General features: G+C 61.5%; 53 protein-coding genes and 1 pseudogene (1 of these 54 cut by a window edge). 28 read left to right on the top strand and 26 right to left on the bottom strand.

Features of this window, described 5'->3' with window-relative positions; genetic code table 11:
* From A462_RS34870 to A462_RS19375, 4 genes and pseudogenes are all read right to left on the bottom strand, one after another.
* A pseudogene (locus A462_RS34870) lies at window positions 1-86 on the bottom strand (REP-associated tyrosine transposase); the annotation flags it as partial.
* Window positions 87-195: 109 nt separating this feature from the next.
* On the bottom strand, window positions 196-729 hold the full coding sequence (locus A462_RS19385) for an REP-associated tyrosine transposase (protein WP_008434329.1): 534 nt from the start codon (window positions 727-729) through the stop codon (window positions 196-198).
* An 88-nt stretch (window positions 730-817) separates the two neighbouring features.
* Window positions 818-1018: a hypothetical protein gene (locus A462_RS19380; protein ID WP_003209176.1), complete on the bottom strand. Its 201-nt coding sequence runs from the start codon at window positions 1016-1018 to the stop codon at window positions 818-820.
* Window positions 1019-1200: 182 nt separating this feature from the next.
* Entirely contained in the window at window positions 1201-2241 is a 1041-nt protein-coding gene (locus tag A462_RS19375) for a threonine aldolase family protein (protein WP_003209178.1), read from the bottom strand.
* A 90-nt stretch (window positions 2242-2331) separates the two neighbouring features.
* On the opposite strand from A462_RS19375, the gene A462_RS19370 reads away from it, so the two are divergent.
* The 8 genes from A462_RS19370 to fdhA all read left to right on the top strand — a co-directional run bounded on the left by A462_RS19370 (window position 2332) and on the right by fdhA (window position 12326).
* Window positions 2332-3060: a TraX family protein gene (locus A462_RS19370; protein ID WP_008434331.1), complete on the top strand. Its 729-nt coding sequence runs from the start codon at window positions 2332-2334 to the stop codon at window positions 3058-3060.
* A gap of 270 nt (window positions 3061-3330) precedes the next feature.
* Window positions 3331-4584, top strand: coding sequence for a serine hydroxymethyltransferase (glyA, locus tag A462_RS19365; protein WP_008434333.1), 1254 nt, complete (start codon window positions 3331-3333; stop codon window positions 4582-4584).
* 22 nt (window positions 4585-4606) lie between these two features.
* Complete coding sequence (locus A462_RS19360) at window positions 4607-5857, top strand: sarcosine oxidase subunit beta (RefSeq protein ID WP_003209185.1); 1251 nt, start codon at window positions 4607-4609, stop codon at window positions 5855-5857.
* Window positions 5858-5872: 15 nt separating this feature from the next.
* Window positions 5873-6175, top strand: a complete 303-nt coding sequence (locus A462_RS19355; RefSeq protein WP_003209187.1) for a sarcosine oxidase subunit delta — start codon at window positions 5873-5875, stop codon at window positions 6173-6175.
* Window positions 6172-9189, top strand: coding sequence for a sarcosine oxidase subunit alpha (locus A462_RS19350; RefSeq protein ID WP_008434336.1), 3018 nt, complete (start codon window positions 6172-6174; stop codon window positions 9187-9189). Before A462_RS19355 ends, A462_RS19350 begins: the two co-directional genes overlap by 4 nt.
* A gap of 132 nt (window positions 9190-9321) precedes the next feature.
* The gene (locus A462_RS19345; protein WP_008434339.1) at window positions 9322-9954 is read left to right on the top strand and encodes a sarcosine oxidase subunit gamma; all 633 of its coding nucleotides are present in this window, start codon (window positions 9322-9324) and stop codon (window positions 9952-9954) included.
* A gap of 120 nt (window positions 9955-10074) precedes the next feature.
* Window positions 10075-10932, top strand: a complete 858-nt coding sequence (gene purU / locus A462_RS19340) for a formyltetrahydrofolate deformylase (RefSeq protein WP_003209192.1) — start codon at window positions 10075-10077, stop codon at window positions 10930-10932.
* Between the two features lie 194 nt (window positions 10933-11126).
* A complete protein-coding gene (fdhA, locus tag A462_RS19335; RefSeq protein ID WP_003209194.1) occupies window positions 11127-12326 on the top strand; it encodes a formaldehyde dehydrogenase, glutathione-independent in 1200 nt (399 codons plus the stop codon).
* Window positions 12327-12391: 65 nt separating this feature from the next.
* Here the strand turns inward: fdhA and A462_RS19330 are convergent, their stop codons facing one another.
* The 3 genes from A462_RS19330 to A462_RS19320 form a co-directional block, all read right to left on the bottom strand.
* Window positions 12392-12850 carry an anti-sigma factor domain-containing protein gene (locus A462_RS19330; protein WP_003209196.1) on the bottom strand — a complete coding sequence of 153 codons (459 nt, stop codon included), beginning with the start codon at window positions 12848-12850 and terminating at the stop codon, window positions 12392-12394.
* Between the two features lie 84 nt (window positions 12851-12934).
* Complete coding sequence (locus A462_RS19325) at window positions 12935-13612, bottom strand: anti-sigma factor (RefSeq protein WP_008434341.1); 678 nt, start codon at window positions 13610-13612, stop codon at window positions 12935-12937.
* A complete protein-coding gene (locus tag A462_RS19320; RefSeq protein WP_032899276.1) occupies window positions 13609-14244 on the bottom strand; it encodes a sigma-70 family RNA polymerase sigma factor in 636 nt (211 codons plus the stop codon). Before A462_RS19320 ends, A462_RS19325 begins: the two co-directional genes overlap by 4 nt.
* A gap of 153 nt (window positions 14245-14397) precedes the next feature.
* On the opposite strand from A462_RS19320, the gene A462_RS19315 reads away from it, so the two are divergent.
* Complete coding sequence (locus A462_RS19315; RefSeq protein WP_003209203.1) at window positions 14398-14967, top strand: DUF2780 domain-containing protein; 570 nt, start codon at window positions 14398-14400, stop codon at window positions 14965-14967.
* Here the strand turns inward: A462_RS19315 and A462_RS19310 are convergent.
* Window positions 14964-15851, bottom strand: coding sequence for an acyltransferase (locus A462_RS19310; protein ID WP_008434342.1), 888 nt, complete (start codon window positions 15849-15851; stop codon window positions 14964-14966). The two genes, A462_RS19315 and A462_RS19310, sit on opposite strands and share 4 nt — an antisense overlap.
* A 173-nt stretch (window positions 15852-16024) precedes the next feature.
* Here A462_RS19310 and rloA2 point away from each other — a divergent pair, with 173 nt between their 5' ends.
* Genes rloA2 through creD form a run of 4 tightly spaced genes read left to right on the top strand, consistent with a single transcriptional unit; the run spans window position 16025 to window position 20044 of the window.
* On the top strand, window positions 16025-16525 hold the full coding sequence (rloA2, locus tag A462_RS19305; RefSeq protein WP_003209205.1) for a retropepsin-like aspartic peptidase RloA2: 501 nt from the start codon (window positions 16025-16027) through the stop codon (window positions 16523-16525).
* A gap of 9 nt (window positions 16526-16534) precedes the next feature.
* A complete protein-coding gene (creB, locus tag A462_RS19300; protein WP_003209207.1) occupies window positions 16535-17203 on the top strand; it encodes a two-component system response regulator CreB in 669 nt (222 codons plus the stop codon).
* Window positions 17203-18642, top strand: a complete 1440-nt coding sequence (creC, locus tag A462_RS19295) for a two-component system sensor histidine kinase CreC (RefSeq protein WP_008434344.1) — start codon at window positions 17203-17205, stop codon at window positions 18640-18642. Before creB ends, creC begins: the two co-directional genes overlap by 1 nt.
* Before the next feature lie 52 nt (window positions 18643-18694).
* The gene (gene creD, locus A462_RS19290; RefSeq protein ID WP_008434346.1) at window positions 18695-20044 is read left to right on the top strand and encodes a cell envelope integrity protein CreD; all 1350 of its coding nucleotides are present in this window, start codon (window positions 18695-18697) and stop codon (window positions 20042-20044) included.
* A gap of 201 nt (window positions 20045-20245) precedes the next feature.
* Here creD and A462_RS19280 read toward each other — a convergent pair whose 3' ends face one another.
* The 8 genes from A462_RS19280 to A462_RS19250 form a co-directional block, all read right to left on the bottom strand.
* Complete coding sequence (locus A462_RS19280; protein ID WP_008434349.1) at window positions 20246-20875, bottom strand: glutathione S-transferase; 630 nt, start codon at window positions 20873-20875, stop codon at window positions 20246-20248.
* Window positions 20876-20910: 35 nt separating this feature from the next.
* Complete coding sequence (locus A462_RS34615) at window positions 20911-21087, bottom strand: hypothetical protein (RefSeq protein WP_003209216.1); 177 nt, start codon at window positions 21085-21087, stop codon at window positions 20911-20913.
* Window positions 21084-22187 carry a PepSY-associated TM helix domain-containing protein gene (locus A462_RS19275; RefSeq protein WP_003209218.1) on the bottom strand — a complete coding sequence of 368 codons (1104 nt, stop codon included), beginning with the start codon at window positions 22185-22187 and terminating at the stop codon, window positions 21084-21086. Before A462_RS19275 ends, A462_RS34615 begins: the two co-directional genes overlap by 4 nt.
* Before the next feature lie 62 nt (window positions 22188-22249).
* Window positions 22250-24679 carry a TonB-dependent siderophore receptor gene (locus A462_RS19270; protein ID WP_008434352.1) on the bottom strand — a complete coding sequence of 810 codons (2430 nt, stop codon included), beginning with the start codon at window positions 24677-24679 and terminating at the stop codon, window positions 22250-22252.
* Window positions 24680-24890: 211 nt separating this feature from the next.
* On the bottom strand, window positions 24891-25859 hold the full coding sequence (locus tag A462_RS19265) for a FecR domain-containing protein (protein WP_008434354.1): 969 nt from the start codon (window positions 25857-25859) through the stop codon (window positions 24891-24893).
* Window positions 25856-26374, bottom strand: a complete 519-nt coding sequence (locus A462_RS19260) for an RNA polymerase sigma factor (RefSeq protein ID WP_008434356.1) — start codon at window positions 26372-26374, stop codon at window positions 25856-25858. Before A462_RS19260 ends, A462_RS19265 begins: the two co-directional genes overlap by 4 nt.
* Before the next feature lie 259 nt (window positions 26375-26633).
* A complete protein-coding gene (locus A462_RS19255) occupies window positions 26634-27341 on the bottom strand; it encodes a 3'-5' exonuclease (RefSeq protein WP_008434358.1) in 708 nt (235 codons plus the stop codon).
* Complete coding sequence (locus A462_RS19250; RefSeq protein WP_003211088.1) at window positions 27338-29260, bottom strand: putative nucleotidyltransferase substrate binding domain-containing protein; 1923 nt, start codon at window positions 29258-29260, stop codon at window positions 27338-27340. Before A462_RS19250 ends, A462_RS19255 begins: the two co-directional genes overlap by 4 nt.
* A 246-nt stretch (window positions 29261-29506) precedes the next feature.
* On the opposite strand from A462_RS19250, the gene A462_RS19245 reads away from it, so the two are divergent.
* Both A462_RS19245 and A462_RS19240 read left to right on the top strand, forming a co-directional pair.
* Window positions 29507-29953, top strand: coding sequence for a response regulator (locus tag A462_RS19245; protein WP_003211086.1), 447 nt, complete (start codon window positions 29507-29509; stop codon window positions 29951-29953).
* Between the two features lie 134 nt (window positions 29954-30087).
* The gene (locus A462_RS19240) at window positions 30088-30516 is read left to right on the top strand and encodes a hypothetical protein (RefSeq protein ID WP_008434361.1); all 429 of its coding nucleotides are present in this window, start codon (window positions 30088-30090) and stop codon (window positions 30514-30516) included.
* A gap of 44 nt (window positions 30517-30560) precedes the next feature.
* Here the strand turns inward: A462_RS19240 and A462_RS19235 are convergent, their stop codons facing one another.
* Entirely contained in the window at window positions 30561-32738 is a 2178-nt protein-coding gene (locus A462_RS19235; RefSeq protein WP_008434363.1) for a malate synthase G, read from the bottom strand.
* 420 nt (window positions 32739-33158) lie between these two features.
* Here A462_RS19235 and A462_RS19230 point away from each other — a divergent pair, with 420 nt between their 5' ends.
* On the top strand, window positions 33159-33677 hold the full coding sequence (locus A462_RS19230; protein WP_003211081.1) for a glycine cleavage system protein R: 519 nt from the start codon (window positions 33159-33161) through the stop codon (window positions 33675-33677).
* 222 nt (window positions 33678-33899) lie between these two features.
* Here the strand turns inward: A462_RS19230 and rarD are convergent, their stop codons facing one another.
* The 5 genes from rarD to A462_RS19205 all read right to left on the bottom strand — a co-directional run bounded on the left by rarD (window position 33900) and on the right by A462_RS19205 (window position 39660).
* Entirely contained in the window at window positions 33900-34784 is an 885-nt protein-coding gene (rarD, locus tag A462_RS19225; protein ID WP_003211079.1) for an EamA family transporter RarD, read from the bottom strand.
* Window positions 34785-34962: 178 nt separating this feature from the next.
* The gene (locus A462_RS19220) at window positions 34963-35937 is read right to left on the bottom strand and encodes a serine/threonine protein kinase (RefSeq protein ID WP_003211077.1); all 975 of its coding nucleotides are present in this window, start codon (window positions 35935-35937) and stop codon (window positions 34963-34965) included.
* 193 nt (window positions 35938-36130) lie between these two features.
* Complete coding sequence (locus A462_RS19215; protein ID WP_008434364.1) at window positions 36131-38029, bottom strand: PhoX family protein; 1899 nt, start codon at window positions 38027-38029, stop codon at window positions 36131-36133.
* 71 nt (window positions 38030-38100) lie between these two features.
* Window positions 38101-38865 carry a TOBE domain-containing protein gene (locus A462_RS19210; protein WP_008434365.1) on the bottom strand — a complete coding sequence of 255 codons (765 nt, stop codon included), beginning with the start codon at window positions 38863-38865 and terminating at the stop codon, window positions 38101-38103.
* Window positions 38866-38922: 57 nt separating this feature from the next.
* Window positions 38923-39660 carry a ComF family protein gene (locus tag A462_RS19205; RefSeq protein ID WP_008434366.1) on the bottom strand — a complete coding sequence of 246 codons (738 nt, stop codon included), beginning with the start codon at window positions 39658-39660 and terminating at the stop codon, window positions 38923-38925.
* Between the two features lie 89 nt (window positions 39661-39749).
* Between A462_RS19205 and bioB the strand changes: the two genes are divergently transcribed.
* The 10 genes from bioB (at window position 39750) to A462_RS19155 (ending at window position 52143) form a co-directional block, all read left to right on the top strand.
* Window positions 39750-40805: a biotin synthase BioB gene (bioB, locus tag A462_RS19200; RefSeq protein WP_003211072.1), complete on the top strand. Its 1056-nt coding sequence runs from the start codon at window positions 39750-39752 to the stop codon at window positions 40803-40805.
* A gap of 153 nt (window positions 40806-40958) precedes the next feature.
* Window positions 40959-42137 carry an 8-amino-7-oxononanoate synthase gene (gene bioF / locus A462_RS19195; RefSeq protein ID WP_008434368.1) on the top strand — a complete coding sequence of 393 codons (1179 nt, stop codon included), beginning with the start codon at window positions 40959-40961 and terminating at the stop codon, window positions 42135-42137.
* Complete coding sequence (locus A462_RS19190; RefSeq protein WP_008434370.1) at window positions 42130-42861, top strand: alpha/beta fold hydrolase; 732 nt, start codon at window positions 42130-42132, stop codon at window positions 42859-42861. The genes bioF and A462_RS19190 overlap by 8 nt, the downstream gene beginning before the upstream one ends.
* A complete protein-coding gene (gene bioC / locus A462_RS19185) occupies window positions 42854-43663 on the top strand; it encodes a malonyl-ACP O-methyltransferase BioC (protein ID WP_008434372.1) in 810 nt (269 codons plus the stop codon). The genes A462_RS19190 and bioC overlap by 8 nt, the downstream gene beginning before the upstream one ends.
* Window positions 43660-44340: a dethiobiotin synthase gene (bioD, locus tag A462_RS19180; protein ID WP_008434374.1), complete on the top strand. Its 681-nt coding sequence runs from the start codon at window positions 43660-43662 to the stop codon at window positions 44338-44340. Before bioC ends, bioD begins: the two co-directional genes overlap by 4 nt.
* A gap of 107 nt (window positions 44341-44447) precedes the next feature.
* Complete coding sequence (locus A462_RS19175) at window positions 44448-44729, top strand: hypothetical protein (RefSeq protein WP_008434375.1); 282 nt, start codon at window positions 44448-44450, stop codon at window positions 44727-44729.
* A gap of 338 nt (window positions 44730-45067) precedes the next feature.
* Window positions 45068-46873, top strand: a complete 1806-nt coding sequence (locus A462_RS19170; RefSeq protein WP_008434376.1) for a phenylacyl-CoA dehydrogenase — start codon at window positions 45068-45070, stop codon at window positions 46871-46873.
* Window positions 46874-47077: 204 nt separating this feature from the next.
* Window positions 47078-48367 carry a GGDEF domain-containing protein gene (locus A462_RS19165; protein ID WP_023659318.1) on the top strand — a complete coding sequence of 430 codons (1290 nt, stop codon included), beginning with the start codon at window positions 47078-47080 and terminating at the stop codon, window positions 48365-48367.
* Window positions 48368-48457: 90 nt separating this feature from the next.
* Window positions 48458-50242, top strand: coding sequence for an acyl-CoA dehydrogenase C-terminal domain-containing protein (locus tag A462_RS19160; protein WP_008434377.1), 1785 nt, complete (start codon window positions 48458-48460; stop codon window positions 50240-50242).
* Between the two features lie 122 nt (window positions 50243-50364).
* Entirely contained in the window at window positions 50365-52143 is a 1779-nt protein-coding gene (locus A462_RS19155) for an acyl-CoA dehydrogenase C-terminal domain-containing protein (protein ID WP_008434378.1), read from the top strand.
* Between the two features lie 226 nt (window positions 52144-52369).
* On the opposite strand, the gene A462_RS19150 is transcribed toward A462_RS19155, so the two are convergent.
* Entirely contained in the window at window positions 52370-53260 is an 891-nt protein-coding gene (locus A462_RS19150; protein ID WP_003211052.1) for a LysR family transcriptional regulator, read from the bottom strand.
* Between the two features lie 209 nt (window positions 53261-53469).
* On the opposite strand from A462_RS19150, the gene A462_RS19145 reads away from it, so the two are divergent.
* Window positions 53470-54750 carry an aspartate aminotransferase family protein gene (locus A462_RS19145; protein ID WP_008434379.1) on the top strand — a complete coding sequence of 427 codons (1281 nt, stop codon included), beginning with the start codon at window positions 53470-53472 and terminating at the stop codon, window positions 54748-54750.
* Between the two features lie 186 nt (window positions 54751-54936).
* Window positions 54937-55095, top strand: coding sequence for a YqaE/Pmp3 family membrane protein (locus tag A462_RS33325; RefSeq protein ID WP_003211049.1), 159 nt, complete (start codon window positions 54937-54939; stop codon window positions 55093-55095).
* A 6-nt stretch (window positions 55096-55101) separates the two neighbouring features.
* Here A462_RS33325 and pqqE read toward each other — a convergent pair whose 3' ends face one another.
* The 3 genes in view from pqqE to pqqC are tightly spaced (each overlapping or abutting the next) and all read right to left on the bottom strand, a layout consistent with a single transcriptional unit that may run on beyond the window.
* Window positions 55102-56241 (bottom strand): pyrroloquinoline quinone biosynthesis protein PqqE, encoded by a 1140-nt coding sequence (pqqE, locus tag A462_RS19135; RefSeq protein WP_008434380.1) that lies wholly within the window; start codon window positions 56239-56241, stop codon window positions 55102-55104.
* Window positions 56234-56509, bottom strand: coding sequence for a pyrroloquinoline quinone biosynthesis peptide chaperone PqqD (pqqD, locus tag A462_RS19130; RefSeq protein WP_003211043.1), 276 nt, complete (start codon window positions 56507-56509; stop codon window positions 56234-56236). Before pqqD ends, pqqE begins: the two co-directional genes overlap by 8 nt.
* Window positions 56506-56797, bottom strand: partial view of a pyrroloquinoline-quinone synthase PqqC gene (gene pqqC, locus A462_RS19125; protein WP_003211042.1) — the end only. 461 nt of this gene lie beyond the right edge of the window; 292 of the gene's 753 nt are visible here — the last part of the coding sequence; its start codon lies beyond the right edge, outside the window; the stop codon is at window positions 56506-56508. The genes pqqD and pqqC overlap by 4 nt, the downstream gene beginning before the upstream one ends.

Below are 56797 nucleotides of genomic sequence, written 5' to 3' on the forward strand. Positions count from 1 at the left end.
TCAATCAGGCCATCCTGTCCTGCATAGTTGCGGGCGCTGGAATACCGCCAGTGCTCGGCCAAGTCCACACAACCCCGCTTCACAGGAATCGATCGTTCCCACGCTCCGCGTGGGAATGCCTCCTTGGACGCTCTGCGTCCCGCTGTGTGACGCGGAGCGTCACGGGCTGCATTCCCACGCAGAGCGTGGGAACGATCAGGCCCAGCGCTGAATTTCAATCAGGCCATCCTGTCCTGCATAGTTGCGGGCGCTGGAATACCGCCAGTGCTCGGCCAAGTCCACATAACCACGCTTCACAGGGTTGTGGTGAATGTAATCAAGCTTTTGGCGCATCACCGCTTCGCTGTACACCAACTCGGCGTGTGACCCCTCTTGCCATAGCTGATAAATCCGGTCCGTTTTATGCGCCCGTTTGCTGAAACGCAAACGCTGCAACACTCGCTCCGCTCCTCGTTTCTGCAGGTCGTCAATGATGGTTCGAGCGGTGAAGGATTTGAACTGGCTGACACATTTACCCAGGTCAGGTGCTTGAGCGACGAAGTGCAGATGGTTTTCGAGAACGACGTAGCCGTAGAGATTGAAATGTTCGTGGGTTTGTTGATATCGCCAGCAACTCAATAGGTGGCCGACAAGGTAGTCGCGGGTAAATAGCGGTGTCCATTCCATGACAGTGCATGTCAGGAAGTGTGGTTTTTCAGGTTCGGTAATGGTGTAGCGGCTTCTGCCCATCAATTCGTCCTTGAACCGTGGTGTGGCCTGGACGCGGAGCGTCCGGGGAGGCGTTCCCACGCAGAGCGTGGGAACGATCAGTTAGAGGTTATTGGGCATAGATATGCACGACGAAGTGCTGGCCGGATGCTGTCAGTTCATAGACCTTGTCAGTGATCCGCAATGTCCTCGTCGGTTCGCTGATGGTGTCACCGATTTTCGCGGATTTTCTGAATTCGTCCCAGTCGATGACCGTAGTGCTGATAGTGCCTTCGCCTAGCAAGTTGTTTCCGTAGCGTTGCGCTTCCATGGTATTGCCCTCTGCTGGATTTCCGTTTCCGGCCGATTATTCGGCTGGCGGTTAGTCCCGAAAGGCGGCCTTTTCCTTCCGGGTTCCAAGAGGCTAGTCAATGAAAACGAAGTTGGTTGCTGTCAGAAATATCAAAAAACAGTCTCGGCCTTTCGCCATTATCTGAGGGGCTGATGCCTACTTCAGGCGCTCATCACTTCCCGAATATCGGCGGCTAATTCTCTTACGCGCTCTTCCTCGGTATCCCACGCGCACATGAACCGCGCGCCGCCTTTACCGATGAAGGTGTAGAAGCGCCAGCCCTTGGCCGTCAGCGCGGCAATTGCCGGTTCCGACAGTTGCAGGAATACGCCGTTGGCCTGGACCGGGAACATCAACTCCACCCCCGGAATATCCGCCACCAGGTTGCTGAGCAATTGTGCACAGTGGTTGGCGTGGCGGGCGTGTTTGAGCCAGGCGTCGTTTTCCAGCAGGCCCACCCACGGGGCGGAGAGGAAGCGCATCTTTGAGGCAAGCTGCCCGGCTTGTTTGCAGCGGTAGTCGAAGTCTTCGGCCAGCTTGTGGTTGAAGAACAGGATCGCTTCACCCACGGCCATGCCGTTCTTGGTGCCACCAAAGCACAGCACGTCGACCCCGGCTTTCCAAGTCAGGTCGGCCGGCGAGCAGCCGAGGAATGCGCAGGCGTTGGAGAAGCGTGCGCCGTCCATGTGCAGGTTCAACCCCAGTTCCTTGCAGGTGACGCTGATGGCGCGGATTTCTTCCGGGGTGTAGACGCTGCCGACTTCGGTGGCCTGGGTCAGGGTCACGACGCGGGGTTTCGGGTAGTGAATGTCCTGGCGCTTGAGGGCGATCTCGCGGATCGACTCCGGGGTCAGCTTGCCGTTTTCGGTGCGGGCGGTGAGCAGCTTGGAGCCGTTGGAGAAAAACTCCGGCGCGCCGCATTCGTCGGTTTCGACGTGGGCGGTTTCCGAGCAGATCACGCTATGGTAGCTCTGGCACAAGGAGGACAGCGCCAGGGAGTTGGCTGCGGTACCGTTGAAGGCGAAGAACACTTCGCAGTCGGTTTCGAACAGTCTGCGGAAACCGTCGGCGGCGCGGTGGGTCCATTCATCATCGCCATAGGCGCGTTGATGGCCCTGGTTGGCGAGTTCCATGGCGGCCCAGGCTTCCGGGCAGATGCCGGAATAGTTGTCGCTGGCGAATTGTTGGCTCTTGTCGGTCATGGCCCAGTCCTGTGGTCGATGTTGGTGCGCACTTTACCCAAGATTGTCGGGCGGGCGCACGCACTGTTAATGCAAAGTCATTGGGGAATTATGCACGGTTCTGAAAGCGTTCCTGTAAGCCGCGTCCGCGATGGCGCCCTGGACCTGCTCAAGTGGCTGGCGCTGCTGAGTATGGTGCTGGACCACCTGCGGTATGTCGGTTTGAGCCTGGACGGGCTGTATGTGCCGGGGCGCCTGGCGTTCCCGTGGTTTTGCCTGGCGATCGCGGCGAATTTGCATCGGGTCAAGGACGCGCCGGTGACGGGGCAGTGGCGCTATCTGGGCTGGTTGCTGCTGTTCAGTGTGATCAGTGAGGTGCCGTACCGGATGTTCATCGACGACGCCGACACGCTGAACGTACTGCCGACCCTGGCGCTGGGTTTGCTGGTTGCCCGGGGATGGCAGCAGAAGACGGTTATTGATCGAGGATTGGCGTTGATCGCGCTGGTTTTGGCGGGGTTTTTCTCGGCGCAGCTGATGTTCGGTTTCTTTGGCGTACTGCTGCCGCTGGCGATGTTGCTGGTGTTTCGCCGGCCATGGTATTTCAGCGTGTTGCCGGGTGTGGTGTGCCTGGCTGCCAACCAATGGCAGGTCCTGCTCGACAGCGGTACGCTGGTGGCGATGCTGGGATTGGCGACATGCCTGATTGCGCCGCTGGCCGGATTGGTCTTGTTGCGACATGCCGGGCAGGTATCGCCACCGGCCATGCGGCGCTGGGCATATGCGCTTTATCCGGCGCATTTCCTGCTGCTGCTACTCATTCGAAAGATCATCGCCTAACCCTTGTGGGAGCTGGCTTGCCTGCGATGCAGACGCCTCGGTGTACCCGTTGCACCGAGGGGATGCTATCGCAGGCAAGCCAGCTCCCACACAAGCCCGCTCCCACATTTGTTCTGTGTTGCTCCGGCCATGTCGTAAACGCACCTTTGCGTGGCGTCCATAGGCATTTGACCTCTCTGCGCCAGCCCTACCATCGCATCAAAGGGCCCCTCCGTCGTGCGGCGGCCCCAACAATACGATTGGCGCACCGCCGCCGCTGGGAGAGACGCGATGTTCAGCAAGCAAGACCAGATCCAGGGTTATGACGATGCACTGCTGGCGGCCATGAATGCCGAGGAGCAGCGCCAGGAAGATCATATCGAGCTGATCGCGTCAGAGAACTACACCAGCAAGCGTGTCATGGAAGCCCAGGGCAGCGGCCTCACCAACAAGTACGCCGAAGGTTACCCGGGCAAGCGTTACTACGGCGGCTGCGAGCACGTGGACAAGGTCGAAGTGCTCGCCATCGAGCGTGCCAAGCAGCTGTTCGGTGCCGATTACGCCAACGTGCAGCCGCACTCCGGTTCGTCCGCCAACAGTGCGGTGTACCTGGCGCTGTTGAACGCCGGCGACACCATCCTCGGCATGAGCCTGGCCCACGGCGGCCACCTGACCCACGGCGCCAAAGTGTCGTCCTCGGGCAAGCTGTACAACGCGGTGCAATACGGCATCGACACCAACACCGGGTTGATCGACTACGACGAGGTCGAGCGCCTGGCCGTGGAGCACAAGCCGAAGATGATCGTGGCGGGTTTTTCCGCCTACTCCAAGACCCTGGATTTCCCGCGCTTTCGCCAGATCGCCGACAAGGTCGGTGCGCTGCTGTTCGTCGACATGGCCCACGTCGCCGGCCTGGTGGCCGCCGGTCTGTACCCGAACCCGCTGCCCTACGCCGATGTGGTCACCACCACCACCCACAAGACCCTGCGCGGTCCACGTGGCGGGTTGATCCTGGCCAAGTCCAACGAAGAAATTGAAAAGAAACTCAACTCTGCGGTATTCCCGGGCGCCCAGGGCGGCCCGCTGATGCACGTGATCGCCGGCAAGGCGGTGTGCTTCAAGGAAGCCCAGGAACCAGGTTTCAAGGCCTATCAACAGCAAGTGATCGACAACGCCCAGGCCATGGCCGGCGTGTTTATCAAACGCGGCTACGATGTAGTGTCCGGCGGCACCGATAACCACCTGTTCCTGGTCAGCCTGATCCGTCAGGGCCTCACCGGCAAAGACGCGGACGCCGCCCTCGGTCGCGCTCACATCACCGTCAACAAGAACGCCGTGCCCAACGACCCGCAGTCGCCCTTCGTGACCTCGGGCCTGCGTATCGGCACGCCGGCGGTGACCACACGCGGCTTCAAAGTGACCCAATGCCTGGAGTTGGCCGGCTGGATCTGCGACATCCTCGACAACCTCGGCGACGCCGATGTGGAGGCCAACGTCGCCAAGCATGTGGCCGCCCTGTGCGCTGATTTCCCGGTTTATCGCTGAGCGCGGTTTTGGAGTAATGACTATGCAACGCTACTCGGGCTTCGGCCTCTTCAAGCACTCACTCAGCCACCACGAAAACTGGCAGAAGATGTGGCGCACGCCCACCCCGAAAAAGGTCTACGACGTGGTCATCGTCGGCGGCGGCGGGCATGGTCTGGCGACGGCTTACTACCTGGCCAAGGAGCACGGCATCACCAACGTGGCGGTGGTCGAGAAAGGCTGGCTGGGCGGCGGTAACACCGCGCGCAACACCACCATCGTGCGGTCCAACTACCTGTGGGACGAGTCGGCGCACCTGTACGAACACGCGATGAAACTCTGGGAAGGTTTGTCCCAGGATTTGAACTACAACGTGATGTTCTCCCAGCGTGGCGTCTACAACCTGTGCCACACCCTGCAGGATATCCGTGACTCCGAGCGTCGCGTCAGCGCCAACCGCCTAAACGGTGTGGACGGCGAACTGCTCAACGCCAAACAAGTGGCCGATGAGATTCCGTACCTCGACTGCTCCAAGAACACTCGCTACCCGGTAATGGGCGCCACCGTGCAACGGCGCGGCGGCGTGGCCCGTCACGATGCCGTGGCCTGGGGCTTTGCCCGCGCCGCTGACGCACTGGGCGTGGACCTGATCCAGCAGACCGAAGTCATCGGTTTCCGCAAGGAAAACGGTGTGTGCATCGGCGTGGAAACCAACAAAGGCTTCATCGGCGCCAAGCGCGTCGGCGTGGTGACGGCGGGTAACTCCGGCCACATGGCTTCGCTCGCGGGCTTCCGCCTGCCGATCGAATCCCACCCGCTGCAAGCACTGGTGTCGGAGCCGATCAAACCGATTATCGACAGCGTGATCATGTCCAACGCCGTGCACGGTTACATCAGCCAGTCCGACAAGGGCGACCTGGTGATCGGCGCCGGTATCGACGGCTACAACGGCTATGGCCAGCGCGGCTCGTACCCGGTGATCGAGCACACCATCCAGGCCATCGTCGAGATGTTCCCGGTGCTGTCCCGCGTGCGCATGAACCGCCAGTGGGGCGGCATCGTCGACACCACGCCGGATGCCTGCCCGATCATCTCCAAGACCCCGGTCCCGAACATGTTCTTCAACTGCGGTTGGGGCACCGGTGGTTTTAAAGCGACTCCAGGCTCAGGCAACGTATTTGCCGCCAGCCTGGCCAAGGGTGAAATGCACCCATTGGCAGCTCCATTCTCCATCGACCGTTTCCACAACGGCGCGCTGATCGACGAACACGGCGCTGCGGCCGTCGCCCACTAACAGGAGAAATTCCCTATGTTGCATATCTTCTGTCCTCACTGTGGCGAACTGCGCTCCGAAGAGGAATTCCACGCCTCCGGCCAAGCGCACATCCCGCGCCCACTGGACCCGAACACCTGCACCGACGAGGAGTGGGGCGACTACATGTTCTTCCGCGACAACCCGCGCGGCCTGCACCACGAACTGTGGATTCACGCTGCCGGTTGCCGCCAGTATTTCAACGCGACCCGCGACACCGTGACCTACGAAATTCTTGAAACCTACAAGATAGGCACCAAGCCGCAATTCACCGCCAAGGCTTCTGGAGAGAAGGTATGAGCCAGATCAATCGCCTGTCCAACGGTGGCCGGATCGACCGCAACAAAGCCCTGAGCTTCACCTTCAACGGCCAGAGCTACAAAGGCTTTGAAGGCGACACATTGGCCGCTGCGCTGCTGGCCAACGGCGTCGACATCATCGGTCGCAGCTTCAAGTATTCCCGCCCGCGCGGCATCTTCGCCGCCGGTGCCGAAGAGCCGAACGCGGTGCTGCAGATCGGCGCCACCGAAGCCACGCAAATCCCCAACGTGCGCGCCACGCAACAGGCGCTGTACCAGGGTTTGGTCGCCACCAGCACCAACGGCTGGCCGAGCGTGAACAACGACATGATGGGCATTCTCGGCAAGGTCGGCGGCAAGCTGATGCCGCCGGGTTTCTACTACAAAACCTTCATGTACCCGCAATCGTTCTGGATGACTTACGAGAAGTACATCCGTAAGGCAGCCGGTCTTGGCCGCTCGCCGACCGAGAACGATCCGGACACCTACGACTACATGAACCGTCATTGCGACGTGCTGATTGTGGGCGCCGGTCCTGCCGGCCTGGCGGCTGCGTTGGCGGCTGCCCGCAGTGGCGCCCGGGTGATCATCGCGGACGAACAGGAAGAGTTCGGCGGCTCCTTGCTGGACTCCCGCGAAAGCCTCGATGGCAAGCCGGCGGCCGAATGGGTTGCCAGTGTTATTGCTGAACTGAAATCCCTGCCGGACGTGGTGCTGCTGCCTCGCGCCACCGTCAACGGTTACCACGACCATAACTTCCTGACCATTCACGAGCGCCTCACCGACCACCTCGGTGACCGTGCGCCGATCGGCCAGGTGCGTCAGCGCATTCACCGGGTTCGCGCCAAGCGTGTGGTGCTGGCGACCGGCGCGTGTGAACGTCCGCTGGTGTACGGCAACAACGACGTACCGGGCAACATGCTGGCGGGTGCGGTCTCCACTTACGTACGTCGCTACGGCGTGGCACCGGGCAAGAAGCTGGTGCTGTCCACCAACAACGATCACGCCTACCGCGTGGCGCTGGACTGGTTCGACGCCGGCCTCAGCGTTGTCGCCGTAGCCGATGCCCGCCACAATCCACGGGGCGCGCTGGTTGAAGAGGCGCGTGCCAAAGGCATTCGCATCCTCACCGGCAGCGCCGTGATCGAGGCCCGTGGCAGCAAGCACGTCACTGGCGCCCGTGTTGCGGCCATCGATGTCAAAGCTCATAAAGTCACCAGCCCCGGCGAGTGGCTGGAGTGCGACCTGGTCGCCAGCTCCGGCGGCTACAGCCCGGTGGTCCACCTGGCCTCGCACCTGGGCGGCAAGCCGACCTGGCGTGAAGACATCCTCGGTTTTGTACCGGGCGAAGCACCGCAGAAACGCGTGTGCGTCGGTGGCATCAATGGCGTCTACGGCCTCGGCGATTCCCTGGCCGACGGTTTTGAAGGTGGCGTGCGCGCTGCCAGCGAAGCCGGGTTTGCGCCGGTGGAAGGTACGCTGCCCAAAGCCTTGAGCCGTCTGGAAGAACCGACCCTGGCGCTGTTCCAGGTACCTCACGAGAAAGCTACCGCACGGGCGCCGAAGCAATTTGTCGACCTGCAGAACGACGTCACCGCAGCCGCCATCGAACTCGCCACCCGCGAGGGTTTCGAGTCGGTGGAGCACGTCAAGCGCTACACCGCACTGGGCTTCGGCACTGACCAGGGCAAGCTCGGCAACGTCAACGGCCTGGCCATCGCGGCCCGTTCGCTTAATGTGACCATCCCGCAGATGGGCACTACCATGTTCCGTCCCAACTACACGCCGGTGACCTTCGGCGCGGTAGCAGGCCGGCACTGTGGGCACATCTTCGAGCCGGTGCGCTACACCGCGCTGCAAGCCTGGCACGTGAAAAACGGCGCCGAGTTTGAGGACGTCGGCCAGTGGAAACGCCCATGGTATTTCCCGCGCAACGGTGAAGACCTGCACGCCGCAGTGAAGCGCGAATGCCTGGCCGTGCGTGACAGCGTCGGCCTGCTGGACGCGTCCACCCTCGGCAAGATCGACATCCAGGGCCCGGATGCCCGCGAGTTCCTCAACCGCATCTACAGCAACGCCTGGACCAAGCTCGACGTGGGCAAGGCCCGCTACGGCCTGATGTGCAAGGAAGACGGCATGGTCTTCGACGACGGCGTGACTGCCTGCCTCGCCGACAACCACTTCCTGATGACCACCACCACCGGCGGCGCAGCACGCGTACTCCAGTGGCTGGAAATCTACCAGCAGACCGAATGGCCGGACCTCAAGGTGTACTTCACCTCGGTCACCGACCATTGGGCAACCATGACTTTGTCCGGCCCCAACAGCCGCAAGCTGCTGAGCGAAGTCACCGACATCGACCTGGACAACGACGGCTTCCCGTTCATGACCTGGAAAGAAGGCCTGGTAGGCGGCGTGCCGGCACGGGTGTTCCGGATTTCGTTTACCGGTGAGTTGTCGTACGAAGTCAACGTGCAGGCCGACTACGCCATGGGCGTGCTCGAGAAAATCGTCGAGGCCGGCAAGCAGTACAACCTGACGCCTTATGGCACCGAAACCATGCACGTGCTGCGGGCCGAGAAGGGTTTCATCATCGTTGGCCAGGATACCGACGGCTCGATGACCCCGGACGACCTGAACATGGGCTGGTGTGTAGGCCGCACCAAACCGTTCTCGTGGCTCGGCTGGCGCGGGATGAATCGCGAGGATTGCGTGCGTGAAGACCGCAAGCAGCTTGTCGGACTCAAGCCGATCGACCCGAACGTGTGGCTGCCGGAAGGCGCGCAGTTGGTGTTCGACGCCAAGCAGACGATCCCGATGAAGATGGTCGGCCACGTCACCTCCAGTTATGCCCATAACTCCCTCGGTTATTCGTTTGCCATGGGCGTGGTGAAGGGCGGCTTGAAGCGCATCGGCGAGCGGGTGTTTGCACCGCTGGCGGATGGCAGCGTGATCGAGGCGGAGATTGTTTCTTCGGTGTTCTTTGATCCTAAAGGCGACCGCCAGAACATCTGACACCTGATCGTTCCCACGCTCCGCGTGGGAATGCATCCCGGGGCGCTCTGCGCCCAAAGAGCGGACGCAGAGCGTCCATGGCGGCATTCCCACGCAGAGCGTGGGAACGATCAAATTCAACACAGGTGCTTTATGACAGCAGCCAATGTTTACCAACAACGCCCCACCTCCGGAGCCAAGGCCGAGTCGTCGCTGCACCATGCCGACCTCGCCAGCCTGGTAGGCAAGGGCCGCAAGAACGCCGGCGTGACCGTGCGTGAAAAGAAACTGCTGGGCCACCTGACCATTCGTGGCGATGGCCATGACGCAGCCTTCGCCGCCGGTGTGCACAAAGCCTTGGGTATCGAATTGCCCGGTGCCCTGCAAGTCATCGTCAAGGGCGAGACCAGCCTGCAATGGCTCGGTCCGGATGAGTGGTTGCTGGTAGTGCCAGGCGGTGAGGAATTCGCCGCCGAGCAAAGTTTGCGTGAGGCGCTGGGTGATTTGCATATCCAGGTCGTCAACGTCAGCGGCGGCCAGCAGATTCTCGAACTCAGCGGCCCGAACGTGCGCGATGTGCTGATGAAATCCACCAGCTACGACGTGCACCCCAACAGCTTCCCGGTGGGCAAGGCGGTGGGCACGGTGTTCGCCAAGTCGCAATTGGTGATTCGCCATACTGCTGAAGACACCTGGGAGCTGGTGATTCGTCGCAGCTTCTCGGATTACTGGTGGCTGTGGTTGCAGGATGCGGCGGCTGAGTATGGTTTAAGCGTCCAGGCCTGATCGTTCCCACGCTCCGCGTGGGAATGCATCCCGGGACGCTCCGCGTCCCAAGAGCGGACGCAGAGCGTCCATTGCGGCGTTCCCACGCAGAGCGTGGGAACGATCAAGGAGTCACGAATAATGAGCCGCGTACCCGATACATGGATTTTGACCGCCGACTGCCCCAGCGTGCTCGGCACGGTGGACGCGGTCACTCGCTACCTGTTCGAGCAGGGCTGCTACGTCACTGAGCACCACTCCTTCGATGACCGGCTCTCGGGCCGGTTCTTCATCCGCGTGGAGTTCCGCCAGCCCGATGGTTTCGACGAACAAGCCTTCCGCGATGGCCTGGCCACCCGTGGCGAAGCCTTCGGCATGATCTTCGAACTGACCGCGCCGAACTACCGGCCGAAAGTGGTGATCATGGTTTCCAAGGCCGATCACTGCCTCAACGATTTGCTCTACCGCCAGCGCATCGGCCAACTGTCGATGGACGTGGTCGCCGTGGTCTCCAACCACCCCGACCTCAAGCCCCTGGCCGACTGGCACCAGATTCCCTATTACCACTTTCCCCTGGACCCCAACGACAAGCCGTCGCAAGAGCGCCAGGTGTGGCAGGTGATCGAAGAGTCCGGCGCCGAGCTGGTGATCCTTGCGCGCTACATGCAAGTGCTGTCGCCGGAGCTGTGCCGCAAGCTCGACGGTAAAGCCATCAACATCCACCACTCCCTGCTGCCCGGTTTCAAGGGCGCCAAGCCGTATCACCAGGCTTACAACAAGGGGGTGAAACTGGTGGGCGCCACTGCGCATTACATCAATAACGATTTGGACGAAGGCCCGATCATCGCCCAGGGCGTGGAGGTGGTGGACCACAGTCACTATCCGGAAGATTTGATTGCCAAGGGACGGGATATCGAAGGCCTGACCCTGGCCCGGGCCGTGGGGTATCACATTGAGCGGCGGGTGTTCTTGAACGCCAATCGGACAGTGGTGCTCTGATGGACGCCTTCGCGAGCAAGCCCGCTCCCACATTCGACCGCATTTCAAAGGTAGGACTCGGTCAACTGTGGGAGCGGGCTTGCTCGCGAAGAGGCCCTTACTAACAACGCAAAAACAGCATCTGTACCCGAGCACTTAAACGCGCTGCCTGCCTGGGCAACGCGGTTCCATAAAAACAACAGCGAGGTGAAAGCATGTCTGGTAATCGTGGTGTCGTGTATCTCGGCAACGGCAAGGTCGAAGTACAGAAAATCGACTATCCCAAAATGCAGGACCCCCGTGGCAGGAAGATTGAGCACGGCGTCATCCTGCGCGTGGTCTCCACCAACATCTGCGGCTCCGACCAACACATGGTGCGCGGCCGCACCACTGCCCAGACCGGCCTGGTCCTGGGCCACGAAATCACCGGCGAGGTGATCGAGAAGGGCAGCGACGTCGAGAACCTGAAGATCGGCGACCTGGTGTCGGTGCCGTTCAACGTCGCATGCGGCCGGTGCCGTTCCTGCAAGGAGCAACACACCGGCGTGTGCCTGACCGTCAACCCGGCCCGTGCCGGTGGCGCCTACGGCTATGTCGACATGGGCGACTGGACTGGCGGCCAGGCCGAATACGTGCTGGTGCCTTACGCCGACTTCAACCTGTTGAAACTGCCGGACCGCGACAAGGCCATGGAGAAGATCCGCGACCTGACTTGCCTCTCCGACATCCTGCCCACCGGCTACCACGGCGCAGTCACTGCGGGCGTTGGCCCGGGCAGCACGGTCTACATCGCCGGTGCCGGTCCGGTAGGCCTGGCGGCTGCCGCTTCCGCTCGCCTGCTGGGCGCTGCGGTGGTGATCATCGGTGACGTCAACCCGATCCGCCTGGCCCACGCCAAGGCCCAGGGTTTTGAAATTGCCGACCTGTCGAAAGACACCCCGCTGCACGAACAGATCGCTGCGTTGCTGGGCGAGCCGGAAGTGGATTGCGCCGTCGATGCCGTGGGTTTCGAAGCGCGTGGCCATGGTCATGAAGGGGCCAAGGCAGAGGCTCCGGCCACCGTGCTCAACTCGTTGATGGGCGTGGTGCGGGTGGCTGGCAAAATCGGTATTCCGGGCCTGTACGTCACCGAAGACCCGGGTGCCGTGGATGCCGCTGCAAAAATGGGCAGCCTGAGCATTCGTTTCGGCCTGGGCTGGGCCAAGTCCCACAGCTTCCACACCGGGCAAACCCCAGTGATGAAGTACAACCGCCAGTTGATGCAGGCGATCATGTGGGACCGTATCAACATTGCCGACATCGTCGGTGTGGAAGTCATCAGCCTGGATGACGCGCCACGCGGGTACGGCGAGTTCGATGCGGGCGTGCCGAAGAAGTTTGTGATTGATCCGCACAAGTTGTTCAGCGCGGCTTAAATCGCGGGCAAATAAAAAGGCGACCTCAGGGTCGCCTTTTTTGCATCTGCGGTTGGGTGGGAGAATCAGCGAATCGCCAAAGCCCCCTGATACACCGTTGGCCCCGTCGGCTGCTTGCTCACCGAGCCGCCCTTGGTTTCCGAACTGACCATCAGTGTCACCGGTTTACTGATTGACTCCTGCTGGCGAGGGTTGATGCCGATAATGCCTTTGCCGTCTTCCGGCAGCAGGCCCAGCGACACTGGCGTGCCGTCAGCCGGGACGGCCCACAGTTCCAGGCTTTGATCCGGAGCCGGTGCGGTGGCGGCAATCGGCTGCACTTCGAGGTAATCCTTGTGGGCCACGATTTGCGTGGCCGGTTGCTGGGTGGTGTTCACCAGCAATGCGGCAGCCTTGACGCTGTCCTGGGTGTAGAGGGCGCCGCCGACGCCTGCCACTATCACCAAACAGGCGCCGACGAACAGGCGTGGGCGGTTCCAGAATGAAGGCTTGTGCTCAATCACTTGGGGGTTGATCGCAGTCATTAGGCTCTTCCTGACATGTTTTGTAGTCTTTCATGGACCCAGTTAACGGCGATCGGTTCCTCATCCGTCGTATTGAGCCTCGGATCAGAGTGATGCCAATTGGCCCTGATACAGCACCGGCCCGGTGGGTTGTCCGGTCGGCGAGCCCCCCTGAGGCTCAAGGCTCACTGCCAGGGTCAGCGGCGCCGTCAGCAGCGCCTGGTGTTCTTTGCTCAACTGGATTCGGCCGTTACCCGACACCGGCAACAACCCCAGGGAGATGGGTTTGCCGCCTGCCGGGATTGCCCACAGTTCCAACGCGCGGGCCGGCTCCACGGCCGCCAGGGTCAGCGGTTCCACTTGCAGATGATCCGCATAGGCCTGGATCTTCAGCGCGGGCTGTTGATTGGCCGCCACCAGCGTGGCGTTGTACTCCACCCCAAGGTCGCGCTGGTACAACACGCCCACCAACACCGCGATCACCACCCCGCACGCCGCTACCAGCAAGCGCAGGTTCATCCAGAACGGTTTCTTCGCCGGCATATGCAGCACTTGCGGCTCAATGCGCGCCTTGATCCCTTCCCATACGTGGTCCGGCACCGGCCGTTCAGGCAGCGGCCCGGTGAGGCTGGCGAGGGCATCCTGCCAGTGCCCGAGTTCGACGCGCAGCGCCGCGTCATCCCGCAGCAGCGCTTCAAAGCGCCGGCGGGCGGTGGCAGGCATCAGCCCGATGGCGTAGTCAGCTGCCAGGGCGCGGCGCAGGGCGGTGGTCTGGTAGTTCATGATTCAAGGCACCTGCGCAAGCGCTCCATGCCGCGGCGAATCCAGGATTTGACCGAGCCCAGCGGCGCGGCCAGATGTTCGGCCAATTCCGAGCACGACAAGCCCTGGAAGTAAGCCACGGTGATCGATTGACGCTGCATGCCTTCGAGGCTGTCGAGGCAGCGGTTCAGGGCGAGGGCTTCACGCTCGCTGTCGAGCTGTTCATGGGCGCTGGGGCTTTCGTCGGCCGTGGCGTCCTCCTGGCCTTCGTTCAAGGGTTGTTCGCGGTGTTTGCGCAACTGGTCGATCGCCAGGTTGCGGGTGATATTGACCATCCAGGTCATGGGCGCCGACAGATGGGCCTCATAGCGTGAGGCGTTGTACCAGATGCGCACGAAGCTTTCCTGCAACACCTCCTCGGCCAGATCCTTGCGACCCATGAAACGCAAGGCAACACCATGCAAACGCGGGGAAACGCTGCGATAGAGCGTTTCGAACGCCTGGCGATTACCCAGTGAACACTGGGCCAGCAATTGCCGTAGCTGATCTGCATCGTGGGTCGAAATAGGGCTTCTCCAGGCGCTTGCAACAGAGCGATGGGACGGCGCACGGTAAAGAGGGCAGGCTGAGGTTAGTCCAGCTTGGGCATTCATTCCATCTACCTCCGTGCGGCTCGTGGTGGATATACGCAGCGCAAGGCGCATCGGATGCAGTGGTTTTCTGAACTAATCTGCAGGGAGGGAACAATCCTTCGGCGTACCCAGTCAAACTCCTGCTTTTTGCGCTTACTTTCAGAGGTTGTCTTGATGAAGATTTCACGCGGTTTTGCCCTGTCCTGCCTGTTGACCGTGGCGGCCAGCCCGGTATTTGCGGCAGGTTTCAGCCTCGGCGACGTGGCCAATGCCGTGTCCGGTGCACAAGGTGGCGACAAGGCAGCAGCGGCTGCACCCACTTCACAGACCGCTGGTCTGCTGCAGGCACTGACCTCGCAATTGAACGTGACCCCGGAGCAGGCCGTCGGCGGTACCGGCGCAATGCTGGGCCTGGCCAAGAATAAATTGGGCGGCGGTGATTACTCGCAACTGACCAAAAGCGTACCGGGCCTGGACAAGCTCTCCGGCAGCAACTCCCTGGGCAGCCTCGGCGCCCTGAGCGGCATGCTCGGCCAGAGCGGCGGCAGCAAGACCTCGGGCCTGGACGGCGTGTTGGGTAACGTGAAGAACACCAACGACCTGAACACCGCGTTCAGCGCGCTGGGCATGGACAGTGGGATGGTGGGCCAGTTTGCGCCGGTTATCCTGAAATACCTGGGCGGCCAGGGCGCCAGCGAATCGGTGCTGGGCAAACTGGCTTCGGCCTGGGGCACTGGCGGCTAAGGCCGCTCCGCGCGCAGTTGGGCGATGCGCGCATCCTTCTCCATCCAGAGCTGGTTGACCCAGTTCTGGACGGTCTGGCGAAACGCCGGATCGTTCTCGTAATCCCCCTGCCACAACGCCGGATCCAGCTCTCGGGTACGGATATCCACGATCACCTTCGGCACCGCACCACTGATCAAGTCCCAGAAGCCCGGAATGTTTTCCTGTGGATAAACCACGGTGACGTCGAGCACCGCATCCAGCTGTTCACCCAACGCGGCGAGCACGAACGCCACGCCACCCGCCTTGGGTTTGAGCAGACGTTCGAAGGGTGAAGCCTGCTGTTTGCGCTTGGCCGGGGTGAACCGCGTGCCTTCCAGGTAGTTCACCACGGTGACCGGCTGGCGCTTGAACAACTCGCAGGCCTCTTTGGTGATCTTCAGGTCCTGGCCTGCCAGTTCAGGGTGCTTGGCCAGGAACGCCTTGCTGTAGCGCTTCATGAACGGGTAATCCAGCGCCCACCAGGCCAGGCCCAGGAAGGGTACCCAGATCAGTTCCTTTTTCAGGAAGAACTTGAAGAACGGCGTGCGCCGGTTGAGGGCCTGGATCAGTGCGGGGATGTCGACCCAGGATTGATGGTTGCTGATCACCAGGTAAGAAGTGTCACCCCGCAGGTCGCCGCCGCCGCGAATGTCCCATTGGGTGGGGATGCACAGGGCGAAGGTCAGCTTGTCGATCTCGGCCCAGGTTTCGGCGATCCACATGACGGCCCAGGAGGCATAGTCACGAAAGCGACCGGGGGCCACCAGCTTGAGCAGGGCAAACACCATCAGCGGCCCGAACAGCACCAGGGTGTTGAGCAACAGCAGCAATGTGACGAAACAGCCGGTGAGCAGGCGGCGCATAAGTAACTCTTGGAATCATTTTTGGCCCGCCATGATAAGCAGCTTGGGCCTGGAGACCAAATCGCAAATAAGCTTACGAATGTTTCACAGCGGGCTGGGTATGCTCTGTGATCTAACTAAGCAGCGAATTTGCAGTCTAGAATTGGCCCACTTATTTCAAGGAAACCTCCTACGTGAAATCCATCCTTGCCCTGCTAACGCTGGTGGCCTTGCCTGTCATGGCCGCCGAGCCGACCCTTTACGGTCGCTACGAATACATCCAACTGCCGGAAATCGGTGAGACCTTCAAGGCCAAGATGGACACCGGCGCGCTGACCGCCTCGCTGTCGGCCCGGGACATCGAGACCTTCACCCGTGATGGCGATGACTGGGTACGCTTCCGCCTCGGCGGCAAGGACGCCACCAACAAGGTGTACGAGCACAAGGTGTCGCGCATCAGCAAAATCAAGAGCCGCGCCGACGAAGATGACGACAAGGACGAAGCCACCGTGGCCAAGCGCCCGGTGATCGACCTGGAAATGTGCCTGGGCAACGTCAAGCGCACCGTCGAGGTCAACCTCACCGACCGCAGCAGCTTCAACTACCCGCTGCTGATCGGCGCCAAGGCCCTGCGTGAATTCGGCGCTGCGGTAAACCCGGCCCGCCGTTACACTGCGGACAAACCGGACTGCTGACGGAACACCATGGCGCATATCCTGATTGTCGAAGACGAAGCGGCTATCGCCGACACGCTGATTTTCGCCCTGCAAGGCGAGGGCTTCACCACCACCTGGTTGAGCCTCGGCCAGGCGGCGCTGGCCCATCAGCGGCAAACCCCGGCGGACCTGGTCATCCTCGACATCGGCCTGCCGGACATCACCGGCTTCGAAACCTGCAAGCAACTGCGGCGTTTCAGCGAAGTACCGGTGATGTTCCTCAGCGCCCGGGACGGTGAGATCGACCGCGTGGTGGGTCTTGAGATCGGCGCTGACGACTATGTAGTCAAGCCGTTCAGCCCCCGGGAAGTGGCAGCGCGGGTACGGGCCATTCTCAAGCGCGTGGGCCCCGGTGCTGCTCCGGCGGTGTTCCAGGTGGACCTGGAGCGCATGCAGATCAGTTATCGCGGCCAGCCCCTGAGCCTCACTCGCCATGAATTCCGTCTGCTGCACAGCCTTTTGGAGCAACCCGAGCGCGTGTTCAGCCGCGAGCAACTGCTGGATGCGGTGGGCGTGGCGGCGGACGCAGGCTACGAGCGCAATATCGACAGCCACATCAAAAGCGTGCGCAGCAAATTGCGCGCGGTGGCGCCCGAGGCGGAGCCCATCCAGACCCATCGCGGCCTTGGCTACAGCTACAGCCCGGGCAACAGCTGATGCGCCTGGGGATTCGGTTCTTCCTGGTGTACGCATTGTTTATCGGCCTGACAGGCTACTTCGTACTCAGCACCGTGATGAAGGAAATCCGCCCCGGCGTGCGCCAGTCCACCGAGGAAACCCTGGTGGACACCGCCAACCTGCTGGCGGAAATCCTGCGCGACGATGTAAAGAACGGCACCCTCGGCCAGAGCCACTGGCCCGAACTGCTCAAGGCCTACGGTGAGCGTCAGCCCGGCGCGAATATCTGGGGCCTGCCGAAAAACCAGGTCAACCACCGCATCTACGTCACCGACGCCAAGGGCATTGTGCTGCTGGACTCCAGCGGCGAGGCCGTAGGTGAGGATTACTCGAAGTGGAATGACGTGTACCTGACCCTGCGCGGCGAATACGGTGCGCGCTCGACCCGCAGCGAACTGGACGACCCTGCCTCTTCGGTGATGCACGTCGGCGCGCCGATCCGCGATAGCGGGCAGATCATCGGCGTGGTTACTGTGGCCAAGCCCAACAGTTCACTGCAACCCTATGTGGACCGCACCGAAGACCGGCTGCTGTGGTACGGCGCCGGGCTGGTCGCCCTGGGCTTGCTGTTTGGTGCGCTGTTGTCGTGGTGGTTGAGTGTCGCACTGCGCCGGCTGACGGCGTATGCCCAGGCGGTGAGTGAAGGCCGGCGTGCCGAGTTGCCGCACTATCGCGGCGGTGAACTGGAGCAGTTGTCCACCGCCGTGGAACACATGCGCACCCAGCTGGAAGGCAAGGCGTACGTCGAACGTTATGTGCACACCCTGACCCACGAATTGAAAAGCCCGCTGGCGGCGATTCGTGGTGCGGCGGAGCTGTTGCAGGGCGACATGTCCCGTGACCAGCAGCAGCGTTTCGTGAGCAATATCGACAGTGAAAGTGCGCGCTTGCAGCAGTTGATCGAACGCCTGCTGAACCTGGCGCAGGTGGAGCAGCGCCAGGGCCTTGAGGACCAGGCCAGCCTGTCGTTGGCGGCGCTGGTGGACGAAGTGCTCAGGGCTCAATGTGCGCGCATTGAAGGCGCCGGGTTGCAGGTCGAGCAGGCGATTGACGCGGATCTGCAGGTGTACGGCGAGCCGTTCCTGCTGCGCCAGGCACTGGGTAACCTGCTGGAAAACGCACTGGATTTCACACCGCCCGGTGGCACATTGCGGTTCAGCGCCAAGGCCTTGGATGACGGGATCGAATTCACCCTGTTCAACCAGGCCGAAGCCATTCCCGAGTACGCGTTGCCGCGCCTGAGCGAGCGCTTCTATTCCCTGCCGCGCCCGGCCAGCGGGCGCAAGAGCACCGGCCTTGGGCTCAATTTTGTCGAAGAGGTGATGAAGCTGCACGGCGGCTCATTGCAGATCGGCAACGTGCCCGGCGGCGTGCAGGTAAAACTGCATCTCCACACAGTCTCCACATTCCCTTCATAAATCCCCCTTAAGCGCCCGCCAGACTCTCCCCCATCAAAACAGGGAGAGCTTCATGAACCGCAATCTGCTTTTCAAATTGGGCGCCATCGCGCTGCTGATCGTGCTGTTGTTGATTCCGTTGCTGATGATCCACGGGGTGATTACCGACCGTCAGCAACTGCGCGACGACGTCTTGCAGGATATCGCCCGCAGTTCCAGCTACAGCCAGCGCCTCAATGGCCCGGTGCTGGTGGTGCCTTATCGCAAGACCGTCCGGGAGTGGAAGCTCAATGAAAAGCTCAACGAACGCTACGAAGAAACCCGCGAGGTGCGTGGTCATCTGTATTTCCTGCCGGAGCAATTTGCCCTCGACGGGCAGGTGCAAACCGAAGTGCGCGCCCGGGGCATCTACCAGGCGCGGTTGTTCCACGCCGACAGCCGTATCAGTGGGCGGTTTGTGTTGCCGGAGCAGTGGGGCATCACGGAAAACTTTGCCGATTACCGCTTTGAGCCGGCGTATCTGGCAGTGGGTATCAGCGACATTCGCGGCATCGAAAATGCGTTGAAGCTGGAGCTGGGCAGCCAGCAACTGGCGTTTTCCCCGGGCACTCAAGTGGCTTGGCTGGGGGAGGGTGTGCACGTGATGCTGCCCGAGCAGGACAGCCACAATCCGTCACCTTTTGACTTCGCCTTTGACCTGCGCCTGCAAGGCACCGAGCAGTTGCAAGTGGTGCCGGTGGGCAAGACCAGCCAGGTCAAGCTCGCGTCCAACTGGCCGCACCCCAGCTTTATCGGCAACTTCCTGCCGACCCAGCGCGAGGTCACCGCCCAAGGCTTCAGCGCCAATTGGCAGACCACATTCTTCTCCACCAACCTGGAAGAAGCACTGCGCGGTTGCCTGGCCGAGCGCGGCTGTGACGACTTCAACAGCCGCAGCTTCGGCGTGAGCTTTATCGACCCGGTGGACCAGTACCTCAAGAGCGATCGGGCGATCAAATATGCGCTGCTGTTCATTGCCCTGACGTTTGCCGGTTTCTTCCTGTTCGAGGTGCTCAAGAGCCTGGCGGTGCACCCGATCCAGTACGCGCTGGTGGGGGTTGCCCTGGCGTTTTTCTACCTGCTGCTGTTGTCGTTGTCCGAGCACATCGGGTTTGGCCCGGCTTACCTGATATCGGCGGCGGCCTGTGTGTTGCTGATCGGGTTTTACGTCTGCCATGTGCTGCGCAGTGTCGCCCATGGCCTGGGGTTTTCAGCAGGGTTGGCGGCGTTGTATGGCTTGCTGTACGGGTTGCTGAGTGCCGAGGATTACGCGTTGTTGATGGGCTCGTTGCTGCTGTTCGGGTTGCTGGGCACGGTGATGGTGCTGACCCGCAAGCTGGATTGGTATGGGGTGGGCAAACGCAAGGAGGTGGGTGATGAGTAGGTCGTTGGGGTTGCGGGAAGATCAGCAAGAGGGCGCGCAGTTAGTGGTGAGGATTAACGCGCTATTCCCTGTGGCCCGGGAGCTTTTTGTGGCGAGGGAGCTTGCTCCCGCTGGAGTGCGAAGCGCTCCCAGGATTTTTGGGGCCGCTGCGCAGCCCAGCGGGAGCAAGCTCCCTCACCACAAAAGAACCCTTGCAGCAGGTTAGGCCGGTGGCTGGGTCTGGAGCATCGACGGCCGCTGACTCACCTCGGCATACCACGCCGCCAGCTTCGGATGGCTCGACCGCCACTGCATGTCCGGGTGGCGGAAGTCCAGATAAGCCAGTGCACACGCCACGCTGATCGCGGCCACGTCAAACGGCCCGGCCAGTTCGGCGATGGCGTCCTGTTCGAGCATGTCGAGGGCGCGGCGGATCTTGTCGCGCTGGCCTTCCAGCCACAGGTCCCAATGTTTTTCCTCGGGGCGCATGGCGGTTTCATAACGCACCAGTACGGCGGCATCCATGATGCCGTCGGCGGTCGAGGCCAGGGTCAGGCGCCGCCAGCGGGCCGGGCCGTTACGGGGGATCAGTGGAGTCCCGGTGTGTTGGTAGTCGAGGTAATCGAGGATCACCCGGCTGTCGTGCAGCGCATTGCCGTCGGCCAGGCGCAGGGCGGGGATCTTGCCCAGCGCGTTGTCCTGGATCACGTCGGCGTCAGGCTTGACAGGCGTCGGCACGCAGGCGTGCAAGGTCACGCGGTCCAGTTGACCGGTCTCGTGCAACAACACCCGTACTTTGCGCACAAACGGCGAGGCAGGGTTGTGGAACAACGTCATGCTGGGGGTGGACATGGGCATTCCTCGGAAAAGGGCAGCGCTAATCTATCTCAACGCTTGAGCAACGCCCAGCTACCTATGGCGGCCGGAATGCCCAGCCCCACCCAGCTCAGCGAATCCCACAAGCCGTCCCCCAGCAATGCCGCAAACAATCCGGCAGCACTCAACAACCCGATGGCCAGCGGAATGCCGAATACCTTCCAGAAACTCGATTGCCTCGGCTTCATGACTTGGCCGCCTTGCGCCGCACCAGCCACAGGTACACGCCACTGCCCAGGACGATGATGGTCAGCACATCCAGCACCGCCCATAGGATCTTCATCGGCATGCCGCCGTAGTCACCAAAGTGCAGCGGCTGGGACATGCCCATGGCGTCCATGTACCACGGCCGTTCGGCGATGGCGGTGACGTGCAGGTTGCTGGCGTCGATCAATACCGGCGTCAGCAGGTGTGAAGTCAGGTGGGTGCTGCCTTTCATGAACACCGCGTAGTGATGCTCGCTGGAGAAACGCGTGCCGGGGAACGCGATAAAGTCCGGCTCCATCCCGGGCGCGGCCTTGGCGGCAATCGTCAGCAGGTCGGTGGCGGGGGCGCGCAGGGTCAGCGGCGGGGCGTTTTTGTAAGGCTCGATCATTGCGCTGAGGCTGTCGGTGCGCCACGCGGCGATGATCAGGTCGGCGCAGGCGCTGATCACGCCGGTCACGCCCACTACCAGCGCCCAGGTCAGGGTGACCACGCCGATCAGGTTGTGCAGGTCGAGCCAGCGCAGGCGCGTGGATTTGTCCTGGCGCACGGTGGCGAATTTCAGCCGGCGCATGAACGGCAGGTACAACACCGTGCCGGAGATGATCGCCAGCACAAACAGAATGCCCATGAACGCCAGCAGCAACTTGCCCGGCAGCCCGGCGAACATATCGACGTGCAGGCGCAGCAGGAACATCGTCAGCCCGCCGTTGGCCGAAGGCGTTTCCACGGCCTCGCCGGTGCGGGCGTCGAGCATGAAGGTGTGGGAGGAATTGGGTTCGGTGCCGGCGGTGGCGGCCATGATCGCGATCACGCCGTTCTTGTCGTCTTCGTCCCAGGCCAGGTATTGCATGGCTTCGCCGGGGCGATGGGCCTGGGCTTTGGCAACAAGCTGTTCGAGGTTCAGCTGTGGGGTATCGGCGGGCATCTGTGCCAGCTCGGGTTCGTTGCCCAGCAGGTGGTCGATCTCGTGGTGGAAGATCAACGGCAGGCCGGTGAGGGCGAGCAGCAGCAGGAATACGGTGCAGACGAGGCTGGTCCAGGTGTGGATGAAGGACCAGCGGCGGATGGTTTTGCTTTTCATTTTCTAGCCTTCAGACACACCGAAGCCGCCCACGGGGGCGGCCCGGTTGTTAACTCAGCCGATTACCACTGGTAGGTGGCACTGGCGACGACGCTGCGCTGGTCGCCGTAGTAGCAGTAGGAAGCATCGCAGGTGGAAATGTAGTCCTTGTCGAACAGGTTGGTGGCATTCAGTTTCACCGAAGCCCCCTTGAGGCTATTGTCCAGGCGGCCGAGGTCGTAATGCACGGAGGCATCGAACACGGTGTAGGCATTGGCCTTGCCCAGCCAGGTGTTGCCCTGGTCGCCATAGGTATTGCCGGTGTAGCGGGCACCCGCGCCAATGCCGAAACCGTCGAGCACACCGGCGTGCCAGGTGTAGTCGGTCCACAGTGAGGCTTGCTGGTTTGGCATCAGTTGCAGGCGGTTGCCTTTGTATTGGCCTTTTTGCACTTCGGATTTGGCCAGGGTGTATGCCGCGATGACCTTAAGGTTCTCGGTCACGTCAGAGACGGCTTCCAATTCCAGGCCCTTGACCTTCACTTCGCCGGTCTGGTCGGTGATCGACTGGCCACCGGCACCGAAGCTGGTAACCAGCACGTTCTTTTGGGTCAGGTCATAGACCGCAGCGCTCAGCAGGGTATTTGAGCCGGGTGGCTGGTACTTGACCCCCAATTCCCATTGCTTGCCTTCGGTGGGTTTGTACGACTCGGTTGGCGAGACGCTGGCGTTACTCGCTGGCTGGAACGATTCGGCGTAGGAGAGGTACGGAACGAAGCCCGAATCGAACACATAGCTCAGCGCGGCGTTGCCACTGAAGTTCTTGCTGCGGTCGGTATTGGTTGCATCGTTTTTGTTGAAGTAGGTGGTGCCTTGGTGCACCCAGTCTTCACGCCCGCCGAGGGTCAGGCGCCACTGGTCCAGGGCCATCTGGTCCTGGGCGTAAAGGCCAGTCTGGATGGTTTTCTGGTTGTAGTCGTAATAAGCGGTGGAGCGCGCCGGACGCACCACCGGCTTGGTGTTGACGGGGTTGTAGAGGTTGACTGTGCCGCCGTCACCGAAGATCGACAGGTACGAGGTGTCGGTGCGCTGGTGATCCAGGCCGAGCAACAGCGTGTGGGTGATATCACCGGTGGCGAAGTCAGCCTGGAAATTGTTGTCGACGGCGAACTGGCCGATGTTTTCGTCCACGTTGGTCGACGAGCGGCTGGTATTGCCCTCGGCATCAATGGTCGAGTAACCGTAGGAACCCACGGTCAGCTGCTGGAAAGCCAGCTCCGACTTGGTGTAACGCAGGTTCTGCTTGAACTGCCAGGTATCGTTGAAGCGATGCTCGAAGGCGTAGCCCAGCGCGTAGTAGGTGCGGTCGTAGTACTCGTAGTCCGGGTCGCCGAGGTTCTTGTGATGAGAGATGTCCCCCAGCGGCGATTTGATCTTGGTGCCGACAATGGGCAGGAACTGACTGGTAGCACCGGTATCGTCGCGGGTGAACTGCGACAGGAACGTCAGCTTGGTGTCGGTATCAATATTCCAGGTCAGGCTGGGGGCGATGTTGTAGCGCTTGTTGTCGATGTGATCGACCTGGGTGCCGGCGTCGCGCACCACACCGCTGAGGCCGTAGAGAAACTGGCCTTCATCATCGATCTTGCCGGTGCTGGCGAAGTTGATCTGGCGGTAGTTGTCGCTGCCGTACTGCACCTGGATGGCATTGCTCGATTCAGCGCTGGGGCGGCGGCTGACCATATCCAGCAGGCCACCCGGTGGCGTCTGGCCGTAGACCGACGAGGCCGGCCCACGCAGCAGCGCAAGGCGGTCGAGGTTCCAGGTTTCGGCTTTCGGGTTGGCATACACGCCGCGTGGCAGCGGCAATCCGTCGAGGAACTGGGTGGGTTCGAAGCCGCGTACACGCATCCAGTCGTAGCGGGTGTCACTGCCGTAGCTGGCGGACACGATACCGGGCATGTATTTGACGGCGTCATCCAGGTTCTGGACGTTGCGGTCCTGCATTTGCTGGCGAGTGGCGACGGAGATCGAACGCGGGGCTTCGACCAGTGCGGTATCGGTCTTGGTGCCGGCAGCGGTGCGGGTCGCCAGGTAACCATCAACCGGCCCCCATGCGCTTTCCGCGTCGGCCTGGCCGGTAATGCTGGTCTCCGGCAATGCCACGACCCCATCCGGGATCGCTACCAGGCTGAACGTGCCTGCACTGCTTTGCTCCAGTTGCAGCCCGGTCCCGCGCAACGCTTCACGCAATGCGCCTTGTGCATCGAATTGCCCTTTTACCGGCGCGGAAGTCTTGCCCGCTGCCAACCCCGGGTTCAGCGTCAGCGCCAAACCGGCCTGGCTGGCGATCTGGTTCAGGGTGGTGGCCAGCGACGCTGCCGGCAGATTGTAGGCGCGCACACTGGACGCTTGTTCGGCGGCGAGCAACTGGGTGCTGGCCAGCGGGGCGCTGAGGGCAATGGCCACGGCCAACAGGCTGGGGCGCAACAAGGTGTCTAGCGTGCGGGACATAGGGTGGCTCCTGAATGGAAATATTTCTCAATTGCCTATGTGCCGAGCGAGATGCAAAAAGTGATAGGGCTCGATGAAAATAATTTCGATTAGTGGGTGAGTGCTGTTTTTGAGGGCCTCATCGCAGGCAAGTCAGCTCCCACAGGGGAACGCATTCCACCTGTGGGAGCTGGCTTGCCTGCGATGACAATGGCCTATGCACCACAGGAGCCTACGGCTTGGGCGCCACCGTCACCCACCACGGCGTGTGTTGTTGAATCTGCACCGGCAAGGTCGGCAGCAGCGCGTTCAGTGCCAGGTTGGTGTCGTGCAACGGAAAGCTGCCGGTAATCCGCAGGTCGGCCACCTGTTTATCCACACCCAGGTAACCGGTGCGGTAGCGGCTCAGTTCGGCAACCACATCGCCGAGCCGCGCGTTGTCCACCACCAGCATGCCGCGCGTCCAGGCGTCGGTGCCGGGGCTGACGGCAAGCATCGGGCCGAGGCTGTCGCGGCGCATCAGCACTTGCTGGCCTTCCTTGAAGATCTGCTCTTGATGCAGCGCTTCAGGCTGTGCGCCGACGGCAGACTGCAACACGCTGAGGCGGGTGCCATCTTCCTCGCGCTTGACGATAAACCGTGTGCCCAGGGCGCGCAGGCTGCCTTCGCGGGTTTCGACAAAAAACGGGCGGGCGTCGCTGTGGCCGGTTTCGACAAGGATCTCGCCTTCCTGCAATACGATCAGCCGACGTTTCTCGTCAAAGCGCACGTCAATGGCGCTGTGGGTGTTGAGGTTGATCACGGTGCCATCCGCCAGCTTCAGGGTGCGCTGTTCACCGGTGGCGGTGCGCTGGTCTGCCAGCCAATAGTTGAGCGGCACGTAGCGCTGGCCGACGAACAATGCCAGGCCGCACACCAGCACCACACTGGCCAGGCCGCTGCCGAGCTTGCGCACGCGGCGGCGAATGCCTTCGCGCGACTGCAGCAATGCCGCACGGGCCGGGCCCGAGGCCACACTGAAACGCTGATCGAGCATGCCCAACTGGCGCCAGGCGCGGGCGTGTTCTTCGTTGCTGGCCAGCCATTTGGCGAATTCTTCCTGCTCCACGGCGCTGCCGTCGCCCGAACCGAGGGACAGTTGCCAGGCAATGGCCGCGTCGAGCACCCGCGCCGACACCGGCTTGGAACTGACCGGGCTCACAGCGGCTCGCCATACAGGGCGATGTAGCACTGGCGGATACCCTGGGCCAGGTATTGCCGCACCCGCGGCACGGAAACCCCCAGGCGCTGGGCGATTTCGGCGTGGCCCATGCCGTCGAGGCGGTTATAGAGGAAGGCCGCGCGGGCCTTGCTCGAGAGTTTGCCCAGCAGGCGGTCGATGGCCTTGAGGTCCTCGAGGATCAGTTGCTGTTCTTCCGGGGACGGGTGCTCGCTTTCCGGGATCAGCATCAGTTCGCTGAGGTAAGCCTGTTCCAGCGCGGCGCGGCGGAAATAATCGAACAGCAGGCCCTTGGCGATGGCCACCAGGAACGCCCGCGGCTCGCGGGGTTCACGCAGTTCTTCACGGCCCAGCAGGCGCATGAAGGTGTCCTGGCTGAGGTCTTCGGCGCGGCTGGGGCAGGCCACGTTGCGTCGCAGCCACGCCAACAGCCAGCGGCGATGGTCGCGGTACAACGCGCCAACAAGCTCACTGTGGGGACTTTGGATTGACGACAAGGCGACACCGATCGGAAAGTTTAAACTAACGAGAATTATTCGCGATTGTGGCAGAGGTGTAAGGCGGGTGCAATTGGCGTTGGTCGGGCGGCGGCGTAATGATATCTATCATGATGATGCCGCTTACTGTGGCGAGGGAGCTTGCTCCCGCTCGGCTGCGCAGCAGTCGTAATCCTGGCAGTGCATTTATTCAGTTGGAAATGGGTTGGCTGATTTGGGGGCGCTTCGCACCCCAGCGGGAGCAGCTCCCTCGCCACCATTAGAATGAGGGGGCTTGCTTGCGGCGTTTCCATTGGCCCAGGCGCTGTTGTAACGCGTGCGGGCTGTCGATCTGCTGCTGCCGTGCGCGGCTGAACAAAATCAGCATCAGTTCCGCCGTTGCCAGCGCATCCGCACTGGCATGGTGACGCTCGCCCACTTGCAGCTTGAAATGCGTGATCCAGTCATCCAGCCCGGCTTCGCGGATGTTGGCGTCGGGGCACAGCAGCGGGGCGATGTCGGCCACGTCCAGGAACGGGTGGTTCAAGCGATAGCCCAGGCTGTCCTTGAGTGCCCGGCACAGCATGTGTTGATCGAAGGGCGCATGAAACGCCAGCAGCGGGCTGTCGCCGACAAACTCCATGAAGTCCATCAGCGCTTCTGCCGGGTCACTGCCCGCTGCAATGGCGCTGGGCCCCAGGCCATGGATCAGCACGCTGGGGCTGAGCTTGGTCTCGGCCCGGTGCAGGGTGCGCTCGAATAATTGCGAGAAGTCCACTGCGCCGTCCTCGATCACCACGGCGCCAATCGAAAGCACCTGGTCACGATTGAGGTTCAGGCCGCTGGTTTCCAGGTCCACCACCACCCAGCGCTGGGCCCGCAGCGATCCGTCCCCCAGCTCCCCAGGTGTGGGCAATTGCTCGACGCGCCGTTGTTGCGCCGCATCCAGGCCAGGTTTGGGTTTGCGCAACCAGCCAAACCAGCTCACAGCTGATACCGCAACGTCAGGCTGCCTTGCAGGCGTTGGGCCTGGCGCAGGGATTCGCGCAGGATGCGCCGGTCGAGGTGGTTGAGGCTGTCGGGATCGACGCGGTTGGAGTAGGGCAGGTTCTCGCGGGTTTGCAGTTGGTGTTGTTGCATGCGGGTTTGCTGGATGAAGTGATAGGCCTCTTCATAGGCGGCGCCATCAAGGCGTTCGATGACTTCCCTGGCCACCAGTTGGCGCAAGCGCTCCAGGGTGTTGATGGCGCTGATGCCGTTGGCCAATGCCAGCAGCCGGGCACCGTCGACAAATGGCGTGAGGCCTTGCACCTTGAGGTCGAGGGTTGCCTTGTCGGCGCCTTTGCGCGTCAACACAAAATCCCGGAAGCGCCCTACCGGCGGGCGCTGGCGCAACGCGTTCTCGGCCAGCATGCGCTGGAACAAACGGTTGTCTGCCACCTGGTCGAGAATGCCCTGGCGCAATTGCTCGCACCCTTGCTCATCGCCCCACACCACCCGCAAATCAAAATAGATGCTCGAACCCAGCAGATTCTCCGGCGTCGCCTCACGAATAAACCCGGCAAAGCGCCGCGCCCATTCCGCCCGGGACAGGCACAGCTCCGGGTTACCGGCCATGATATTGCCCTTGCACAGGCTGAAGCCGCACAGCGCCAGGCTCTGGTTGATCTGTTGTGCCAGCGGCAGCAGGCGCCCGCGAATCTCGGCGGCTTCGGCGGCGTCCCGGGCTTCGAACAGGATGCCGTTGTCCTGGTCGGTATACAGCGTCTGCTCGCGGCGGCCCTCGCTGCCGAAACACAGCCAGCTGAATGGCACGCCCGGGTCGCCCTTGTCGGCCAGGGTCAACTCGATGACACGGCACACCGTGTGATCGTTGAGCAAGGTGATGATGTGGGTGATCTGCGTAGACGACGCGCCGTGGGCGAGCATGCGCTCCACCAACTGGCCGATTTCGCCGCGAATCGCCACCAGGTTTTCGACCCTGGGCGCATTGCGGATGGTGCGCGCCAGGTGCACCAGGTCAACCCGCTGCAGGGAAAACAGGTCACGCTCGGACACCACGCCACACAGGCGCTGATCCTTGACCAGGCACACGTGGGCGATATGCCGCTCGGTCATCGCAATCGCCGCGTCGAAGGCGCTGTGGTCCGGCGTGAGGAAAAACGGCGCCTGGGTCATATGGCGCTCGATGCCCTGGTTGAAATCACTGGTGCCGTCGGCCACCACCTGGCGCAGGTCCCGCAGGGTGAAAATCCCCAGGGGCGCCTTGTGTTCATCGACGATCACAATGCTGCCCACTTGCTGCTCGTGCATTTGCGTGACCGCTTCACGCAGCGGCGTCAGCGGGCTGCAGGTGACCGGGTGACGCATGGCCAATTCGCCCAGGCGGGTGTTCAGCGAATATTGGGTGCCGAGGGTTTCCACGGCCTTTTGCTGGACTTGCTGGTTGACCTGGTCCAGCAAGCTGCTCACGCCGCGCAAGGCAAAGTCGCGAAACGCGCTGGAAAGGGCGAACAGCTTGATAAAGGCCGGCTTGTTCAGTTGCAGGCAGAAGGTGTCTTCGGCGGCTTTGTGCTCGGTACGGGTGGCCCGCTCCCCCAACAGCGCCGCCAGCGGAAAACATTCACCGGTGGTGATTTCAAAGGTGGTTTCTGTCGAGTCCGGCCGCTCGCCGACTACGCGCCCCTGCTTGACGATATAGAAGTGTTCCACCGGCCCGCCCGAGGGCTTGAGGATGCTCTCGCCGGGGCCGTAGAAGCGCAATTGACACTGCTCTACCAGAAATCCCAGGTGGGCGTTTTCCATTTGGTTGAACGGCGGGAAACGTTGCAGGAATTGCAGGGTGCCGTGGATGTTCTGCAACACAGCGGTTTTCCCCGCTTGTGTGAAAGCATCAGCTTTACTCATACCTATGACCGCAGTTTTTTTGTCGTTATCGTGCCCCATGGTCGACTCCTGCGCTGCGGGTGCCCATTGGACGTAAGTCTAGGTAGCGATTCGCCCTCACTTACTAGGGAAAAACCTTACATGAATATCGTCCAAACCCCGTAGAACGCCCACTAGGCAAACTTTCCGACGAAGTGCACATTGTTCGCCCTTCCGGCGATGTCTGACTTCTGTGCTGGGAGATTGAATAGAACTGCCGAGAAACGTATGTCCGACCACGATATTTTGAGTGATGCCGAGCGCGAGGCCCTGAGTGCTGTTATGCAGGAGCCGGATTTGCCGCCACAACGGGTTTTGATCGTGGATGACGACAAGGACGCGCGCGAACTGTTGGCAGAAATTCTTGGCCTGGACGGCATTCGTTGCATGACCGCCGACAGCGGCGAGGCTGCATGGGACTTGTTGAGTTCCAGCAGCTCCATCGGCTTGCTGATCACCGACCTGCGCATGACGCCGAGCAACGGGCTGCAATTGATTCGCCAGGTGCGCGAATCCACCCGGGCGGCGCTGCCGATCATCATCATGTCGGGTGACGCCGAAGCGCCGGATGTGATTGATGCGATGCACTTGAGCGTGGTGGACTTTTTGCTCAAGCCGATTGATAGCGTGAAGCTGGCGAAGATGGTGAAGCGGGAGTTGGGGATGGCGTCCTAGACGGTGCCATTGGTCTGATTTCGCGAAGAACTGTCAATTCTGACAGTAGGAATAGCTTGAGAGCGTCTGTTTACTGGTTTGGGGTGTGCTGATCGTCGATTAGCGCCTCACAAAGCCATGAACAGGAGTTCGCTATGAGCACCAAACTTTTTCGAGTTGAAGATAAGGCCTTGCAGGACGCAAGGGTGAGGGCACAATCCGGGGATGCTTTTGTTCTTGTGCTTGCTCCCGGCAAGTTTCGGTTTTTCAGCACCAAGGAAGTCCTCGGGTTCCTGTCATGGACAGCGGTGCTTGGGGCAGGTCAAGAGCGTATTGACCTGGATTATGGGCACGATGTGCCGAACGGCCTTCATGAATTCGAGGCAAGGGGCAGGCGCGTGACTTACCGTGCGCCAGACGGTAAGGATTATTTCGGACCCACTGAAGGGAAGATCTTTCTTGAAGTTGAACGCTCCCCGACCGGTACCGCTTTCACGCACAAGGGTAACTTTTTGAATGTGCGGTTCGAGTCGGATGGTAATACCGTCGTTCTCAATGGCGGTTATAAACTCAGTTCTTCTTAAACCGCTGCAAAAAAGCCCTGATCTCTCGACCAGGGCTTTTTTATTTACAGGCCGTTTTTAGCCTTGAACTCCCGACGCCGACGGTGCAACACCGGCTCGGTATAGCCGTTCGGCTGCTTCGTCCCCTCAATCACCAACTCCACCGCTGCCTGGAACGCGATGTTGCTGTCGAAATCCGGAGCCAGCGGACGGTACAGCGCATCCCCGGCGTTCTGACGGTCCACCACCGGCGCCATGCGCTTGAGGCTTTCCATCACCAGGGCTTCATTGACGATGCCGTGGCGCAACCAGTTGGCAATGTGCTGGCTGGAGATACGCAGGGTGGCGCGGTCTTCCATCAGGCCGACGTCGTTGATGTCCGGGACTTTCGAGCAACCCACGCCCTGGTCGATCCAGCGCACCACGTAACCGAGGATGCCCTGGGCGTTGTTGTCCAGCTCGTTGCGGATTTCTTCCTCGGACCAATCGGTATTCTGGGCCAGGGGAATGGTCAGGATATCGTCTACCGAAGCACGTTCGCGCTTGGCCAGTTCGGCCTGGCGGGCGAACACGTCAACCTTGTGGTAGTGCAGCGCATGCAGCGCAGCCGCCGTCGGCGAAGGAACCCACGCCGTGTTGGCGCCGGCCAGCGGGTGAGCAATCTTCTGCTCCAGCATGGCGGCCATCAGGTCGGGCATCGCCCACATGCCTTTACCAATTTGTGCGCGGCCTTGCAGGCCGGTGCTCAAGCCGATGTCCACGTTCCAGTTTTCGTAGGCGCCGATCCACTTCTCGGCCTTCATGGCGGCCTTGCGCACCATCGCGCCGGCTTCCATGGAGGTGTGGATCTCGTCGCCGGTACGGTCGAGGAAGCCGGTGTTGATAAACACCACACGCTCGCTGGCCGCCTTGATGCAGGCCTTGAGGTTGACCGTGGTACGACGCTCCTCGTCCATGATCCCGACTTTGAGCGTATTGCGCGGCAGCTTCAGCACGTCTTCGATGCGACCAAACAGCTCGTTGGTGAACGCGGCTTCTTCCGGGCCATGCATTTTCGGTTTAACGATGTACACCGAACCGGTGCGGCTGTTCTTGCGGCTGGTGTTGCCGTTAAGGCTGTGGATCGCCGACAGGCTGGTGAGCAGGCCATCGAGAATGCCTTCCGGCACTTCGTTGCCATCCTTGTCGAGGATCGCGTCGATGGTCATCAAGTGGCCAACGTTACGCACGAACAGCAGCGAACGACCGTGCAGGGTCACTTCCTTGCCGTCGGCACCGGTGTAGACGCGGTCGGCGTTCATGGTGCGGGTAAAGGTCTTGCCACCCTTGGCGACTTCTTCCGACAGGTCGCCCTTCATCAGGCCGAGCCAGTTGCGGTAGATCACCACCTTGTCATCGGCATCGACGGCGGCGACGGAGTCTTCGCAGTCCATGATGGTGGTCAGGGCGGCTTCCATCAGCACGTCTTTCACGCCGGCGGCGTCGGTCTGGCCGACCGGGGTGCTGGCGTCGACCTGGATTTCGAAGTGCAGGCCGTTGTGCTTCAGCAGGATGGCAGTCGGCTTGGCTGCGTCGCCCTGGTAGCCGATCAACTGGGCATCGCTGCGCAGGCCGCTGTTGCTGCCGCCCTTGAGGCTGACCACGAGCTTGCCGTCGACGATCTTGTAGCCAGTGGAGTCCACGTGGCTGCCGGCAGCCAGTGGTGCGGCTTCGTCGAGGAAGGCGCGGGCGAAGGCGATGACCTTGTCGCCACGCACCTTGTTGTAGCCTTTGCCTTTCTCGGCGCCGTCGGCTTCGCTGATGGCATCGGTGCCATAGAGCGCGTCATACAGCGAACCCCAGCGCGCATTCGAGGCGTTGAGGGCGAAACGGGCGTTCATCACCGGCACTACCAGCTGCGGGCCGGCCATGTGGGCAATTTCTTCATCGACGTTTTGGGTCGAGGCCTGGAAATCCGCGGCTTCTGGCAGCAGGTATCCGATATCTTGAAGGAAGGCTTTGTAGGCCACGGCGTCGTGTGCCTGGCCGGCGTGTGCCTGGTGCCAGGTGTCGATCCGCACTTGAAAATCGTCGCGTTTGGCGAGTAGGGCTTTGTTCTTCGGCGCCAGGTCGTGGATGACCTTGTCGGCACCGGCCCAGAACTGGTCGGCGGTAATGCCGGTACCAGGAATGGCTTCGTTGTTCACGAAGTCGAACAGGACTTTGGCGACCTGCAGGCCACCGACTTGAACGTGTTCAGTCATTGCTTGCCTCACTCTGCGGAGCTTATGCGCTTTTCAGCTTTTCAATTTACCAATGAAGCCTCTGGCCATGTAAACCGTGAACACGCTGCACCAGTACATGCCGTAGAAGGCGGCTGGGCGGGCTGCGTCGCGGTGCGTGGTTGCCTTGGCAGACATCGACCTAACGTTATGTAGTGCGCGATTGGGCATACTACATGATGAGTTGCGGTTGTGAAAATTAGACTAAATACGTCGTTTAGCGACCCACTTTGGTCGTACGGTCACAGTGGGGTACGGGATGTTCTCAAAAAACTATTGGATTGTTCCATATAAATATAAAAATGGTACACGATTTGTTTTCGTGGCTACCTGAGTCCACCTTGGTAGGTACGAGGGGAACGCCTGGTTCCTACCTGATTTTCATAAGAAGAGGACGACACCATGGACCATCTCGTACTGACTGTCATCGCCCCGGACAAACCCGGTGTGGTCGAACGCATCGCCCAATGCATCGCCGCCCATGGCGGCAACTGGCTGGAAAGCCGCATGGCGCACATGGCCGGGCAGTTTGCCGGGATTTTGCGGGTGAGCGTGCCGGCGGAAAATCGGCTGGACTTGATTGGCGCGCTGGAAGACTTGTCCACCCACGGCATTCGCGTGCTGCTGGGCGAAAGCAGTTCGCTCGCCCCCAGCGAGTCGCAACCCATCGCGATGGAACTGGTCGGTAACGACCGGCCGGGGATTGTTCGCGACATCACCGCGCTGCTCAGCAAGCAGGGTGTCAACCTGGAGCGCTTGATCACCGACGTGCGCCCGGCGCCCATGAGCAGCGACCTGCTGTTCCACGCCGAAGCCTTGCTGGCGGTGCCGTTGACGCTGCCGCTGGAAACCTTGCAGGCGGCGCTGGAAACCCTGGCCGACGACTTGATGGTGGAACTGGAACTACGCAGCGAGGAATAGTTGCCCACAAGGTTATGCATGGAAATCTTGCATGGGCCTGTGGATAACCTGTAGAGACCCGCGTCCGGCCCAGGCGGGCCGTGGCTCTTCGCCGGCTGGCTAAAAAACGAACAGTTTCAAGGGCTTGTGCACAAACGCCGGGGACCAGGCTGTGGATAACCTTGGGGTGAATGCCTGCAAGCCACACCGGCCGTGGCTTGCAGAGGTTTGTACGTTATTTGATCAGTTTTTCCGCACAGTCATCCAGGCGTCGATGCTGTAAACCACCAGGCCGGCCCAGATAAAGCAGAAGGCGATCAGCGTGGCGGGTGCCAGGTGTTCGTTGAATAACAGCACGGCTTCCAGCAGCACCAGGGTGGGCGCCACGTATTGCAGGAAGCCCAGGGCGGTGTAGGGCAAATGCCGTGCGGCGGCGTTGAAACACACCAGCGGGATCAGCGTCACCGGACCTGCGGCCACCAGCCACCACGCTTCGGAGGTGCTCCAGAATTCCATCTGTGCGCTGTGGGCCGAGGGGTTGAACAGCAACCATGCGATGGCAATCGGCACCAGCATCCAGGTTTCCACCACCAGCCCGGGCAATGCCTTGACCGGCGCCTGCTTGCGGATCAACCCGTAGAAACCAAAGGTCGCCGCCAGGACCAGGGATACCCACGGCAGGCTGCCGACTTGCCATACCTGTTGCGCCACACCTACCGCTGCCAGGCCCACGGCCACCCATTGCAGGCGGCGCAGGCGCTCGCCGAGGATCACCATGCCCAGCAGCACGTTCACCAGCGGGTTGATGTAGTAACCCAGGCTGGCCTCCAGCATGCGGCCACTGTTCACCGACCACACATAGGTCAGCCAGTTGGCCGCGATCAAGGTGCCGCTCAGGGCCAGGATCGCCAGGCGCCTGGGGTTGTCCCGCAGTTCTCGGAGCCAGCCCGGGTGTTTCCAGACTATCAGCAGCAGACTGCCGAACAGCGCCGACCACAGCACGCGGTTGACGATGATTTCTGCGGCGGGAACGCTGGCGATGGCCTTGAAGTAGATCGGGAACAGGCCCCAGATGACGTAGGCGCTCAGGCCCAATATGTACCCGCGACGGGGGTTGGCGGCTTGCATGCAGAATCCTTGCTTAGGCAGCTAACAAAGCCGCGATTGTAAGGATATTTGTCAGTCAGTGGGATGTGCTTTTCTGTAGGCGCTGGCTTGCCGGCGATGGCTTCACCTCGGTTCCACTGATACACCGAGGCGCTTGCATCGCCGGCAAGCCAGCTACTACAGGGGATTGTGGTGTGCGTTAGAACAGTTTCAAGGGTTCTTCATTGAGCGCCGACAACTGCTCGCGCAACGCCAGCACCTGGTCGCCCCAGTAACGTTCGCTGCCAAACCAGGGAAAGCTGTGGGGGAACGCCGGGTCGTCCCAGCGCCGTGCAAGCCAGGCGCTGTAGTGCATCAGGCGCAGGGCACGCAGGGGTTCGATCAGGGCCAGTTCGCGCGGGTCGAAGTCGTGGAATTCCTGGTAGCCGTCCATCAATTCCGACAGTTGCCCCAGGCATTCCTGACGATCACCGGCGAGCATCATCCACAGGTCCTGAACGGCGGGGCCCATGCGGCAGTCGTCGAGGTCGACGATATGGAACATCTCGTCGCGGCACATCATGTTGCCGGGGTGGCAATCGCCGTGCATGCGGATGTTCTTGTGGGGCGTGGCCTTGTAGACCTCCTCCACACGCTTGAGCAGGTCGCGGGCCACGGACTCGTAGGCTGGCAGCAGGCTGCGAGGGATGAAATTGCCCTCCAGCAGGGTGTTCAGGGAGTCGTGACCGAAATTCTTCACGCCCAGGGCTTCGCGGTGTTCGAAGGGGCGGGTGGAACCGACCGCATGCAGGCGGCCGAGCAATTGGCCGAGGCGATACAACTGGTCGAGGTTGCCCGGCTCCGGTGCGCGTCCGCCACGGCGCGGGAACAGGGTGAAGCGAAAACCCGCGTGCTCGAACAGGCTTTCACCGTTGTGAATCATCGGCGCCACCACCGGCACTTCGCACTCGGCCAGTTCGAAGGTGAAGCTGTGTTCTTCGAGGATCGCTTCGTTGGTCCAGCGTTGCGGCCGATAGAACTTGGCGATCAAGGGCTCGGAGTCTTCGATGCCGACCTGGTAGACACGGTTTTCGTAGCTGTTGAGCGCGAGGATGCGGGCGTCGCTGAGGAAACCGATGCTTTCGACTGCGTCGAGCACCAGGTCAGGGGTCAGTGTTTCAAACGGGTGTGCCATGCGAACTCCTGCGCGCAGCAGGGCGCCGCGTCCGGCCGGGTATGGTAACGCACCCAGGGGTGGATAGGTGGTGACTGTTCTGACGCCTTCGCGAGCAAGTCGAATCGTCGCACCGCCGCTCCCACATTAAACCGAGTCCTGGCTTTGGAATGCGGTCAAATGTGGGAGCGGGCTTGCTCGCGAAGAGGCCTTATCAGGCGCCGACGATCCCGCCATCATCCCGACGAATCGCCATCACCGAGGACCGTGGCTTGCCATTTGGCAGATGCTCCGGCCAGGTCGACCCACCGGTTTCCCCCGGATGCTGAATCCCCACAAACAGGGTTTTCTGGTCCGGCGAGAAGCTGATCCCGGTCACTTCACAGGCCACGGGCCCTACCATGAACCGGCGAATTTCACCGGTCGACGGGTCGGCACACAGCATCTGGTTGTTACCCATCCCGGCAAAGTCGCCACCGTTGCTGTAGTCGCCATCGGTCAGGATCCACAACCGCCCGGCCTTGTCGAAGCCCAGGCCGTCCGGGCTGTTGAACATGTTCTGCGGGTTGATGTTGGACGAGCCGCCTTTTGGCGTGCCGGCATGCACGGTCGGGTTGCCGGCCACCACGAACAAATCCCAGCTGAAGTCCGGCGCGCCATGGTCGTTGGCGTTGGCCTTCCAGCGCAGGATCTGCCCGTAGACGTTTTTCTCCCGCGGGTTCGGGCCACCCACCGGCTGGCCGTCTTCGCCGCGCTTGGCGTTGTTGGTCAGGGTGCAATACACCTGGCCGTCGGTGGGGCTGACCACGATCCATTCCGGGCGGTCCATGCGGGTGGCTTTCACCACGCTGGCGGCCAGGCGCGCGTGGATCAGCACTTCGGCCTGGCTGGCAAAACCGCTGTTGGCGTCGATGCCGTTCTTACCGTAGGTCAGCTCGACCCATTGGCCCTGGCCCTTGGGATGGTCGGCATTGCCGTCGCCCGCGTCGAAAATCGCCACATACAAGGTGCCGTGGTCCAGCAGGTCCTTGTTGGCCTTGGGATTCTTGTGATTGATCTTGTCGCGGCTGATGAACTTGTAGATGAACTCGCCGCGCTCGTCGTCGCCCATGTACACCACGGCGCGGCCGTCGCGGGTTTCCGCCAGCGCAGCATTTTCATGCTTGAAGCGGCCGAGGGCGGTGCGCTTGACCGGTGTGGATTGCGGGTCGAACGGGTCGATTTCCACCACCCAGCCATGGCGGTTGAGTTCGTTGGGATTCTTGGCCATGTCGAAGCGCGGGTCGTGGGGGTGCCAGTTGATGTCTTTGCTGGCGGCGACCACGCCATAGCGTTTCTGCCCGGCGTCGAAGGTCTGTTGCGGGTTGCTGCTGCCGAAGCAGTCGGTAAAGTTCTCTTCGCAGGTGAGATACGTGCCCCACGGGGTCTTGCCGTTGGCGCAGTTCTGGAAGGTGCCGAGGACTTTTTTGCCGGTTTTGTCGGCGCTGGTTTTCAGCCAGGCATGGCCCGCCGCAGGGCCGCCGAAGCGGATTGGCGAGTTGCCGTGGATGCGCCGGTTGTAGCGCGAGTCCTGGACGAACTGCCAGGTGTCGCCTTTGCGCCGTACTTCGATCACCGACACGCCTTCGCTGGCCAACGCCTTGCGCACGTCTTCGGCCGACTGCGGCGCGCCGCCGTGGGCGTAGAGGTAGCGGTAGTTGGTGTATTCGTTGTTGATCGCCATCAGCGCGCGGTTGTCGTCACCGGGGAAGGCGAACAGGCTCATGCCGTCGTTGTTGTCGCCGAACTGCTGTTCCTGGGCCTTGGCGGTGCCGTTGCCGCTGGGGTCGAAGGCCGGCGCGTTCTTGTGCAGCGGCTGGCCCCAGCTGATCAGTACCGAAGCGCTGTAGCCGGGCGGCAGGGTGATGGTGTCGCTGGTGGCCGAGGCGATGCTGGCGAACCCCAGCAACGGGCTGTTCGACGCGGCGTTGACCGCCAGGGCACTGCGGGTCAGCAGGTTGCCGCCGAGGAACATCGCGGCACCGCACAGGGCGCCGGCGCCGATAAAACGCCGGCGGGTGAGGCCGACCATCTGTTCCAGGTCGGTGGCTTGGTTTTCTTCTAATAGGCTCATTTCAGGCTCCCTGCGGGTTTTTGCAGCCACCTTAGGGAGCAGTCGTGACGAAATTGTTGCAGTTTGAAGCGCTACACCGGAGTGCCCAGCAGGACGTTGCTGGGGGAGAACTGCACCTTCACTTGCAGGCCTTCGGCGGCATGGATCTGCGCAAGCGCGTCGGGCCGGGCCAGGGCGCAGAGAACCTGGCCGTTGGGCAAGGTGATCCGCACCTCGCTGGGGCCGTCTTCGGCATCGAGAATGGCCTCGATTTTTCCTTCCAGGCAATTGTGTCCAGGTGTTGCTGCCTGCGTGACGGCCAGTACTTCAAGCCAGCCGGCCTTGATCAGGGCGACGACTTCGGTGCCGATCTCCAGCTCCAGGCGCAAGGTACTGTCGTGGGTGATCTGCGCATCCAGGCGCAGCCCAGCGGCCAGCTCCAGGCGAATCAGGTCATTGCGGCCGTGGCTGTCGATGGCGATCACCCGGCCGTGCAACTGGTTACGTGCGCTGGTGCGCAGCATCAGGCGGCCCAGCAGGTTGAAGTCGCTGGCGTCTTCGGCGCAATCCAGCACCTGGGCTTGCAACACCTGCAGGCGTTGGTAAAGGCGTAATACCCGCTCACCCTCGGCCGTCAACCTGGCGCCGCCACCGCCCTTGCCGCCAACGCTGCGTTCCACCAGCGGCTTTTGCGCCAGGTTGTTCAGTTCGTCGATGGCGTCCCAGGCCGCCTTGTAGCTCAGCCCCGCACTCTTTGCGGCGCGGGTGATGGAGCCTTGTTCGGCAATATGTTGCAGCAGTGCAATGCGCTGCGGGCGACGGACGATGTGTTGGCTCAAGAGGGTTGGCAGGGACATGGTTACACGCTTCGATGGAATGGGCTGACGTTGCGGGCAGGACGCCCGCGAGTCAAGTCATGTGCCGGGCTTGGGCGTACGCGCCAGGCAATACACATCCACCTGTCGGGCGCCGGCATCCATCAACAGGCGGGCGAGACTGCTGGCGGTGGCGCCGGTGGTCAGTACGTCGTCGATCAGCGCCAAGTGCCGGCCTTTGACTTGCGCGCCGTCGGCCAGGGCGAAGGCCTGGTGCAGGTTGCGCTTGCGGGTCCTGGCGTCCAGGTCTTGCTGCGCCACGGTTTCACGCGGCCGTGACAGCAGGTGCTCATCCCAGGGAATGTTCAAGTCCTCACTCAGCCAGCGGGCGAGCATCGCCGCCTGGTTGAAGCCCCGTTCCCGCAGGCGTTTGCGGGCCAAGGGCACGGGCAGCAGGCAGTCGGGGCGAGCCAGCGCGGCATCTTCATAGCGGTGTTGCAGGAATTGTCCCAACAGGTGCGCAAGCAGATGCCCCAGCGGCCAGCGGGCCTGATGCTTGAAACGGCTGATCAGGCTGTCGATGGGGAAGCTGTAGGTCCACGGCGCGACGACCTGCTTGAACGCCTGAGGTTGCTTCAAGCACTGGCCGCACACCAGGCCCGTCGCCGGCAACGGCAGTGCGCACACCTCGCAATGTTCCATCAGCCAGGGCAGCTCGGTTTCGCAGGCGCTGCAGACAGGATCGGCCGTTCCGCTGCTTTCATCGCAGATTAAACAGGTTTGGTTGCTTTTTAACCAGATGTAAACCTCGTGTTTGTTCTCAAGTTGACAGTGCATGAATCTTCCTTAAATATGCCGAGCATCCGTGTCGTACCTGTGGGTATTACTCCCACAGGGCTTGCCAAAGCATAATCAAGGAATCGCCCATGAGCGCCAGCATCACTGCCAACCTGCGTCACGATTGGTCTTTAGCCGAAGTCAAAGCGCTGTTCGTGCAGCCCTTCAACGACCTGTTGTTCCAGGCGCAGACCGTGCACCGCGCGCATTTCGACGCTAACCGCGTCCAGGTTTCCACGCTGCTGTCGATCAAGACCGGCGCCTGCCCGGAAGATTGCAAATATTGTCCGCAGTCGGGCCACTACAACACCGGCCTGGAAAAAGAGAAGCTGATGGAAGTGCAGAAGGTCCTCGAAGAGGCCGCTCGCGCTAAGGCCATCGGTTCGACCCGTTTCTGCATGGGCGCCGCCTGGAAGCATCCGTCAGCCAAAGACATGCCCTACGTGCTGGAGATGGTCAAAGGCGTGAAGGCCATGGGCCTGGAAACCTGCATGACCCTCGGCCGTCTCGATCAGGACCAGACCGAAGCCCTGGCCCAGGCCGGCCTCGATTACTACAACCACAACCTCGACACGTCGCCGGAGTTCTACGGTTCGATCATCACCACCCGCACCTACGGTGAGCGCTTGCAAACCCTGGCGTACGTGCGTGATTCGGGGATGAAGATCTGCTCCGGCGGCATCCTCGGCATGGGCGAGTCCCTGGACGACCGCGCCAACCTGCTGATCCAGTTGGCCAACCTGCCGGAGCATCCGGAATCGGTGCCGATCAACATGCTGGTGAAAGTTGCCGGCACGCCGCTGGAAAACGCCGACGACATCGACCCGTTCGACTTCATCCGCATGCTGGCGGTGGCGCGCATCCTGATGCCGCAGTCCCATGTGCGGCTGTCGGCCGGGCGTGAGGCGATGAACGAGCAGATGCAGGCCCTGGCATTCTTTGCTGGCGCCAACTCGATTTTCTACGGCGACAAGCTGCTGACCACTGCCAACCCGCAGGCGGACAAGGACATGCAACTGTTCTCGCGCCTGGGCATCTTGCCGGAAGCTCGTGAAGAGCACGCCGATGAAGTGCACCAGGCGGCGATCGAGCAGGCGCTGGTGGAGCAGAAGAGCAGCGAGCAGTTCTATAACGCGGCTGTTTGATAAGTCCATTTTGGAATGCCATCCAAATGTGGGAGCGGGCTTGCTCGCGAAGGCGGTGTGTCAGCCAATACATAAGCTGACTGATCCACTGCTTTCGCGAGCAAGCCCGCTCCCACATTTTTGACTGCGTTCAACCTGATCTACCGAGGTCTCATGTCTTTCGATCTCGCCGCGCGTCTTGCGGCTCGTCGTGCCGAACACCTGTATCGCCAACGTCCACTGCTGCAGAGCCCGCAAGGCCCTGACGTGGTGGTCGACGGCCAGCCGTTGCTGGCGTTCTGCAACAACGATTACCTGGGCCTGGCCAATCACCCGCAAGTGATTGAAGCCTGGCGCGCGGGCGCGGCTCGCTGGGGCGTGGGTGGCGGCGCTTCGCATCTGGTGATCGGCCACAGCACGCCGCACCATGAACTGGAAGAGGCCCTGGCCGACCTCACTGGTCGCCCGCGGGCGCTGCTGTTCACCACCGGTTACATGGCTAACCTTGGCGCCGTCACCGCGCTGGTGGGGCAGGGCGATACGGTGCTGGAAGACCGCCTTAACCACGCCTCGTTGCTGGATGCTGGTTTGCTCTCGGGTGCGCGCTTCAATCGTTACCTGCACAACGATGCTGAAAGCCTGGCCAAGCGCCTGGAGAAAGCCACCGGCAATACGCTGGTGGTGACCGACGGCGTGTTCAGCATGGACGGTGACCTGGCGGATCTGCCCTCACTGGCCCGTGAAACCCGGGCCAAGGGCGCATGGTTGATGGTGGATGACGCCCATGGCTTCGGGCCTTTGGGCGCCAACGGTGGCGGGATCGTCGAGCATTTTGGCTTGAGCCAGGAAGATGTGCCGGTGCTGGTCGGCACTCTGGGCAAGGCCTTCGGTACCGCCGGCGCCTTTGTGGCGGGCAGCGAAGAGCTGATCGAAAGCCTGATCCAGTTCGCCCGCCCGTATATCTACACCACCAGCCAACCGCCGGCATTGGCCTGCGCCACGCTGAAAAGCCTGGAACTGCTGCGCACCGAGCATTGGCGGCGGGAGCATCTCAATGGGCTGATCCGCCAGTTCCGTCAGGGCGCCGAGCAGATTGGCCTGGAACTGATGGACAGTTTCACGCCGATCCAGCCGATCATGATTGGCGACAGTGCCCGCGCCGTGCGTTTGTCGCAGATGCTGCGCGAGCGCGGGCTGATGGTCACCGCGATCCGCCCACCGACCGTGCCCGCCGGCAGTGCCCGTCTGCGGGTGACTCTCACGGCGGCCCACAGTGAAGCCCAGGTGCAGCTATTGTTAAGCGCATTGGAAGAGTGTTTCCGCTTGTTAGGCCAGGAGCCCGACCATGCGTGATCGACTGATATTGCTGCCTGGCTGGGGCCTCGGCGTTTCGCCGCTGGAACCGCTGGCGGCGGCGTTGCAGGGGCTGGATGAACACTTGCAGGTGCAGATCGAACCGTTGCCGGACGTGGAGTCGGACGACCTTCAAGAGTGGCTCGATGAGCTGGATTCGACCTTGCCCCAAGACGTCTGGCTGGGTGGTTGGTCCCTCGGCGGCATGCTTGCTGCCGAGTTGGCCGCGCGGCGCGGTGATCATTGTTGCGGTTTGCTCACCTTTGCCAGCAACGCAAGCTTCGTGGCCTGGCCCCGCTGGGACCATGGCATGCACGAACAGGATTTTATTGCGTTTCTTAACGGTTGCCGCCTTGATCCGGTTGCGACGTTAAAACGCTTCAGTCTGCTTTGCGCCCGGGGCTCCAGCGATCCCCGATCACTTGCTCGGCTATTGCTGGCGGGTGCCCCTAAAACCTCCGCGCAGACCTTGCTCAGTGGTCTGGAGCTGTTGGGCCGATTGGACACCCGCCAGGCGTTGGTCGACTTTCAAGGGCCGCAGTTGCATCTGTTTGCCGGGCTGGACGGGCTGGTTCCGGCTGAAGTGGCCGGTGAGTTGTTCGCCTTGTTGCCTGACGTTGAAATCGGCCTGATTGAACAGGCCGGTCACGCTTTTCTACTGGAGGACCCCCACGGTGTGGCGGGGGCCATCCAGGCTTTTTTGCATGAGTGCGGTGATGACTGATTTGTCCCATGTGTTGCCCGGCGGCTTGCCAGACAAGCGCCAGGTAGCGGCCTCCTTTTCCCGCGCAGCCGCCAGTTACGACAGCGTTGCCGAGTTGCAGCGTGCGGTGGGCAGCGAGCTGCTGCGGCGTTTGCCCGAAGGTCTTTCTCCACAACGCTGGCTGGACCTGGGCAGTGGCACGGGCTATTTCAGTCGTGTGCTGGGCCAGTCATTTGCGGGTAGCCAGGGTTTGGCCCTGGATATCGCCGAGGGCATGCTCAAACACGCCCGGCCGCTGGGCGGTGCACAACATTTCATCGCTGGCGATGCCGAGCGCTTGCCCTTGCAGGACGCCAGTTGCGGGCTGATCTACTCCAGTTTGGCAGTGCAGTGGTGTTCGGATTTTGCCGCAGTGCTCAGCGAAGCGCGGCGCGTATTGCAGCCCGGTGGCGTGCTGGCGTTTGCCAGCCTCTGCGTGGGTACGCTGGATGAGTTGCGCGAAAGCTGGCGCGCAGCGGATGGCATGGTTCATGTGAACCGCTTCCGGCCGTTCAGTGCTTATGAGCAACTGTGCGCAGCCAGTGGTTTGCGGGTGCGCGGCCTGGAGCAGTGTCCCCACGTGTTGCATTACCCCGACGTGCGCAGCCTGACCCACGAACTGAAAGCGTTGGGTGCGCACAATCTGAACCCGGGGCGCCCAGGAGGGTTGACGGGCCGGGCGCGGATTGTTGCACTGGTGCAAGCCTACGAGCAGTTCCGCCAGGCCCAGGGCCTGCCGGCAACTTATCAAGTGGTGTACGCCGTCCTGGAGAAACCTCTATGAATGCCGCTTACTTCATCACGGGGACCGACACCGACGTCGGCAAGACCACCGTCGCTGCCGGCCTGCTGCATGCCGCGCGGCAAGCCGGCAAAAGTACGGCGGCGGGCAAGCCGGTAGCCTCTGGGTGCCAGCTGACGCCCAAGGGCCTGCGCAATTCGGACGCCCTGGCGTTGCTGGCCGAGTGTTCGTTGCCGTTGAGTTATGCCGAGGTCAACCCGGTGGCCTTCGAGCCGGCCATCGCGCCGCATCTGGCGGCCCGTGAAGCCGGCGTGGCGCTGACGGTGCAGTCGTTGTTGAAACCCATGCAGCACGTTCTCGCCAAGCAGGCGGACTTCACCTTGATCGAAGGTGCGGGCGGCTGGCGTGTGCCATTGGCGGACCAGGACAATTTGTCGGACCTGGCCCAGGCGCTGAAGCTGCCCGTGATCCTGGTGGTGGGTGTACGGCTGGGGTGTATCAGCCACGCGTTGTTGACCGCAGAAGCCATCGCCCGGGACGGGTTGCCGCTGGCGGGCTGGGTGGCCAATATCATCGACCCCAAGACCTCTCGTCTGGAAGAAAACCTCGCGACCCTGGCTGAACGACTCCCCGCGCCATGCCTGGGAAGGGTGCCCAAGCTCAAGCATCCCAGCGCCGAAGCGGTCGCCGCGTACTTGCAACTGGACCTGCTTGACTAGTTTTGCCTATCGCGAAGGCATTATGCCATTAGTGTTTTTGACGGGCGTTTTGCCGGTAGGTCTGCTTCAATAACAGTTCACGATTCTCTTATAGGCAGGTTCACGCCATGGAAATCTCTGGTAGCAGTGCGTTTTACTCGGGACTGAGCGCGATTCAGACCGGGCAGAACCGTGTCGACCAGGCCGCCGGCAAGATTGCCAGCGCCGCCACTTCCCAGCCTTCGGACGCGCAAAATGATCGTTTGCGTTCGGTAGACGCCAATCAGGCCAGCAACTCGGCGAGCAACATGGTCGAGATGGCCCAAGGCAAGTTCCAGGTTGAACTGGGCGCCAAAGTCGCCAAGGCTTCCGACGAAATGCTCGGCACGTTGATCGATACTTACGCATAACCCCCCCTCTTATCGTGCGAGCTGGCTTCTCTGTGGGAGCTGGCTTGCCTGCGATAGCGTCACCTCGATCCTCCTGATACACCGCGGCGCCCGCATCGCAGGCAAGCCAGCTCTCACACTGATCTTCACCGCTCAATAATCTTTTTCCCCCTGAATCGTCATGCGGCATTTCGCTGCAGGCCTTGCCGTGCCTGACGTTGACCTGCGTCATGACAAACGGCGTTTGCGCGACGCTTGACAAGGATTGGTCGTAAACGTATGTTTCAAACAACTGTTTGACCGCCACAACACATCCATGCGGTTGTTCATCCCAGATACATCAGCAGAGGTTTATCGCTATGCCTGACTACAAGGCCCCCTTGCGTGATATTCGCTTCGTTCGTGACGAACTGCTTGGCTATGAAGCGCACTATCAGAGCCTGCCGGCTTGCCAGGACGCTACCCCGGACATGGTTGACGCCATTCTCGAAGAAGGCGCCAAGTTCTGTGAGCAGGTACTGGCACCGCTGAACCGCGTGGGTGATATCGAAGGTTGCACCTGGAGCGAGTCAGGCGTTAAGACCCCTACCGGTTTCAAAGAAGCCTACAAACAGTTCGTTGAAGGCGGCTGGCCAAGCCTGGCCCACGACGTGGCGCACGGTGGCCAGGGCCTGCCGGAATCCCTGGGCCTGGCGGTCAGCGAAATGGTCGGCGAAGCCAACTGGTCGTGGGGCATGTACCCGGGCCTGTCCCATGGCGCGATGAACACCATTTCCGAGCACGGCACCCCCGAGCAGCAAGAGGCTTACCTGACCAAACTGGTGTCGGGCGAGTGGACCGGCACCATGTGCCTGACCGAACCGCACTGCGGCACCGACCTGGGCATGCTGCGCACCAAGGCCGAGCCTCAGGCTGATGGTTCCTACAAGGTTTCCGGTACCAAGATCTTCATCTCGGCCGGCGAACACGACATGGCCGACAACATCGTCCACATCGTGCTGGCTCGCCTGCCGGACGCACCGGCTGGCACCAAAGGCATTTCGCTGTTCATCGTTCCCAAGTTCGTACCGAACGCCGACGGTTCGATTGGCGAACGCAACGCGGTGTCCTGTGGTTCCCTGGAACACAAGATGGGTATCCACGGCAACGCCACCTGCGTGATGAACTTCGACGCGGCCACCGGTTTCCTGATCGGCCCGGCGAACAAAGGCCTGAACTGCATGTTCACCTTTATGAACACCGCTCGCCTGGGCACCGCGCTGCAAGGCCTGTCCCACGCTGAAATCGGCTTCCAGGGCGGCCTCAAATACGCTCGCGACCGCCTGCAAATGCGCTCCCTGACTGGCCCGAAAGCGCCAGATAAGGCAGCCGACCCGATCATCGTGCACCCTGACGTGCGCCGCATGCTGCTGACCATGAAAGCCTTCGCCGAAGGCAACCGCGCGATGGTGTACTTCACCGCCAAGCAGGTTGACGTGGTCAAGTACGGCACTGACGACGAAGCCAAGAAACAGGCTGACGCACTGCTGGCCTTCATGACCCCGATCGCCAAGGCGTTCATGACCGAAGTCGGTTTTGAAGCCGCCAACCACGGCGTGCAAATCTACGGCGGCCACGGCTTCATCGCCGAGTGGGGCATGGAGCAGAACGTTCGCGACAGCCGCATTTCGATGCTGTACGAAGGCACCACCGGCATTCAGGCCCTCGACCTGCTGGGCCGTAAAGTGCTGATGACCCAGGGCGAAGCGCTGAAGGGCTTCACCAAGATCGTCCACAAGTTCTGCCAGGCCAACGAAGGCAACGAAGCCGTACAGGAATTCGTTGCACCGCTGGCGGCACTGAACAAAGAGTGGGGCGAGTTGACCATGAAGGTCGGCATGGCAGCCATGAAGGACCGTGAAGAAGTCGGCGCCGCTTCGGTGGATTACCTGATGTACTCCGGCTACGCCTGCCTGGCCTACTTCTGGGCCGACATGGCCCGCCTGGCCGCCGAGAAACTGGCTGCCGGCACCACCGAAGAAGGTTTCTACACCGCCAAGCTGCAGACTGCGCGCTTCTACTTCCAGCGCATCCTGCCGCGTACCCGCACCCACGTTGCAACCATGTTGTCGGGCGCCAACAACCTGATGGACATGAAAGAAGAGAACTTCGACCTGGGCTACTAAGCCTCGGCCAGTTCGCTTCAAAAGCCGCCGCTCCTTCGGGAGCGGCGGTTTTTTTTGCGCGATAAAAAACCACAGTACCGCACTCAGGGATTGCTCCGAGCGGCCGTTACAGTGATGGCAATGTGATACGCATCACATTGAATGTGCTTAACTGTGATCAGTGAAGGCACTATGCCATCTTTTTTGTGGGTCGGAGCTTTACCCTTGTCGCGCGCGTCTGCTGTACGTTTCAGTCATTTTTTACCTTCACTGCTTTTACTGCTGGCGGGGCTCTCGGCTGCGTATGTGAAGGATCTCAATGTGTTCTTCACTTCACTGTTCAATGTGCTGCCGACCCTCGTGCTGCTGCTGGGCGGTTCGTACTGCGCGGTCTACCGGCGCCAACGAGAGCTGTTCCTGATGATCACGGTGTACGTGGTCTATTTCCTGCTGGATACCCAGACCGATTACTACCGCGATAACGGTCGCGTGCGGGACGACGCGGCCGTGGTCTTCCATCTGTGTTGCCTGTTGTTACCGTTGCTGTTCGGCATCTACGCCGTCTGGCAAGAAAAAACCCACCTGTTTCGCGACTTCGTCGCACGCTGCGCGGTGCTGTTTGCGGTAGGCAGCGTGGCGCTTGCCCTTGAACAAAGTTTCCCCCATGCCTTGTTAAGCTGGTTGGCCGAAATTCGCTGGCCCGCCTTGCATGGACGCTGGATGAGCCTGATCCAGCTGTCGTACCCGATGTTCCTGATTGGTTTTGTGACCCTGGCCGCGCAGTACTGGTATCAACCAAGACCGCTGCACGCCGCGCAGCTGGTAGGGTTGCTGGGGTTGTTCTGGATGTTGCCGCAGACGTTCATCCTGCCGTTCACCCTGAACATCATGTGCAGCCAGGTGATGCTGATGATCGCTGCCGGGGTGGCCCACGAGGCTTATCAAATGGCCTTCCGTGACGAGCTGACCGGGTTGCCGGGCCGCCGCGCGCTCAATGAGCGCATGCAGCGCCTGGGGCGCAATTATGTGCTGGCCATGGGCGACGTCGATCACTTCAAGCGTTTCAACGATACCCATGGCCACGACGTGGGCGACCAGGTACTGCGCCTGGTGGCCAGCAAGTTGTCCAAGGTCAACGGCGGCGGCCGGGCCTACCGCTATGGCGGTGAGGAATTTGCCGTGGTATTCGCCGGCAAGACCCTGGATGAATGCCTGCCGCACCTGGAAGAGATCCGCGAAATCATCGCCAACTACGACATCAAACTGCGTAACCCGGACCGTCCCCACGACGACCAGCAGGGGCGCCAGCGTCGTGTGGGCAATGGCGCTTCCAGCGTGTCGGTGACCGTCAGCATCGGTGTGGCCGAACGCCAGGCCGAGCAGCGCAGCCCTGAAGAAGTGCTCAAATCCGCCGACCAGGCGCTGTACAACGCCAAGGGTGCGGGGCGTAACTGCGTGGTCGCTGCGGGGCAGACCCGCCGCGGCGCGGTCCGCATGGACAGCGCTGCCGGTTGAGTGATGGTGGTGTATTCAGCGGCCCTACAGTGATTGTCCGGTGGGCCGTGGGGCAGTAGGTTGAAGGCATCTGCTGCCGGAGACATTGCCATGCCTGACTATAAAGCTCCCCTGCGCGACATGCGCTTTCTGATCGATCACGTCTTTGACTTCCACGGCCACTACGCCGCGCTGGGTGCAAGCGATGCCAGCCCGGACATGGTCGGCGCGATCCTCGAGGAAGGTGCGAAGTTCTGCGAAAACGTCCTGGCGCCGTTGAACCGCTCCGGCGATGAAGAAGGCTGCCATTTCGACAACGGTGTGGTGACCACGCCCAAGGGCTTCAAGGAAGCCTTCGCGCAGTACGTGGAAGGCGGCTGGCACGGTTTGGCGGCTGACCCGGCCTACGGCGGGCAGGGCTTGCCAATGTCCCTGGGCCTGGTGCTCGCGGAGATGATCTCCTCCAGCAATACGTCCTGGGGCATGTACCCTGGCCTGACCCACGGTGCGATGTCGGCGATCCGTGCCCACGGCACTGAAGAGCAGAAAAACACCTACCTGAGCAAACTCACCGCGGGCCAGTGGACCGGCACCATGTGCCTGACTGAAGCCCATTGCGGCACCGACCTTGGCCTGATCAAGACCCGCGCCGTACCGCAGGCCGACGGCAGTTATGCAGTCACCGGCAGCAAGATTTTCATCTCGGCCGGCGAGCATGACATGAGTGACAACATCATCCACCTGGTGCTGGCCAAGCTGCCGGATGCGCCGGCCGGCACCAAGGGAATCTCGCTGTTTATCGTGCCCAAGTTCCATGCCGACTCGGGCGAGCGCAACACGATGAGTTGCGGCTCCATCGAGCACAAGATGGGCATCAAGGCGTCGGCCACCTGTGTGCTGAACTTCGATGGCGCCCGGGGTTTCCTGATCGGTGAGGCGAACAAGGGCCTCAACTGCATGTTCACCATGATGAACCATGCGCGCCTGGGCACCGGCATGCAGGGCCTTTGCCTGGGGGAAGCGAGCTTCCAGGGTGCGATCAAGTACGCCAACGACCGCTTGCAGATGCGCTCGCTGACCGGCGCCAAGGCACCCGAAAAAGCCGCTGATCCGATCATCGTCCACCCGGATGTGCGGCGCATATTGCTGACCATGAAAGCCTTCAATGAAGGCAACCGCGCATTGACCTACTTCTCGGCACAGTTGCTCGATACCGCACACCTGAGTGGCGACGAGGGGCAACGCCAGGAAGCCGAAGACCTGTTGGCCTTCCTTACGCCGATCTGCAAGGCGTTCATGACCGAAACCGGGCTGGAGGTGACCAACCACGGCATGCAGGTGTTCGGTGGCCATGGCTTCATTCGTGAATGGGGCATGGAGCAACTGGTTCGCGATTGCCGGATTGCGCCGATCTATGAAGGGACCAACGGCATCCAGGCCCTGGATTTGCTCGGGCGCAAGGTGCTCGGCAGCCAAGGCAAGCTGCTGCGCGGCTTTACCAAAATCGTCCACAAGTTTTGCGCGGCCAACGCCGAACATCCGCAACTCAAGGCCCATGTGGCTCAGCTCAACCAGTTGAATCAGCAGTGGGGTGAGCTGACGGTCAAGGTAGGCATGGCAGCCATGAAAAACCCGGATGAAGTCGGCGCTGCAGCCCTGGATTACCTGATGTACAGCGGCTACATCATCCTTGCCTACTTGTGGCTGCGCATGGCGCTGGTGGCACAAGAGCAGTTGGACAGCGGTAGCGGTGATGCCGATTACGCCCGAGGCAAGCTGGCGACCTGCGAGTTCTACTTCAAGCGCCTGCTACCGCGCACGGCCGCGCACCGGGCGGCGGTGGAGGCAGGCAGTGAGTGCCTGATGAGTCTGCCGGCGGAGCTGTTTGCGCTTTAGTGACCGTAAAATACTTGTTGGTCACAAGCAGACCCTATGTGTCACAAAAGTTGTTCGGTTACACTCGGGGTCTGTAAAACCGACCCCACCCGAATAACGTTAAAGTTCTCACGAGGTTTGCCATGGCTGACTACAAAGCGCCGCTGCGCGATATGCGCTTCGTCCTCAACGAAGTTTTCGAGGTCGCCAAACTCTGGGCCCAACTGCCCGCGCTGGCGGAAACCGTCGACGCCGAGACCGTTGAGGCAATCCTCGAAGAAGCCGGCAAAGTCACCTCCAAGACCGTCGCCCCGCTCAGCCGCGGCGGCGACGAAGAAGGCTGCCGCTGGGAGAATGGCGCGGTCTTCACCCCGGCTGGCTTCAAGGACGCCTACAAAACCTACGCTGAAGGCGGTTGGGTAGGTGTTGGCGGCGACCCGGCGTACGGCGGCATGGGCATGCCCAAGGCGGTGTCGGCCCAGGTAGAAGAGATGATCAACTCCTCGGGCCTGGCCTTCGGCCTGTACCCGATGCTGACCTCCGGCGCCTGCGTGTCGATCAACACCCACGCCAGTGAAGAGCTCAAGGCCACTTACCTGCCGAATATGTACTCCGGCGTGTGGGCCGGTTCCATGTGCCTGACCGAACCTCATGCCGGCACTGACCTGGGGATAATTCGGACCAAGGCCGAGCCTCAGGCAGACGGTTCCTACAAGGTCAGCGGCACCAAGATCTTCATCACCGGTGGCGAGCACGACCTCACCGAGAACATCATCCACCTGGTGCTGGCCAAGCTGCCGGACGCACCGGCGGGTCCCAAGGGTATTTCGCTGTTCCTGGTGCCCAAGTTCATGGTCAATGCCGACGGCAGCCTGGGGGCGCGCAATCCGGTGACCTGCGGCTCCATCGAACACAAGATGGGCATCCAGGCGTCTGCGACCTGCGTGATGAACTTCGACGAAGCCGTGGGCTACCTCGTGGGCGAGCCTAACCGTGGCCTGGCCGCGATGTTCACCATGATGAACTACGAGCGCCTGGGTGTGGGCATCCAGGGCCTGGCCTCCGGTGAGCGCTCTTATCAGAACGCTATCGAATATGCGCGCGACCGCCTGCAAAGCCGTTCGCCAACCGGTCCGAAAGCCAAGGACAAGGTCGCTGACCCAATCATCGTCCACCCGGACGTGCGGCGCATGCTGCTGACCATGAAAGCCTCGAACGAAGGTGGCCGTGCGTTCTCCACCTATGTGGCGATGCAGCTCGACACCGCCAAGTTCAGCGAAGACGCCACCGTCCGCAAACGCGCGGACGATCTGGTTGCTCTGCTGACCCCGGTTGCCAAGGCGTTCCTGACCGACCTGGGCCTGGAAACCACCGTGCACGGCCAGCAGATTTTCGGCGGCCACGGCTACATTCGCGAATGGGGCCAGGAGCAACTGGTGCGTGATGTGCGCATCACCCAGATCTACGAAGGCACCAACGGCATTCAGGCCCTGGACCTGGTGGGACGCAAGATCGTCGGCAGCGGTGGGGCGTTCTACAAGCTGTTCGCTGATGAGATCCGCCATTTCACCGCCACTGCCGGCGCCGAACTGGCCGAATTCACCAAGCCGCTGAACGCGGCCGTGGATGACCTGGACGAACTGACCGCCTGGCTGCTGGACCGCGCCAAATCCAACCCGAATGAAATCGGCGCGGCATCCGTGGAATACCTGCACGCGTTCGGCTATATGGCTTATGCCTACATGTGGACCCTGATGGCCAAGGCGGCTCTGGGTAAAGAGGCTCAGGAAGACTTCTACGCGAGCAAGCTGGGCACCGCGCGTTTCTACTTTGCGCGCTTGCTGCCGCGGATCGCGTCCCTCAGCGCCTCGGTAAAAGCCGGTAGCGAATCGCTGTTCTTGCTGGATGAAGCACTGTTCTAAGGACTTGGAGGGCGTGTAAGCATTCTCTTACATGACGTGCTGCTATTCGTCCTCTATCGCCAAATTGGATCCACGGATAATCTACTTCACATGGACGTCGCGCAGGAAGCGCAAAGCAACAACACGGACACGTAGGATTCTGCCAGGAAGGCGGAGTGAAATGGATGTCAGGGAAACAGTCTGCAAAGCCCCGCTTCGGCGGGGTTTTCTTTTGCCTGCGAAAAAGTCAGGCGGGCGCGTTCATCACGTCTTCCAGCAGCGTGCGCAACAATTCCAGCGTCGCCTGCTGGCGCTGCACATCCCGGCACACCAACCCCACTTTCAACGGCACCCGTGGTTCGCTCAAGGGTTTCCACAGCAACGCCTTGCTGTTGTGTTCATCCTGGGAGCGTCCGGGAAGCACCGTCGCCAGCTTGGTGTGGGGCAGGCTGTCGAGAATCCCCGCCATCGTATTCAACTCGGCCTGCACTTGCGGGCGTCGGCCCAGGTTGGCCAATTGACCTTGCCATATCTGGCGCACCTGAAACTCTTCCCCCAGCAGCAACATGGGTAACTCGGCGGCTTGCTTCAGGGAGACTTTCTTAAATTCCCGCAGCGGGTGATCAGCCGGGATGACCACCTTCAGTTCATCTTCATACAGCAGCACGCCGTGCAGCCCCGGCTGGCGTGGCGGCAGGTAGCTGATGCCGATATCCAGCGAGCCGTTGAGCAGCCGGCGTTCGATTTCCATCCCGGTCAGCTCGTAGATCTGTACGACCAGGTGCGGCTGGGCCTTGCGCACTCGTTCGAGCATCTGCGGCACCAGGCTGGTGTGCACGGTTTGCAGCACGCCGATCGCCAAGGTGCGCAGTGCCTGGCCCTTGAAGTTGCGCAGTGCTTCCACCGCGTGCTGCATACCGTCGAGCAAGGGCAGGGCGTGGTTATACAAAGTGTGGGCGGCGAGGGTCGGCAGCAGGCGCTTGCTGCTGCGTTCGAACAGGCTCACATCAAGGTTTTGCTCGAGCTGGCGAATCTGCTGCGACAAAGCTGGCTGGGAGATCGACAGGCGCTCCGCTGCCCGCCCCACATGGCCTTCTTCGTACACCGCGACGAAATAACGCAGTTGCTTGAAATCCATAAGTAATGCTTATCGAAAATGCTGGAAAATCGAAATGGCCGAGTGCCCCCAAGGCGCCTAGTCTAGCGCCTATTCACAGGGCTTACAGGGCCGGAAAGCAAGATGAGTAGTGTTTATGTTGACGGTGTTTGCATAGGCAAGGCAAAAAACCTCCGCCATGGGTTTATCGGTAATACCGACCAAGGTGCGATTGCCAAAGAGGTTCATCCATGAACCTGTTCAACCTGCGTCGCCCCGCCCCCAGCCTGGATGATCTGATCCTCGAGGCGAAGACCCCGGCTCTGCGAGACGATCTTTCCAGCGATTGCCTGATGCCCAGCGTGGCCCGCCCGCCCCAGGTGTTTGTACGCGGCCAGGGCTCCTGGCTGTGGGACAGCGAAGACCGCGCCTATCTCGACTTCAGCCAGGGTGGCGGCGCCAACAGCCTGGGCCATAGCCCACAGGCAGTGACCAAGGCGCTGGCCGATCAGGCCCAATCGCTGATCAATCCCGGTAACAGCCTGCACAACCGCGTTCAACTGAACCTCGCCGACCGCCTGTGCCATCGCACCGGCAGCGACCAGGCCTACCTGCTCAACAGCGGCGCGGAAGCCTGCGAAGCGGCCATCAAGCTGGCGCGCAAATGGGGCCAACTGCACCGTGGTGGCGCCTATCGCATCATCACCGCGAGCAACGGTTGCCATGGCCGCAGCTTTGCCGCGATGTCGGCCTCGGCAGCCGCCAGTGAAAACCGTTTTGAGCCCCAGTTGCCAGGCTTCAGCCACGTGCCGTTCAACGACCTGCCGGCGCTGCACGCGGCGGTGGATGCGCAAACCGTAGCAATCATGCTGGAACCGATCCAGAACGATGCCGGCGTCATTCCCGCGACCGAGCATTACCTCAAGGGTGTCGAACGTCTGTGCCGTGAGCTGGGAATTCTGTTGATCCTCGATGAAGTGCAAACCGGCACCGGCCGTTGTGGCACGTTGCTCGCCGAACAGTACTACGGCGTACGTGCCGACATCATCTGCCTGGGCAAGGGCTTGGGTGGTGGTGTGCCACTGGCGGCGTTGCTCGCGCGGGGCAAGGCGTGTTGTTTTGAAATCGGTGAGCTGGAAGGCACCCACCATGGCAACGCGCTGATGGCTTCCGCTGGTATAGCGGTGCTCGATACCGTACTGAGTCACGAATTTCTGGAGCACGTTTGCGAGGTTGGCGCTTATCTGGGTGAAGGGCTTGCCCGCCTGGCGCATCGCTATGACCAGGGTGAACTGCGCGGCCAGGGCCTGATGTGGGGACTGACTCTGTCGGAGGATTCGGCAGATGCGGTGGTAAACGCCGCGCTCAGTGAAGGCCTGATCCTGAGCGCGCCGCAACCCGATTGCCTGCGCTTCACCCCGGCGCTCACATTGAGCAAAAGCAACGTCGACGAAATGCTCCTGCGTCTGGCCCGTGCCTTCTCCCGGGTGCGCACTGCACAGCTGCAATGCCGCAAGGGCATTGCCGTTTAACCCCCATATTTCCTGAACCGTCTCGCGGTATACGCGGCGCCTCCAGCCTGATTTTTTTGGCTGGGGGCGTTTTTTTGTCCGCGAATTGGACGATGGCTGAGTGCCAGATCCCACTGAACCCTTACCAACGGCCAAGGTCGATTAGCTTGTACGGCTCACACGAGCCGATTTTCTGGAGCTGAACCCATGGATATCATTCGCATCATCATCGCCATTCTGCTGCCGCCACTGGGTGTGTTCCTGCAAGTGGGTTTCGCCGGCGCGTTCTGGCTGAACATCCTGCTGACCTTGTGCGGTTATATCCCGGGTATCGTGCACGCGGTGTACATCATCGCCAAACGCTAAAAGACCTCAGCCTTTCGCGATCAGCCGTGAGTTGCGCTCATTGCGAAAGGCCAGTTGCTCGATGGTCTGGGTGGCGTGCTCCGCTTCTTCGCGGGCCTGGAGGATCATGCCGTGGTGCTCCGATTTGCTGCACACCGGGTCGGCGTTGCTGGCATCTCCGGTCAGCATGAACGCCTGGCAGCGGCACCCACCGAAGTCCTTTTCCTTCTCGTCACATGAACGGCACGGCTCGGGCATCCAGTCGTAGCCGCGAAAGCGGTTGAAGCCAAACGAGTCGTACCAGATGTGTTGCATGCTGTGGTCGCGCACATTGGGAAATTGCACCGGCATCTGTCGGGCGCCGTGGCACGGCAGGGCAGTACCGTCCGGCGTTACTGTCAGAAAGATGCTGCCCCAGCCATTCATGCAGGCTTTCGGGCGTTCCTCGTAGTAATCCGGCGTGACGAATATCAGCTTGCACGGGTGGCCTTCGGCTTCGAGCTTGGCGCGGTATTCGTTGGTGATGCGTTCGGCGCGCACCAGCTGTTCCTGGGTCGGCAACAGGCCGACACGATTGAGCTGGGCCCAGCCGTAGAACTGGCAGGTGGCAAGCTCGACAAAGTCCGCTTCCAGGGCAATGCACAGCTCAATGATGCGGTCGATCTTGTCGATATTGTGCCGATGGGTGACGAAGTTCAGCACCATCGGGTAGCCATGGGCTTTCACTGCCCGGGCCATTTCGAGTTTTTGCGCGAAGGCTTTTTTCGAGCCGGCCAGCAAGTTGTTCACTTGCTCGTCACTGGCCTGGAAACTGATCTGGATATGGTCCAGGCCGGCCTTCTTGAAGTCGCTGATCTTCTGCTCGGTGAGGCCGATGCCGGAGGTGATCAGGTTGGTATAGAAACCCAGCTTGCGCGCCTCGGCGATCAGTTCGGCGAGGTCCTGGCGCACCAGCGGCTCACCGCCGGAAAACCCCAGTTGCGCAGCGCCCATTTCCCGGGCTTCACGAAATACCTTGATCCACTGTTCCGTGCTCAGTTCCTTGCCCTGCTCGGCGAAATCCAGCGGATTGGAGCAATACGGGCATTGCAGCGGGCAGCGGTAGGTCAACTCGGCCAGCAACCAGAGCGGCAGGCCGATTTCCGGCTTGGGTGGCAGGTCAGGCAAGTTCGATCCAGTGCTGAGCACGGGCAACCTCCATGAATTGCTCGATGTCTTCACCGAGCTCGGGCACGCCAGGGAACTGCTTGTCCAACTCGGCGATGATTGCGCTGACATCGCGCTCGCCGTCGATCAAGCCACCGATCAACGCGGCGCTGTCGTTGAGCTTGATCATGCCTTCCGGGTACAGCAGCACATGGCCTTTTTGCGCCGGTTCGTACTGGAAACGATAGCCCTGGCGCCAGGTCGGTTTTTTGCTGCGATCGAAGCTCATAGGGTGATCCCCTTATGCCATACACGCTGGTCGGTCACGCTGTGATACGGCGGGCGTTTCAGTTCATAAGCCATGCTCATTGCATCGAGCATGCTCCAAAGAATGTCCAGTTTGAACTGGAGAATTTCCAGCATGCGCTCCTGGCCTTCGCGGGTGGTGTAGTGCTGCAGGGTGATGGCCAGACCGTGCTCCACATCCCGGCGAGCCTGGCCCAGGCGGGTGCGGAAATACTCGTAGCCGGCGGGGTCGATCCATGGGTAATGCTGGGGCCAGCTGTCGAGGCGCGAC

It is taken from the genome of Pseudomonas sp. Ag1, assembly GCF_000278565.1.
GTDB lineage: Bacteria > Pseudomonadota > Gammaproteobacteria > Pseudomonadales > Pseudomonadaceae > Aquipseudomonas.

What these genes read in the sequence shown, in the direction of transcription:
- A462_RS19385 (WP_008434329.1), bottom strand. Translation starts at nt 729, where the DNA reads ATGGGCAGAAGCCGCTACACCATTACCGAACCTGAAAAACCACACTTC.
- A462_RS19380 (WP_003209176.1), bottom strand. Translation starts at nt 1,018, where the DNA reads ATGGAAGCGCAACGCTACGGAAACAACTTGCTAGGCGAAGGCACTATC.
- A462_RS19375 (WP_003209178.1), bottom strand. Translation starts at nt 2,241, where the DNA reads ATGACCGACAAGAGCCAACAATTCGCCAGCGACAACTATTCCGGCATC.
- A462_RS19370 (WP_008434331.1), top strand. Translation starts at nt 2,332, where the DNA reads ATGCACGGTTCTGAAAGCGTTCCTGTAAGCCGCGTCCGCGATGGCGCC.
- glyA (WP_008434333.1), top strand. Translation starts at nt 3,331, where the DNA reads ATGTTCAGCAAGCAAGACCAGATCCAGGGTTATGACGATGCACTGCTG.
- A462_RS19360 (WP_003209185.1), top strand. Translation starts at nt 4,607, where the DNA reads ATGCAACGCTACTCGGGCTTCGGCCTCTTCAAGCACTCACTCAGCCAC.
- A462_RS19355 (WP_003209187.1), top strand. Translation starts at nt 5,873, where the DNA reads ATGTTGCATATCTTCTGTCCTCACTGTGGCGAACTGCGCTCCGAAGAG.
- A462_RS19350 (WP_008434336.1), top strand. Translation starts at nt 6,172, where the DNA reads ATGAGCCAGATCAATCGCCTGTCCAACGGTGGCCGGATCGACCGCAAC.
- A462_RS19345 (WP_008434339.1), top strand. Translation starts at nt 9,322, where the DNA reads ATGACAGCAGCCAATGTTTACCAACAACGCCCCACCTCCGGAGCCAAG.
- purU (WP_003209192.1), top strand. Translation starts at nt 10,075, where the DNA reads ATGAGCCGCGTACCCGATACATGGATTTTGACCGCCGACTGCCCCAGC.
- fdhA (WP_003209194.1), top strand. Translation starts at nt 11,127, where the DNA reads ATGTCTGGTAATCGTGGTGTCGTGTATCTCGGCAACGGCAAGGTCGAA.
- A462_RS19330 (WP_003209196.1), bottom strand. Translation starts at nt 12,850, where the DNA reads ATGACTGCGATCAACCCCCAAGTGATTGAGCACAAGCCTTCATTCTGG.
- A462_RS19325 (WP_008434341.1), bottom strand. Translation starts at nt 13,612, where the DNA reads ATGAACTACCAGACCACCGCCCTGCGCCGCGCCCTGGCAGCTGACTAC.
- A462_RS19320 (WP_032899276.1), bottom strand. Translation starts at nt 14,244, where the DNA reads ATGAATGCCCAAGCTGGACTAACCTCAGCCTGCCCTCTTTACCGTGCG.
- A462_RS19315 (WP_003209203.1), top strand. Translation starts at nt 14,398, where the DNA reads ATGAAGATTTCACGCGGTTTTGCCCTGTCCTGCCTGTTGACCGTGGCG.
- A462_RS19310 (WP_008434342.1), bottom strand. Translation starts at nt 15,851, where the DNA reads ATGCGCCGCCTGCTCACCGGCTGTTTCGTCACATTGCTGCTGTTGCTC.
- creB (WP_003209207.1), top strand. Translation starts at nt 16,535, where the DNA reads ATGGCGCATATCCTGATTGTCGAAGACGAAGCGGCTATCGCCGACACG.
- creC (WP_008434344.1), top strand. Translation starts at nt 17,203, where the DNA reads ATGCGCCTGGGGATTCGGTTCTTCCTGGTGTACGCATTGTTTATCGGC.
- creD (WP_008434346.1), top strand. Translation starts at nt 18,695, where the DNA reads ATGAACCGCAATCTGCTTTTCAAATTGGGCGCCATCGCGCTGCTGATC.
- A462_RS19280 (WP_008434349.1), bottom strand. Translation starts at nt 20,875, where the DNA reads ATGTCCACCCCCAGCATGACGTTGTTCCACAACCCTGCCTCGCCGTTT.
- A462_RS34615 (WP_003209216.1), bottom strand. Translation starts at nt 21,087, where the DNA reads ATGAAGCCGAGGCAATCGAGTTTCTGGAAGGTATTCGGCATTCCGCTG.
- A462_RS19275 (WP_003209218.1), bottom strand. Translation starts at nt 22,187, where the DNA reads ATGAAAAGCAAAACCATCCGCCGCTGGTCCTTCATCCACACCTGGACC.
- A462_RS19270 (WP_008434352.1), bottom strand. Translation starts at nt 24,679, where the DNA reads ATGTCCCGCACGCTAGACACCTTGTTGCGCCCCAGCCTGTTGGCCGTG.
- A462_RS19250 (WP_003211088.1), bottom strand. Translation starts at nt 29,260, where the DNA reads ATGAGTAAAGCTGATGCTTTCACACAAGCGGGGAAAACCGCTGTGTTG.
- A462_RS19245 (WP_003211086.1), top strand. Translation starts at nt 29,507, where the DNA reads ATGTCCGACCACGATATTTTGAGTGATGCCGAGCGCGAGGCCCTGAGT.
- A462_RS19240 (WP_008434361.1), top strand. Translation starts at nt 30,088, where the DNA reads ATGAGCACCAAACTTTTTCGAGTTGAAGATAAGGCCTTGCAGGACGCA.
- A462_RS19235 (WP_008434363.1), bottom strand. Translation starts at nt 32,738, where the DNA reads ATGACTGAACACGTTCAAGTCGGTGGCCTGCAGGTCGCCAAAGTCCTG.
- A462_RS19230 (WP_003211081.1), top strand. Translation starts at nt 33,159, where the DNA reads ATGGACCATCTCGTACTGACTGTCATCGCCCCGGACAAACCCGGTGTG.
- rarD (WP_003211079.1), bottom strand. Translation starts at nt 34,784, where the DNA reads ATGCAAGCCGCCAACCCCCGTCGCGGGTACATATTGGGCCTGAGCGCC.
- A462_RS19220 (WP_003211077.1), bottom strand. Translation starts at nt 35,937, where the DNA reads ATGGCACACCCGTTTGAAACACTGACCCCTGACCTGGTGCTCGACGCA.
- A462_RS19215 (WP_008434364.1), bottom strand. Translation starts at nt 38,029, where the DNA reads ATGAGCCTATTAGAAGAAAACCAAGCCACCGACCTGGAACAGATGGTC.
- A462_RS19210 (WP_008434365.1), bottom strand. Translation starts at nt 38,865, where the DNA reads ATGTCCCTGCCAACCCTCTTGAGCCAACACATCGTCCGTCGCCCGCAG.
- A462_RS19205 (WP_008434366.1), bottom strand. Translation starts at nt 39,660, where the DNA reads ATGCACTGTCAACTTGAGAACAAACACGAGGTTTACATCTGGTTAAAA.
- bioB (WP_003211072.1), top strand. Translation starts at nt 39,750, where the DNA reads ATGAGCGCCAGCATCACTGCCAACCTGCGTCACGATTGGTCTTTAGCC.
- bioF (WP_008434368.1), top strand. Translation starts at nt 40,959, where the DNA reads ATGTCTTTCGATCTCGCCGCGCGTCTTGCGGCTCGTCGTGCCGAACAC.
- A462_RS19190 (WP_008434370.1), top strand. Translation starts at nt 42,130, where the DNA reads ATGCGTGATCGACTGATATTGCTGCCTGGCTGGGGCCTCGGCGTTTCG.
- bioC (WP_008434372.1), top strand. Translation starts at nt 42,854, where the DNA reads ATGACTGATTTGTCCCATGTGTTGCCCGGCGGCTTGCCAGACAAGCGC.
- bioD (WP_008434374.1), top strand. Translation starts at nt 43,660, where the DNA reads ATGAATGCCGCTTACTTCATCACGGGGACCGACACCGACGTCGGCAAG.
- A462_RS19175 (WP_008434375.1), top strand. Translation starts at nt 44,448, where the DNA reads ATGGAAATCTCTGGTAGCAGTGCGTTTTACTCGGGACTGAGCGCGATT.
- A462_RS19170 (WP_008434376.1), top strand. Translation starts at nt 45,068, where the DNA reads ATGCCTGACTACAAGGCCCCCTTGCGTGATATTCGCTTCGTTCGTGAC.
- A462_RS19160 (WP_008434377.1), top strand. Translation starts at nt 48,458, where the DNA reads ATGCCTGACTATAAAGCTCCCCTGCGCGACATGCGCTTTCTGATCGAT.
- A462_RS19155 (WP_008434378.1), top strand. Translation starts at nt 50,365, where the DNA reads ATGGCTGACTACAAAGCGCCGCTGCGCGATATGCGCTTCGTCCTCAAC.
- A462_RS19150 (WP_003211052.1), bottom strand. Translation starts at nt 53,260, where the DNA reads ATGGATTTCAAGCAACTGCGTTATTTCGTCGCGGTGTACGAAGAAGGC.
- A462_RS19145 (WP_008434379.1), top strand. Translation starts at nt 53,470, where the DNA reads ATGAACCTGTTCAACCTGCGTCGCCCCGCCCCCAGCCTGGATGATCTG.
- A462_RS33325 (WP_003211049.1), top strand. Translation starts at nt 54,937, where the DNA reads ATGGATATCATTCGCATCATCATCGCCATTCTGCTGCCGCCACTGGGT.
- pqqD (WP_003211043.1), bottom strand. Translation starts at nt 56,509, where the DNA reads ATGAGCTTCGATCGCAGCAAAAAACCGACCTGGCGCCAGGGCTATCGT.